46 protein-coding genes (2 of these 46 running past the window's edge) are annotated in these 57671 nt (G+C 38.8%); 31 read left to right on the top strand and 15 right to left on the bottom strand.

Annotated features, from left to right (window positions below; genetic code table 11):
* The 3 genes from QLG01_RS13805 to QLG01_RS13790 all read left to right on the top strand — a co-directional run.
* On the top strand, positions 1-1336 hold the 3' portion of the coding sequence (locus tag QLG01_RS13805) for an ABC transporter ATP-binding protein (protein WP_282496728.1). The gene continues 497 nt to the left of window position 1, outside the view; only the last 1336 of its 1833 coding nucleotides appear in the window; its start codon lies beyond the left edge, outside the window; its stop codon occupies positions 1334-1336.
* Positions 1337-1502: 166 nt separating this feature from the next.
* On the top strand, positions 1503-3995 hold the full coding sequence (locus QLG01_RS13795; protein ID WP_282496727.1) for a TonB-dependent receptor: 2493 nt from the start codon (positions 1503-1505) through the stop codon (positions 3993-3995).
* 88 nt (positions 3996-4083) lie between these two features.
* Positions 4084-5295, top strand: coding sequence for a lipase family protein (locus QLG01_RS13790; protein WP_151761544.1), 1212 nt, complete (start codon positions 4084-4086; stop codon positions 5293-5295).
* A gap of 94 nt (positions 5296-5389) precedes the next feature.
* Here the strand turns inward: QLG01_RS13790 and QLG01_RS13785 are convergent, their stop codons facing one another.
* Positions 5390-6478 carry an LLM class flavin-dependent oxidoreductase gene (locus tag QLG01_RS13785; protein WP_282496726.1) on the bottom strand — a complete coding sequence of 363 codons (1089 nt, stop codon included), beginning with the start codon at positions 6476-6478 and terminating at the stop codon, positions 5390-5392.
* Positions 6479-6794: 316 nt separating this feature from the next.
* Between QLG01_RS13785 and QLG01_RS13780 the strand changes: the two genes are divergently transcribed.
* Entirely contained in the window at positions 6795-7871 is a 1077-nt protein-coding gene (locus tag QLG01_RS13780) for a sigma-54 dependent transcriptional regulator (protein WP_000846949.1), read from the top strand.
* Between the two features lie 29 nt (positions 7872-7900).
* Here QLG01_RS13780 and tatC read toward each other — a convergent pair whose 3' ends face one another.
* The 7 genes from tatC to QLG01_RS13745 form a co-directional block, all read right to left on the bottom strand.
* The gene (gene tatC, locus QLG01_RS13775; protein ID WP_045432324.1) at positions 7901-8647 is read right to left on the bottom strand and encodes a twin-arginine translocase subunit TatC; all 747 of its coding nucleotides are present in this window, start codon (positions 8645-8647) and stop codon (positions 7901-7903) included.
* Positions 8644-9060 carry a Sec-independent protein translocase protein TatB gene (gene tatB / locus QLG01_RS13770; protein ID WP_282496725.1) on the bottom strand — a complete coding sequence of 139 codons (417 nt, stop codon included), beginning with the start codon at positions 9058-9060 and terminating at the stop codon, positions 8644-8646. The genes tatC and tatB overlap by 4 nt, the downstream gene beginning before the upstream one ends.
* A 13-nt stretch (positions 9061-9073) precedes the next feature.
* Entirely contained in the window at positions 9074-9289 is a 216-nt protein-coding gene (locus QLG01_RS13765) for a Sec-independent protein translocase subunit TatA (RefSeq protein WP_005040670.1), read from the bottom strand.
* A gap of 96 nt (positions 9290-9385) precedes the next feature.
* Positions 9386-10156, bottom strand: a complete 771-nt coding sequence (locus QLG01_RS13760) for an ABC transporter ATP-binding protein (RefSeq protein WP_282496724.1) — start codon at positions 10154-10156, stop codon at positions 9386-9388.
* Positions 10157-10174: 18 nt separating this feature from the next.
* On the bottom strand, positions 10175-10963 hold the full coding sequence (locus tag QLG01_RS13755) for an ABC transporter permease (protein WP_282496723.1): 789 nt from the start codon (positions 10961-10963) through the stop codon (positions 10175-10177).
* The gene (locus QLG01_RS13750; protein WP_233929608.1) at positions 10963-11802 is read right to left on the bottom strand and encodes an ABC transporter permease; all 840 of its coding nucleotides are present in this window, start codon (positions 11800-11802) and stop codon (positions 10963-10965) included. The genes QLG01_RS13755 and QLG01_RS13750 overlap by 1 nt, the downstream gene beginning before the upstream one ends.
* Positions 11803-11805: 3 nt before the next feature.
* The gene (locus tag QLG01_RS13745; protein WP_250375715.1) at positions 11806-12879 is read right to left on the bottom strand and encodes an ABC transporter substrate-binding protein; all 1074 of its coding nucleotides are present in this window, start codon (positions 12877-12879) and stop codon (positions 11806-11808) included.
* Positions 12880-13193: 314 nt separating this feature from the next.
* Between QLG01_RS13745 and QLG01_RS13740 the strand changes: the two genes are divergently transcribed.
* From QLG01_RS13740 to QLG01_RS13725, 4 genes are all read left to right on the top strand, one after another.
* Complete coding sequence (locus tag QLG01_RS13740; protein ID WP_199943075.1) at positions 13194-14327, top strand: LLM class flavin-dependent oxidoreductase; 1134 nt, start codon at positions 13194-13196, stop codon at positions 14325-14327.
* A gap of 190 nt (positions 14328-14517) precedes the next feature.
* Entirely contained in the window at positions 14518-15345 is an 828-nt protein-coding gene (locus QLG01_RS13735; protein WP_199943076.1) for an energy transducer TonB, read from the top strand.
* 24 nt (positions 15346-15369) lie between these two features.
* Complete coding sequence (locus tag QLG01_RS13730) at positions 15370-16104, top strand: MotA/TolQ/ExbB proton channel family protein (protein ID WP_005040660.1); 735 nt, start codon at positions 15370-15372, stop codon at positions 16102-16104.
* Entirely contained in the window at positions 16104-16508 is a 405-nt protein-coding gene (locus QLG01_RS13725) for a biopolymer transporter ExbD (RefSeq protein ID WP_001018517.1), read from the top strand. The genes QLG01_RS13730 and QLG01_RS13725 overlap by 1 nt, the downstream gene beginning before the upstream one ends.
* Positions 16509-16570: 62 nt before the next feature.
* Here the strand turns inward: QLG01_RS13725 and QLG01_RS13720 are convergent, their stop codons facing one another.
* On the bottom strand, positions 16571-18154 hold the full coding sequence (locus QLG01_RS13720; RefSeq protein WP_049064044.1) for an ABC transporter substrate-binding protein: 1584 nt from the start codon (positions 18152-18154) through the stop codon (positions 16571-16573).
* A gap of 285 nt (positions 18155-18439) precedes the next feature.
* Between QLG01_RS13720 and QLG01_RS13715 the strand changes: the two genes are divergently transcribed.
* From QLG01_RS13715 to mgrA, 14 genes are all read left to right on the top strand, one after another.
* Positions 18440-21052: a TonB-dependent receptor plug domain-containing protein gene (locus QLG01_RS13715; protein WP_282496722.1), complete on the top strand. Its 2613-nt coding sequence runs from the start codon at positions 18440-18442 to the stop codon at positions 21050-21052.
* Between the two features lie 252 nt (positions 21053-21304).
* Positions 21305-23635, top strand: a complete 2331-nt coding sequence (locus QLG01_RS13710) for a TonB-dependent receptor (protein ID WP_348994505.1) — start codon at positions 21305-21307, stop codon at positions 23633-23635.
* A gap of 22 nt (positions 23636-23657) precedes the next feature.
* Positions 23658-24854 carry an LLM class flavin-dependent oxidoreductase gene (locus QLG01_RS13705; protein ID WP_282496721.1) on the top strand — a complete coding sequence of 399 codons (1197 nt, stop codon included), beginning with the start codon at positions 23658-23660 and terminating at the stop codon, positions 24852-24854.
* A 318-nt stretch (positions 24855-25172) separates the two neighbouring features.
* Positions 25173-26798: an ABC transporter permease subunit gene (locus QLG01_RS13700; RefSeq protein ID WP_348994504.1), complete on the top strand. Its 1626-nt coding sequence runs from the start codon at positions 25173-25175 to the stop codon at positions 26796-26798.
* A gap of 9 nt (positions 26799-26807) precedes the next feature.
* Positions 26808-27623 carry an ABC transporter ATP-binding protein gene (locus QLG01_RS13695; protein ID WP_282496719.1) on the top strand — a complete coding sequence of 272 codons (816 nt, stop codon included), beginning with the start codon at positions 26808-26810 and terminating at the stop codon, positions 27621-27623.
* A gap of 12 nt (positions 27624-27635) precedes the next feature.
* The gene (locus QLG01_RS13690) at positions 27636-28478 is read left to right on the top strand and encodes an energy transducer TonB (protein WP_282496718.1); all 843 of its coding nucleotides are present in this window, start codon (positions 27636-27638) and stop codon (positions 28476-28478) included.
* A gap of 36 nt (positions 28479-28514) precedes the next feature.
* On the top strand, positions 28515-29249 hold the full coding sequence (locus QLG01_RS13685; RefSeq protein ID WP_005305335.1) for a MotA/TolQ/ExbB proton channel family protein: 735 nt from the start codon (positions 28515-28517) through the stop codon (positions 29247-29249).
* Positions 29249-29656, top strand: coding sequence for a biopolymer transporter ExbD (locus tag QLG01_RS13680; protein WP_004925095.1), 408 nt, complete (start codon positions 29249-29251; stop codon positions 29654-29656). The genes QLG01_RS13685 and QLG01_RS13680 overlap by 1 nt, the downstream gene beginning before the upstream one ends.
* A 156-nt stretch (positions 29657-29812) precedes the next feature.
* On the top strand, positions 29813-30610 hold the full coding sequence (locus QLG01_RS13675; protein WP_282496717.1) for a Crp/Fnr family transcriptional regulator: 798 nt from the start codon (positions 29813-29815) through the stop codon (positions 30608-30610).
* A gap of 119 nt (positions 30611-30729) precedes the next feature.
* Complete coding sequence (locus tag QLG01_RS13670) at positions 30730-31638, top strand: TauD/TfdA family dioxygenase (RefSeq protein WP_151826985.1); 909 nt, start codon at positions 30730-30732, stop codon at positions 31636-31638.
* A 50-nt stretch (positions 31639-31688) separates the two neighbouring features.
* Entirely contained in the window at positions 31689-32756 is a 1068-nt protein-coding gene (locus QLG01_RS13665) for an ABC transporter substrate-binding protein (RefSeq protein WP_192833313.1), read from the top strand.
* Between the two features lie 128 nt (positions 32757-32884).
* Entirely contained in the window at positions 32885-35080 is a 2196-nt protein-coding gene (locus tag QLG01_RS13660; RefSeq protein ID WP_282496916.1) for a TonB-dependent receptor, read from the top strand.
* 62 nt (positions 35081-35142) lie between these two features.
* Positions 35143-36471 (top strand): LLM class flavin-dependent oxidoreductase, encoded by a 1329-nt coding sequence (locus QLG01_RS13655; RefSeq protein WP_282496715.1) that lies wholly within the window; start codon positions 35143-35145, stop codon positions 36469-36471.
* An 11-nt stretch (positions 36472-36482) separates the two neighbouring features.
* Positions 36483-37481 (top strand): L-glyceraldehyde 3-phosphate reductase, encoded by a 999-nt coding sequence (mgrA, locus tag QLG01_RS13650; RefSeq protein ID WP_282496714.1) that lies wholly within the window; start codon positions 36483-36485, stop codon positions 37479-37481.
* Between the two features lie 67 nt (positions 37482-37548).
* On the opposite strand, the gene QLG01_RS13645 is transcribed toward mgrA, so the two are convergent.
* The 3 genes from QLG01_RS13645 to QLG01_RS13635 all read right to left on the bottom strand — a co-directional run bounded on the left by QLG01_RS13645 (position 37549) and on the right by QLG01_RS13635 (position 42856).
* Positions 37549-40026 carry a TonB-dependent receptor gene (locus QLG01_RS13645; protein WP_282496713.1) on the bottom strand — a complete coding sequence of 826 codons (2478 nt, stop codon included), beginning with the start codon at positions 40024-40026 and terminating at the stop codon, positions 37549-37551.
* A 226-nt stretch (positions 40027-40252) separates the two neighbouring features.
* On the bottom strand, positions 40253-41917 hold the full coding sequence (locus QLG01_RS13640; RefSeq protein WP_282496712.1) for an arylsulfatase: 1665 nt from the start codon (positions 41915-41917) through the stop codon (positions 40253-40255).
* Positions 41918-42034: 117 nt separating this feature from the next.
* Positions 42035-42856, bottom strand: coding sequence for a Crp/Fnr family transcriptional regulator (locus QLG01_RS13635; protein WP_004701544.1), 822 nt, complete (start codon positions 42854-42856; stop codon positions 42035-42037).
* Between the two features lie 221 nt (positions 42857-43077).
* Here QLG01_RS13635 and QLG01_RS13630 point away from each other — a divergent pair, with 221 nt between their 5' ends.
* The 4 genes from QLG01_RS13630 (at position 43078) to QLG01_RS13615 (ending at position 48711) form a co-directional block, all read left to right on the top strand.
* A complete protein-coding gene (locus QLG01_RS13630; protein ID WP_199943088.1) occupies positions 43078-44031 on the top strand; it encodes a TauD/TfdA family dioxygenase in 954 nt (317 codons plus the stop codon).
* Between the two features lie 72 nt (positions 44032-44103).
* Entirely contained in the window at positions 44104-45204 is a 1101-nt protein-coding gene (locus QLG01_RS13625; protein ID WP_282496711.1) for an ABC transporter substrate-binding protein, read from the top strand.
* 777 nt (positions 45205-45981) lie between these two features.
* Positions 45982-46218 (top strand): VF530 family protein, encoded by a 237-nt coding sequence (locus QLG01_RS13620; RefSeq protein WP_151716398.1) that lies wholly within the window; start codon positions 45982-45984, stop codon positions 46216-46218.
* Between the two features lie 231 nt (positions 46219-46449).
* On the top strand, positions 46450-48711 hold the full coding sequence (locus QLG01_RS13615; RefSeq protein ID WP_282496710.1) for an excinuclease ABC subunit UvrA: 2262 nt from the start codon (positions 46450-46452) through the stop codon (positions 48709-48711).
* Between the two features lie 135 nt (positions 48712-48846).
* On the opposite strand, the gene QLG01_RS13610 is transcribed toward QLG01_RS13615, so the two are convergent.
* Positions 48847-50649, bottom strand: a complete 1803-nt coding sequence (locus QLG01_RS13610; RefSeq protein ID WP_282496709.1) for an acyl-CoA dehydrogenase C-terminal domain-containing protein — start codon at positions 50647-50649, stop codon at positions 48847-48849.
* Between the two features lie 370 nt (positions 50650-51019).
* On the opposite strand from QLG01_RS13610, the gene QLG01_RS13605 reads away from it, so the two are divergent.
* The 5 genes from QLG01_RS13605 (at position 51020) to QLG01_RS13585 (ending at position 55720) form a co-directional block, all read left to right on the top strand.
* Entirely contained in the window at positions 51020-51862 is an 843-nt protein-coding gene (locus tag QLG01_RS13605; protein WP_282496708.1) for a phytanoyl-CoA dioxygenase family protein, read from the top strand.
* Positions 51863-51886: 24 nt separating this feature from the next.
* Positions 51887-52294, top strand: coding sequence for a RidA family protein (locus tag QLG01_RS13600; protein ID WP_282496707.1), 408 nt, complete (start codon positions 51887-51889; stop codon positions 52292-52294).
* A 145-nt stretch (positions 52295-52439) separates the two neighbouring features.
* A complete protein-coding gene (locus QLG01_RS13595) occupies positions 52440-53834 on the top strand; it encodes an MFS transporter (RefSeq protein WP_282496706.1) in 1395 nt (464 codons plus the stop codon).
* A gap of 90 nt (positions 53835-53924) precedes the next feature.
* On the top strand, positions 53925-54644 hold the full coding sequence (locus tag QLG01_RS13590) for a TorF family putative porin (protein WP_282496705.1): 720 nt from the start codon (positions 53925-53927) through the stop codon (positions 54642-54644).
* A 101-nt stretch (positions 54645-54745) separates the two neighbouring features.
* The gene (locus QLG01_RS13585) at positions 54746-55720 is read left to right on the top strand and encodes a hypothetical protein (protein WP_192833286.1); all 975 of its coding nucleotides are present in this window, start codon (positions 54746-54748) and stop codon (positions 55718-55720) included.
* A gap of 61 nt (positions 55721-55781) precedes the next feature.
* Here QLG01_RS13585 and QLG01_RS13580 read toward each other — a convergent pair whose 3' ends face one another.
* Together QLG01_RS13580 and QLG01_RS13575 are read right to left on the bottom strand one after the other, a co-directional pair.
* Positions 55782-56966 carry an acetyl-CoA C-acyltransferase gene (locus QLG01_RS13580; protein ID WP_192837014.1) on the bottom strand — a complete coding sequence of 395 codons (1185 nt, stop codon included), beginning with the start codon at positions 56964-56966 and terminating at the stop codon, positions 55782-55784.
* A 306-nt stretch (positions 56967-57272) separates the two neighbouring features.
* Positions 57273-57671, bottom strand: the end of a protein-coding gene (locus QLG01_RS13575) for an acyl-CoA dehydrogenase (RefSeq protein WP_282496703.1). The gene runs 1425 nt beyond the window's last position; 399 of the gene's 1824 nt are visible here — the last part of the coding sequence; the start codon falls outside the window, past its right edge — the gene reads right to left on this strand; its stop codon occupies positions 57273-57275.

The following is a 57671-nucleotide window of genomic DNA, read 5'->3' as shown; positions in this document are numbered from 1 at the left end:
ACAGGGGCCACCAGAGTTACTTTCGGCAATTTTGCGTTGTGGATTAGCTTCAGTACTGCTTTGGCATATCTATCCACCATTTTTTTGGTGCTTATTTGCGACGCTACCCATTTTATTTGGGATGACTGCAATTTTTAAAAAGTCATCACAAAAACATTGGGGACGAGTTGCGGAGGAACGCAGTCGATTTACTGCTCATTTGGTTGAAACAGTAAATGGAGCAAAAATCATTCAGCAGTTAAATTACACTGAAACCAATCAATCTCGTTATCAATATTTATTAAAAGACTTTAATAACTCTATTATTTATGGCAGCAAGCGGACCAGTTGGTTTGCCCCTTTTACAGGTTTGCTTTCGACTCTAGCTACTGCCGGATTCATTGTGATTGGTAGTTATGCTTATAGTGATGGCATGATTAGTATAGGACAGTTTGCAGAAAGTATTTTCTATGTGTTTTTATTCTTAGCGCCGTTACAGGAACTGACTGATTTATTTGAACGTTATGCTAATGGAGCAGCATGTGCACAACGTATATTTCTACTTTTAGACACTCAATCTACGATTCAAGAACAACCGAATGCTGTGAAGCTTGAACACTTGAACGGTCATATTCGATTTCAGTCGGTAGATTTTGCCTATACTCACAAACCTGTTTTACAAAACTTTAATTTGGACATTGAGGCTGGAAAAATAATTGCGATTGTAGGCCCAACCGGACATGGCAAAAGCACCATGGTTCAGTTGCTAACGCGATTTTATGAACCTCAGCAAGGTGGAATTTTTCTAGACCGTTATCCAATACAGAGTATTCATCTCGCAAGTTTAAGACAGCATGTGAGTATCGTTTTACAAGATAATGTTTTATTTAGTGGATCTATTTTAGATAACTTACGTCTAGTTCAACCTGATGCTACAGACCAGAAACTTATCCAAGTTATTGAGGACTTAGGGGCAGATGAGATATTGCAACAACTGCCGCAAGGCTATTTCACCGAAGTGGGAGCGCTTGGTAAAAATCTTAGTCATGGACAAAGGCAACTTGTTTGTTTAGTTCGTGCTTATTTGGCAAACCCCAAAATATTAATTCTAGATGAAGCCACCTCTGCAATCGATATTTATACCGAGCAAAAAATACAATATGCGCTCAGACGCTTATGCCAAAATAGAACCTGTATTGTCATTGCACATCGGCTGAGTACCATTCGTGAGGCCGACAAAATTGTTGTGATTGAAAATGGCCATGTCGTAGAAGAAGGTTCGCATGAGCAGTTAATACAGCAACAGTCGGCTTACTTTCAGTTATATCAGTCATATTTACAAAACCAACTTGTTTAAGCGATTTGCAAATTTAACAACTGTAGTTTTATAAACATTTTTTTGAATCATTGTTTAAATTTAAACAATGATTCTTTTATTTAATCTTCTTAATATATTGATAATAAATAATAAAAGATTTGGCATCGGCTTTGCTATATCGGTCTAGATCGTTAAGGAAGCTAATATGCATACATATTTTTCTCAATTCATTCTTCACTCCTCAATTTTTGCACTGAGTACACTCACTGCCTCAATTACTTTGGCAAATGATCAAAAGAATTTGCCAGAGAAAGAGGATGCCATCACATTACAATCTGTGGTTGTTACAGGCTCTAGACGAGCAATTAGTAGCTCACTTGATGCACCTGCACCCGTTGATATTTTAACTGCTAAAGAGTTACAAGAGACTGGTGCAACTGATCTTGCAGCAGCATTAACACGATTGTCTCCTTCGGTGACTTTACCGAGCTCTCCTGCAGGTGGGTTTGGGGCATCGGTTCCGCCAAGTATTGCACTTAGAGGATTATCTGCTGATCAAACTCTAATTTTAATTAATGGAAAACGTCGTCATACATCCGCTTATTTCACCCGCCAAGCCTATGCAGGTGGAAGAGGCGCGGCGGTAACTGACTTAAGTTTAATTCCAGTGAGTGCGATTGAGCGTATAGAAATCTTGCGGGATGGAGCTGCGGCACAATATGGCTCAGATGCAATTGCCGGCGTCGTTAATATTATTTTGAAATCACGAGATCACGGCGGTGGTGTAAGCTATCAAACGGGTGGCTATACTCAAGGAGATGGTGAACAACATAAAGTTAATCTTTGGAAAGGTTTTGCACTCCCTAACGATGGTGCATTGACGGTTGCATTAGATTTAGGCAAACGTGAAGCGGCAAGTAACACGGCACCTGATACGCGAACTTTTTATGATGGTTCAACCAAGGCTCAATATACAGAACAAAATACACCTTATAGAACGTGGAAATTTGGCTCCCCCGAACAAAAAGATCAAATCAATGTGACTGCCAATCTAGATTTGCCTTTGACAGATGACGTTGCACTGTATGGTTTTAGTAGCTATGGACACCGTAAAACAATAGGGGAAAACTTTTATGAGCCTCCAACAACCAAAACAGTACTGAATCAATCTAGCTATTTTAAAGAACGTTATCCAGATGGACGCTCGCCATTGAGCTTGGTCACTGTAGATGATTTTGCAACGACAGTTGGAGTTAAAAAAGGAGAGCAGAAGTCAGGTAAATATGATCTTTATGCGACCTATGGACAAAATAAAGTCAGCACAGAGCAAGGCAACGGCATTAACCCAAGTTACGGCTCAAATTCTCCTTCAAACTATGACTTGGGCGAAAATATTTTTTCGCAATTAAATACAGGGCTAGATTATAGCCGTGATATTGCTATTGACTGGTTCGCAAGCCCACTCACGTTGTCTACAGGGGTTTTATATCGTTGGGAGCAATATAAGCAAAATGCAGGTGATCCAATTGCCTATACCCGCGGCCCATATTTCAATCCAAGCACAACTTTAGGCGTTGGTGTTCCGGGAATATATGCAGGAATTACAGACCAGGATGAACGAAAAATCAGTCGTGATGTCTACGGTGTCTATCTAGATTTAGAAGCAGATATTATTAAAGACTTGAATGTCGGAGCAGCAGTCCGGAGTGAAAAATATTCAGACTTTGGTTCGACCACAAATGGAAAATTATTTGCTAAGTATGATGTATCACCTAAATTTTCGGTACGTGGTTCAGTCAATACAGGCTATAGAGCACCGTCATTGGCACAGCAGGGCTATTCGGCTTATAGCGTACAAACAGTGCAGACTCCTTCAGGTTGGCAAGATGTTCAACAAAGAACTTTAGTTGCAGGAAGTGAGGCGGCTTTACTCATTGGCGGAACTGCTCTTAAACCTGAGAAATCGACGAATTATTCTTTAGGTTTTGTTTGGAAGCCATTTGTTAATACATCAGCAACTTTAGATCTTTATCAAATCGATATTAAAAATCGTATTTTGCTTTCAGACAATATTACTGGAAGTGTAATTACCAATGCTTTTGCCAATACACCGTATTCGAATATTGCCAATGTGGCGTTCTTTAATAATTTATTAGATACACGTACTCAAGGCTTAGAGCTCGCGCTTAAGCATGATTTAAACCTTGAACAATATGGCAAGTTAAATCTAAACCTAGGTCTGGCATATAACAAAAATGAAATTACCGAAACTCGAGATTCTATTACTGCAAAAGGTGAACGAATTCCTGTTTCAAGCATTGCAGGACGAAATACACAAAGCCTCATTGAGTCTGCTGCACCGAAAACAAAGCTAACGCTTGGCGCACTTTGGTCAAATCAAGCATGGAGCGTGAATACGGCTGTCCGTCGCTACGATAAATGGACCACTTTAAATAATACCAATACTGCACTAGACCAAACCTTTGACCCTCAATGGATTGCAGATTTGGATATTGGCTACAAAGCGGATGCATTCGTGAAAGGCCTGAAATTTAATTTAGGGGCGATCAACTTATTTAATAGCCATCCTGATCAAGCCAAAGATTCCTCGGTTGGCAACATTGTCAAATATAGTTTTAATGCGCCTGAAGGAGCATTTGGAACGTATTTATATGGCCGCGTAAGTTACGAATTTTAAATCAAAAATGATGAGACAGTTTTTAAGGTAAATAACAATGCAACATACTTTTTTATCAACTTTATGCAAGTTTTCTTTAATTACAACGATGTTAACTTCAAGTTGTTTGGCGACTGCTCAACAAGCTCCAGCGCCTGAAGATAAATATGGAGATGGTCGAGTTTCCGAGTTTTACACATGGAAATCGGCTATTCCAGAACAGGCTGGAAAGCTATTAAAAACAGAAGCGATTCATAATCCTTATATTCGTTTGGCAAATGACAGTCAGGCTATTCGGATTCTCTACAGCTCTACGAGTGGTAAAGATAGTAAAACACCTATTGTGGTTTCAGGAAGTATTCACTTACCAAAAGGAACGCCACCAAAAGAAGGTTGGCCAGTGGTGCTATGGGCACATGGTACGGTCGGTTTGGCCGATGCTTGTGCGCCGTCTTGGAGTGGAAGATCATACCGAGATGTACAATATTTAAATCGTTGGCTTAAAGAAGGATTTGCTGTTGTTGCCACAGATTATGAAGGGTTAGGTGTTGCAGGACCGCACTTGTTAATTAATAACCCAATGCTGGCTTATAGTATTTTAGATAGTGGTAGAGCTGCTTTAAAAACCAAGTTACCACTCGCTAATAAGTTTGTGATTGTTGGGCAATCACAAGGAGGCGCTGGGGCTGTTGCGGCTTCTTCCTACTCGGCAACGTACGCACCTGATTTAAATATTAAAGGTTCAATTGGTACAGGCGTGATTTATCAAGATCCTGAAGCGACGCCTGAAAAAAATCAGTTAAAGTTAAATCCTTACGAAGTCAGCCCATCGCTTGCGTATGGCATCTATAGTTTTTTAGTGACACAAAGTTTATATCCAGAAATTAAAACAGAGGATATTTTCACTCCTGAAGCTGCTCCTTTAGTTGAACAAGCAAGAAATGCCTGCTTAACAAGTTTTATGGGAGATATTCAAACCGCAGGGCTTTCGCCAGCACAAGCATATAAACCTAATCCGCCAGCAAGCTATAAAAAGCTGCAAGAGAAACAGTCAAATGATTATGGTTATTACCCTACATTAAAAATCAATCATCCATTATTTATTGGGACAGGGGCAAATGACCGAACTCCAGATGCTCGTTCTCAAATGAAGCTAGTGGCAGATGCTTGTAAAGCAGGTACAGTAGTCGAAGGTCATTTGTATCATGGCTTAGGACATAGCGAAACTGTGAATGCCTCCTTAAAAGATTCAATTCCGTTTGCTAAAAAGGTGATTGCGGGAGAGAAAATTCAGGCTATTTGTAAACCTGACTTGCAATAAAAGATGGACTAAAGATTTTCTCACTGAAGAAAATCTTTATTAAAAAAAGCCGCTCTTCAAAGATATTGAATAAGCGGCTTTTTACTTTAAATGTTTAAGCGATTTGTTTTAATCTTTTGGCTGCCTCTTCACGTACAGCGGGGATAATATAACGACTATAATCGACCGTATCATAGATCGGATCGTAGCCCCGATTTAAGAAAGTCGTCACCCCTAAATCTACATAATCAAGTAATGAGGCAATAATGGTGTCTGGCGTGCCAACTAGGGCAGTCGTATCGCCATACGCCCCTACAGCAGTTGCGGTTGGCATCCATAATGCGCGGTCATGTCGATCACCTTGCTGGGCTGCTGCTAATAAGCGCTGTGAACCGATGCCTTTGATTTTATGTCCCGATAATGTGCCATTATTTTGAAAAGTTGGATTATTTTGAATATCTGCAAGAATCTGTTCTGCTCGTTGCCAAGCAAGTTCTTCGGTTGCACCAATAATAAGACGTACAGATAAACTAACAGGAGGCTGCGGTTTATTGGCTTTTTCTGCTGCGAGCTTCAATTTAGTAATTTGCTCTTTTACTCCAGCCAGTGGTTCACCCCATAGTGAATAGAGATCTGCATGGCGAATTGCAATATCATAAGCGATGTCTGATGAACCACCGAATGAAATCGGGATTGTACCGTTGACAGGCTTTAACGGGCAAAAAGCATTATCTAACTTAAAGTATTTACCTTCATAGCTAATCGGTTGATCACTTTTCCAGAGTTTCTGGATGATATCTAGATATTCACCCGTCCGTTCATAGCGCTGAACTTTATCAACAATATAATCGCCTTCTTGAGGCTCCGCTGTAATTCCGGTAATTGCATGTAAACGGATTCTTCCACCACCTGTAGTATGGTCAAGCGTAGCAAAAGAACGTGCAGCAAGATTTGGAGTGAGAAGTGCAGGACGATGGGCAATCATAAATCCAAGACGTTCTGTATGTTGGGCAAGGTATGCCGCGATTTGTGCGCTGTCTGGACTGGTTGGTCCGCTAGCAATTAAGACTTTATCAAAATCCGCATATTCATGTGCCCGTGCGTGGTAACGTAGATATTCGAGGTCAATTTTATGGCCAATTCGCGTTCCTTTGGTTTCAGACCATTGGTTAGGGAAAACCATACCTACAAATTCGATGCTCATTATTAAACCTATTTTGTGGATTTTAAATAGATGAGCAAAATAAATGCCAAGCTTTATACCTATATAAATCAAATATAGAAATGGATTATAATTTTTTAGAGTGTTTGGATTTAATCAAAAAATAAACATTGTGTTTGAGAAGCAACATATCATAAAAAAAGAATTGTGTTTATTTTTAATTTATAAGAGAAAATATTTTCAGAATAAAATAGGTGAATTTTGGATTAAATATATTTATTTGTTATTTATTAAAAAACGAACTGAAATGTAATATAGCCTTTTAGAATGCTTATATCATAAGTTTTATGGGGTAATTATGAAGACCTTTTTAGATAATGATTATAAAGTAATTACTTTGCCTGATAATGGTGTTCCTGTAAAACCAATAAGAGCAAAAGCAATTATCTTTTCAGATCAGAACTCCCGTAAATTATTAAATCAAGTTGAAACGATTGCTCCAAGCTCTGCTAGTGTCATCATTCAAGGAGAGTCTGGAACAGGTAAAGAGTTAATTGCACGCGAAATTCATTTGAAAAGTGATCGTAAAAATAAGCCTTTTCTTGCGGTCAATTGTGGTGCTTTGGTCGAGACTCTTGCTGAGTCTGAACTGTTTGGCTATGAAGCTGGCGCTTTTACGGGTGCAAACAAAACTCGAGCTGGTATTTTTGAAACAGCCGATGGTGGTACTTTATTTTTAGATGAGGTGGGTGAGTTACCTCTATCCTTACAAGTTAAGCTGTTAAGGGTATTGCAAGAAAAAGAAGTCGTACGTGTGGGTGGTCGAAAACCAATTCCAATTAATGTCCGTATTCTGTCGGGGACGCACGTCGATCTACGTAAAGCTGTAGCAGAAAACAAGTTTCGTCTAGATTTATATTATCGCTTGAATGTAGTTGTGCTTAATATTTTGCCACTGCGTGAACGTAAAGGAGATATTTTACCTCTGGTTGATTTCTTCTTAAGTTCATACTCTCAGAAGCTTATCACCACTAAGCCAAACATCAGTGATAGAGCAAGAAATGCACTGCTGAACTATAGCTGGCCAGGTAACATTCGTGAGCTAGAAAACAATATTCATTATGCTTTGCTGGTGAGTGGCGGTAAAACAATTGATCTTGAGCATTTAAGATTTTCTGAGGAAACGGGTTCAGCGGTTTTACCAGACAATGATCTTATTCAAGAGTTTGAGAGTATCTTGAAACGTCTGTTTCAAGAATATGATGGGGAAGCATGGCATATTATTGAAGATAAAATAGTAAATACTGCATTTTCAAGTTGCTGGAATAATCAGGTCAAGACAGCAAAAATGTTAGGCCTATCGCGTAATGTTTTACGTAATCTTCTATCAAGATATAACTTACTACCTAATAAGAATGAAAATGAAATTGCTTAAGGGTTTTACATAGAAAAAACATCCATTTTTTAATGGATGTTTTTTTGCGTTGTGAATTTTGTGACCCATAAACCCAATTCAAATAACAACCACATTGGGACTGCAAGAGCAAGCATGCTAAAAACATCAGGAGGGGTAATAAACATTGCAATAAAAAAGAAGAATACAATGATGTGCTTACGATGTGCTTCTAGCTGTTGAATAGAAATAAGGCCAATAAAAATAAGAATATAAGTTAAAACTGGAATTTGAAATGCCAGACCAAAAGCTAGAAAAAGCTTTAAACAAAAATCCAGATAGCTATTGATATCCGTCATAGGTAACACATTATCGGGCGATGCCAATACGAAGAACTTTAAAGCAAGTGGCAAAATTAAAGTATAGGCAAACACAATTCCTAAATAAAATAAAAGGTTACTCGAAAGCACAAGTGCTATACCGAACCTTTTTTCTTTTTGATAAAGTGCGGGAGCGACAAATTGCCAAAATTGATAAAGAATAAAGGGAATGCTTAATAAAATCGCAAAATAAATATTGAGTTTAAATGGTGCTAAAAATGTACTCATCACATCTGTTGCAATCATGGTGGAGTTGCTAGGAAGCAATGAAATTAAGGGATGAGCAAGAAAATGGTAGTTCTTCTGAGCAAGCGGCAATAACAGTAAAAAAATCGCTAAAACTGCACCAATGCTATAGATCAGCCGTTTTCTTAATTCTTTTAAATGTTCGCTATATTTCATTTCAGTGAGGCTTTCACTGACAATATGTTCCGTCATGCGGCTTGATCCTCACTGAATTTATTGGCTATTTTAAAATGAGCTAAAAATGGTGTCTTTAACTCATCTTGTGAGTGGGTATAGATATAGTCGTTGATGCGCTGTGCTTTGGTTTTTTGTTCAATAGAAACAGATGTTTGTACATTTTCAATTTCTTGTTGCATGAGAGCGAGTTGCTGTTTGAGCTGCTCTTCATTTTGTTTTATTTTTTGCAGCTCTTCTTGCATAACTCTCTTAAGTTCGATCAGGTCAAGTTCGTTTTCGATATCATTTTGAATTTTACTAATTTGGTTTTTAACTGCTCTGTATTTGAGGAGGACTGATCTTAACGTGTGAGGAAGTTTTTCAGGTCCTAAAATAATAAGCGCAATAATTACAAAAGCTAATAACTCTCCAAAGCTGATATTAAACATAATAATAAATCACTCATATTTTATTTTGTTTTTCATTATGTGATTCAACTGGACTAATATCTTTGTATTGTTGGTTTTGCAATAATTTTTGATCGTCAGAATTAACGGAATCTTTAAAATCTTTAATTGCACCACCTAGGTCCTTACCTAGATTTTTTAATTTTGAAGTTCCAAATAATAAAATAACAATCACTGCAAACAGTAAAATATGCCAAATAGATAAACCCATTTTCTCTATCCTATATTAATTAAATGTAAATAATATTAATATCACGACATTATCTGTTTTCTAAATCATATTAATATCGATCAATATTCAAATTAATTATGCTGTGTGATCTAGCATATTAAGTGCCTGATTGCGAAAACCAAATAAAAGTTCACTTTCTTTATGACGAGGATGTGTCAGCGGAACATGAATAATTTCTTTAATTTTTCCTGGTCGGGCTGACATGACAATGACACGGTCTCCAAGATAGACAGCTTCTTCAATATCATGAGTGACTAAAATCATAGTGATTTTTTCGTGTTGCCAGATACGCTGAAGTTCAGCTTGTAAGTGACTCCGTGTGATGGCATCTAAAGCGCCAAAAGGCTCATCCAAAAGTAAAATATCGGGTTTATTGACGAGTCCACGGGCAATTGCAACACGTTGTGCCATGCCACCAGACAGCTCATGTGGATACGCCTTTTCAAAACCTTTCAGCCCGACAATTTCTATATGCTCATTTACCCGTAAATTTCGCTCTTCACGGGTGAGTGGAGTCTCTTCAAGTGCTAAATGGATATTTTCAAAAACAGTAAGCCATGGAAGTAATCGGTGTTCTTGAAAGATAAGACCGCGTTTTAAACCTGTACCTTTTATCTGGGTTTGATTCAATAAAATTTCACCATCATAGTCTTGATCTAATCCAGCAATAAGACGTAATAGTGTTGATTTTCCACAGCCACTACTGCCAACAATCGAGATAAATTCGCCTTGCTCAATGTTGAGGTTAATCCCATCTAAAACGGTCAAAGTATTTTGATCACGTTGAAAAGATTTATTGAGTTTTTTAATAGAAAGTAGTGAGAAAGACATATAAATTCCTAACAATATTTTTAAAAAGACAAATTAGGTACGCCATTGCAGCAGGCGTTTTGAAATAAGATGAATACTTGCTGTCATAAAGGCCCCACAAAGGGTAACCGTTATGGCGCAAACCAACAGAATATCCATTTCGGCATTAATCTCGGCTTTCATCATTAAGTTGCCGAGTCCTGCACCTGCATTAAATAGCAACTCACTTGCTGTAGTGGTGATCCAAGTAAAGGGCACCGCTAAATTTAGTCCAGTTAAAATATGGGGTAGGGCTTGAGGAAGGCGTATTTTTTTAAATTTGCGCCAGAATGAAAATTGATAAATACGTGCAATTTCATCGTATTTTGCATCATTGTGGCTAAGACCCTGAAATACATTAATCACTAATGGAAAAAAAGAGGCAAGCGCAATAATAAAGATTTTTGCTTCTTCTCCATTACCAAACCATAAGGCAATTAAAGGTGTTAAACCCAGTAACGGAACTTGTCGAATACTGTTAAATAGTGGAGAAACTAAAGCGTTTAAAACTTTTGAATAGGCAAGCAAAGTACCTAAAATTAATCCGCTTATCGAACCTAAGATGAATCCTATTCCAGCTTTTTTAAGACTTCCCCATGTGTTTAGCCACAATTCACCTGTTTCAAGCAATTTGATAAATGCGAAATAAATGTTTTGCAAAGGAACAAATGCATAGGCATGACTAGCACCTAAGCTTGAGTTGTATTGCCATAAGCTTAATAACAATAATGGCAGTACTAAGCCTTGTACTAAAATAATTGGCCGTTGCCATGTCTGTTTTAAAGTAAATGAACGCTGAGACATTATTTTCCCCCCGAACTAAGCGCAGGTGAGATAAAGCGTTGTTCCACTAAACGTAAAACTTTATCCAAACCAAACCCGACCACGCCTGTGATAAACACCCCAACCATCACAACATCTAAGCGCAACATTTGACGTCCTAGTTCCATCATTTGCCCAATACCCGTTCCAGCAGCCAGTAGTTCAACGGCAACTAAAATCAACCATGCACGACCAAGTGCAATTCGTAGCCCACCAATTAACGGCGGGAGTATGGATGGAAGAATAATAAGCCTGAGCCAAGCACGTGTTTTAAGCTGGTAGATTTGTCCTAATTCAATATATTTTTTGGGAATATTTTTGACTGCATCGGCCGTTGCTAACGCTATTGGAAAAAAGCAGGCCTTTATAATCAGTAAAATTTTAAATAATTCACCAATTCCAAAAACTAAAATAAAAATAGGAATAAGGACAAAGATTGGAATTTGATAAAAAACGTTAAATAAAATATAGGTGTAATTGCGAAAGAGAGTATTTGCCCCGTAGGCAATACCAAAAGCAATTGCGCTGATTGCTGCGATAGAAAATCCCAAAAACAGACGAGAAAGACTATCTTTGAGATGCATTTGAAGCTCACCGCTTTGTAACAACGCAATAAAAGTATTCCAGACAGTTTTAGGCGGCACCAAAATTTGGGTTGGGAAAATCTGTAAAGAACTAATCAAATGCCAAATGAGTAATACTAATAAGGGTGAAATCACAGAGAGCAGCCCATACACCTTTTTAGAAGAAAATTTCTTACGGAGTGGGGTTTTAAATAAAACATTATTTTGCTCAATAAGTGGCTTTACTAGTATTTTCATTGTCTAGTTTCCCTGCTTATTTGAAGCATGATTGGCCTGTAAATTTTGAATCGCTTGACGGGTAAACTTCGGATTCAACAGTTCATCTGCTTTGATTGGTGTTTGAATAAGCTGATTTTTCACTGCGTGATCAATGACTTTTGAATAATGCTGTTTCAAAAAGTCGACTTGATAGTCTGGAGACCAGTCTTGTTGCCATGTGCTTGCCGTATTCTGGCTTTCACGTTGAATCACACTAAGAGGTTGGCCAAACTTAGTTTGACTTTGCTGAAACTCATCTTGATGGTGCGCAATCCAGTCCATTGCACGTACTGTCGCATCAGCAAGTAATTGCGTGGTATCTGGATGTTGCTCAATATAACTTTTGCTACCCCAGAGTTCGGCACGCATTTTCCAGTCCGCTGGCAAAGATTGTGACGACCAAATAATTTTACCCAAATGGCGATCTTGTAAAGTAAGCGCATCGCTTAAGGTAAAAAAGGCATCTACACTTTTGGCAGATAAAGCAGCAGCCCCAGCTTGCGGGTTTAAATTCACAATTTGAAAGTCTTTTAGGCTTAATCCTTTACTTTGTATGAGTTGCCCAAAGTTAATTTCCCACGGACGGCCACGATGTAATGCAATTTTTTTACCTTTTAATTCTTCAATAGATTTAATAGGTGAATTTTCTGGAACGATAAGGTAGACGTTATTACCAATACCTCCGGGTACAACAATTTGTGTTTTAACGCCTGTGGCATTAAGGACTACAGCAGGAAGGTTTCCATAAAAAGCAAAATCGATTTTATTATTTAGAAAACTTTCATTAACCAGAGTTGCTACAGCAGCAGTGGTCACAGGTTCCCATTTCAATTCAATGTGATTTTGCTTTAATGCTTTTAGAAAAATTTGATCTTGTGAAATGAGTTGTGGCACACCAATAAAGTCCAAACTACCCGAAGTGCCATTAGCAACGACAGCAATTCGGAGTTGTTGCTGTTCAGACTGTTTTGGGGTGGTCTCTTCTGTTTTTTGTGCGCCACAAGCAACAAGACCCAAAAAACTAAAACCTAAAACTAGACGTGGAAAAATACGCATATCATCATAAGAATTAAAAAATATATGAGTATTGAGCAAGAACCACGCCAACAAAATTATCTTAAATAAATCAATAAATTATAATTTTTTATAATTATTATTGAGGTTAAATGCCGCCGTTGTGTTGTGATTGGGACACTCTTTAGCGTTTAAGTGTTGAAATATCAACACAGCTTTTAAACTCGATTTTTTAATATTTATATAAAACAGTAGTATAGCTAAAAATTAATTTAAAAAAATAACGGCATGATTCCTGCTCATAAGACTTATAACGAATTAAATATCGTCAAATCTTTAAATTATCGAGATTCATTATGTCAGTTGAGTTTTTATGGAGAATCCCTGTTCATGGGGATGGTCGTCGAGCACATCAATTACACACACGCGGTGAATGGAATCAATTAACTCCAGCAGTTCAATCTCCGCAACGTGTTGCGCCGCAACATGAAGATCAGTTATTTGCTTACTATGACTATGTCGAGCAAGTGGCGAAAGCAGCCGATATTGTTGGTTTTCATGGCGCACTCATTCCTGCTTTTCCACATACTGAAGAACCATGGGTGTTAGCGTCTGCACTTGCAAGAGAGACAAAAAGACTTCGTTTGCTCATCGCAATTCAGCCTTGGTTTATTCATCCTGCTTATGCAAGCCAAATGGCTGCAAGTTTGCAACGCTTAAGTCAGGGACGAGTAGAGTGGAATGTGATTTCAGGTGGAGGTGGTGCACAACAACGTGCGTATGGGGACTTTATTGAACATGATCAACGCTATGCACGGACCAACGAATTTTTAGAATTTGTGAAAGGTTATTCGCACCATGCACCTTTTAATTATGATGGAAAGTTTTTCCATGTTGAACAGGGCGGCCTGAAATACCCAATGAATCAATATGACGTTCCGCGTTTGTGGTTAGCAGGTGCGAGTGACGCTGCGTTACAAGTGGCAGGACGTCATGCCGATATTCATTTAACTTGGGGGGAGCCTGTAGACCAACAAAAGAAAGTGATTGAACAGGCTCAAAATTTCTTTGAGCAGAATTCGCCAGAACGAAAAGTTAAATTTGGCATGCGTATCGATATTTTAGCGCGACCTACTCAAGAACAAGCCTTTCAAGAGCTTAAACAAATGTATGAAACCATTGCTGTCGATAGTAATGCTTTTGAACGCAAAGACACTGAATCTGTAGGAGCAAAGCGCCAGCAAGCCTTAGCACAAGGCAACCGTTTTGAAGACCTATTTGTGAGTCCGAATGTGTGGGCGGGAATGTCAAATGTACGAGGTGGCCCAAACTGTATTTTAGTCGGGAGCTATGAGCAAGTCGCAGAACGTTTGCAAGAATATATTGATATTGGAGTGGGACATTTTATTCTAGCAAGTAACCCGCATTTAGAAGAAGCATATCGAGTGGCTGAAGAAGTCGTACCCTTAGTAGGATATAAATTAAAATAATAAACTTAGATCCCTTTGCGATATCAAAGGGATCTTGTTGTTTGAACAGCATAACACTGTCTGAAAACCAACATCTTTTGTATCAATCATTTAAAAAATACAAATTAAATTAATAAAAAATAATAACTTATAGTTTTGGCATGGCTTGTGCAATTTACGACTAAATCTTTTATTTTTAGTTTAAATTTTTATGCGTGATCAAATCTTTAATCCCCATAAGCGGGCTTTGCTCTTTGAGCAATTTGCGACAGTTGCAGCCACAACTGAAATTGCAGATCCATTTGCAAAGCATGATCAAGACGTTATTCAACCTGCTCCAGTGAAGTTGAATAAAGTCTTAATCGCAATTATTGCGGTTGCTTCAGCACATCTTGGAATTTGGTATGTCGCAAAACAATTGCCGACACCAGCTTTAGATATTCATAAACCCGAACCTGTGGTGATTGAAATCGTAAAACCGGTTGAACCACCTAAAGTAATTGAACCTAAAATTCCACCGATTACTGAAAAGCCAAAAGTTCCACCTGTGGTGGAAAAACCCAAGCCAATTCCCAAACAAGTGGAACAGCCAAAACCTGTCCAAAAAAGTGTGGAGCAACCTAAGCCAGCTGCAAAAGCAGTGGCTGAACCAACTCCACAAAAAGTTGCAGAACCTGTGGTCACAAAAGAAGTAGTCGCAGAACCGGTTAAAAAAGTGGCTGAGCCTGTAAAAGCGTCAGATGACAATTTACCTGTGACTGAAGCCAAAGGTTATGCCGGATATCTCAGTAACCCTGCACCTGAATACCCTGAACAAGCTTTAGAACGTGGTTGGGAAGGCTCTGTCATTTTACGGGTCAAAGTATTAGCAAATGGCAGCCCGGATACAGTCAGTGTCAAGCAAAGTAGTGGCAAAAAGCTTCTAGACAGTGCTGCCGTAAGAACAGTAAAGCAATGGAAATTTTCACCTGCGCTAAAAGGGAAAACCCCTGTAGAAGGCTGGGTCGATGTTCCAATTCATTATCAATTACCGAAATAAAATTTAAATTAAGAGGATATTTTCATGTCAGATATTAATTCATTGATCCATGACGGCACGATCTGGTTATTAGTTGCTTTCTCAATTGTGACTTGGGTGTTGATTGTGGTTAAAGTGGTCCAGACGCAGCGAGCAACAAAACAAAGTAAGCTTTTTGTAGAAGAGTTTTGGAAGGCAAAAAACTTATCAGATGCAGTAACTAAGTCTGAACTTGGTGAAGGCCCAGCAGCTCGAGTAGCTAACACTGGTTTTCAGACTTTAATTGAAGCAGATGAAAAGACGCATCAAGACTTACAAAACAGTTGGAGCCGTCAGGACTTATTAGAGCGCCATTTAAGTAAACAAGTTCTAACTGAGCGCCGCCAATTAGAAAAAGGTTCAGCTTTACTGGCTTCTATTGGAAATAACGCACCGTTCATTGGTCTGTTCGGTACAGTATTTGGGATTATTCATGCATTACAAGCGATTGCTCATTCAGGTAATGCCAGCATGGATGTCGTTGCAGGACCAATTGGAGAGGCGTTAGTTGCAACAGGTATTGGTATTGCAGTTGCTGTACCTGCGGTACTTGCCTATAACTACTTTGTGCGTAAAGTAAAAACAATTGGCGCAGATCTTGATGATTTTGCAACGGACTTCGTGAGCCTGAATCAAAAAGCAGGATTCCAACTACCAACTGCAAAAAAGGGTACGACTGGTAATACGGCGCTTAAAGATACTTCTGCTAAAGAAGTGAAAGAGAAAGGAGTGTTTGCATAATGGCAATTTCTACCTCTCAAGAAGACGATGTCGTCAGTGAAATTAATATTACGCCGCTAGTCGATGTCATGTTGGTCTTACTCATCGTCTTCATTGTGACAGCTCCTTTGTTAACAAATACGGTGAAAGTGAACTTACCAAAAGCAGCTCCAACTCAATCTACAGATCAAAACAAAGCTGTGGTGATTAGTGTAAATCCGCAAGGTGAAATATTCCTTGATAAAGATAAGGTGACACTTGCGAACTTTGAACAAGAAATAAAGTCACGCAAAAGCAGTAACCCTAAATTAGCATTAAATTTAAATGCTGATGAGACTGTACCTTATGGAACAGTTGCAAAATTATTGGCAAGTATTGAACGTGTAGGTGTAGATAAGCTCTCTGTGATTACAGTGCCTAAATAATTAGGCCTCCATAAAAAAAGCTGCTTCGGCAGCTTTTTTTATGGTGCGGTTACAGATGAGTATTAAGCTTTCCAGAGTTTTTCAAAGCGCCATGTCGGAAAAATTGTATGTTCAGGAGCTAAACCACCAATATTTTTAGCTGCTGCGTCAATCGTATGGCTAAATCCCCAAATGAGCATTCCACCACGTTCATGTTGAATTTTTTGTGCTTGCGCCAAATGGATTTTGCGTTTGGCTAAATCAGGCTCTGCCAGTGCTTTAAAAAATAACTCACTATATTCAGGGTCTTTAAAGTTCACACGATTCGTTGTAGAAATGGGTGCATCATTAACAACGGCAGTCGATAAATATGGTGTGCCGACATTGGTTGCATTACTCGATAGCTGCCACTTACTGCGGTCAGGGCCATTAAACGTTGCAAAATCCACTTGTTTAACTCGAATATTCACATTGGCTTGTTTCGCTTGCTCGGCAAAAATTAATGCAGGTTGAGCACTACTTACTGGGGTAACAAGTTCTACACTCAAACCATCTTTAAAACCTGCTTGGGCTAATAGATTTTTTGCCTCGGCAATATTTTGTTGGCGCTGCGGCAAATTGAGAAAAGCAGGGTCTTGCGGCGAATAAAGATCGTTGGCGATTCGACCTTGTCCATTTAAGCCTCGCTGTACCAACTCCTCTCGGTTTGCAATCAAACGAAATGCCTGACGCACTCTAGGGTCATTAAACGGCGCTTGTTGAGTATTAAAGTCAAAACTATTATGCGTATTGGTCGCAGAGCGTATGGTTTGAATGTGTTTTGCTTGCTCCAAAATTTTAATATATTCGGGCGAAATCGCATTTGCTACATCAATTTGTCCAGCCAATAAAGCATTTAATCGAGAGACCTGATCTTTAAAATCAATCACTTCAAAACTATCTGCATAAGGTTTGTCTGCTTTAAAGTAGTTATTAAAACGGGTAAAAACAGAACGCTGCCCCGGAATAAACTCTTTGACTTTATATGGACCAGCTCCGACTGGATTATGAATAGGGTCGAAGTCAGTCGGTACAATTCCTCCAAAGTTTACCCAAGTTTCAGGCAGTGCAACAAAACCGGGAATCGTACTAATAAAAGGAATACGAACAGTATATTCATCTAGTTTTTGAATACGATCTCGGTCAATCCACTGCACCAGATTACGAAATGGTGAAGCGAGTTTAGGGTCTGTTAGGCGTTTCACTGAAAAGATCACATCATCAGCAGTAATGGTTTTACCGTGATGAAATTCTAAGCCTTTGCGTAAACGGATGGTCCATTCGCTTGCATTGTGATTAGGTTCTGCAAACTCCGCTAAAGCAAGTCGGGGAAGCATATTTTCATCCCATTCCCATAACTTATTATAAATAGCGAAACCTCGTGTAATACCACTTCCCGATGCTGACAGATGAGGATCTAGACTGCCTGATTGTTGTCCTCCAATTAGACCCAAGCGTATAACACCTCCATGCTTTGGCGTTGCTGAAGAGGTAGTTTTTGATTCGTTACTATTATCTGGAGAGGGGCCACAACCTGATAAACTGCCCAACAAAGAGACGCCACCTAGCGCCGTGAGACTTTGTGTTAAAAATTTTCGACGTGATAACTGAAATGTTTGATTTGTCATTATAAATACCTGATTAGATCTTCATCCTCTAAGGTATTGCAGAATAAATGCCAATATTTTTATATAATTTTAATATATTTATCAAATGCTTATATAATTATTGTTTTTGGTGAGTGTCTCTATTTCAACAGCTTTGTTGAAAAAATAAACATGAATAGAATTGATAAGTAAACAATGAGAAATTAAAAATAAATAAATCAAATTGTTAGATTGAGTTATTTGGCGATTCAATGGTTGGCATAGGCTTTGCGTAACGCATTGTAAATTTACTTTACTGAGTGTGATATGAGACAGCCTTTTCAATTAAAACCTTTAGTTATTGCGCTTAGCGTATTAGGGGCGACTTTACCGTTATATGTTTTTGCCGAAGAAACGCCACAGCAAGCAGGTGATTCTGAAAGTGATGTAATTACTTTGTCCGATGTAGTCGTTACTGGAGCAGCTAAGAAAACCACCGTAGTTCCCAAACGCAAAGTTACCTCAATTTATGGAACGGATAGCTCTGTATTGGATACCCCGCGTGTAGTATCGCAAGTGTCAGAACAACAATTTAGAGAAGATGTTATTCGCAGTGCGGATGATCTCGTCAAATATGCACCGAGTATTACGCGAGGCGGGGGACAAAATGCTAACTTTGCTCCACAAATTCGTGGACAGAACTCGGAAGTTTTTCAAGATAGTCAACGCATTTACAGTACTCGCCATCCAACCAATCTCAATGCTTATGAAGGAGCCGATATTGTGGCAGGGCCAACAGGTGTAATTTTTGCACCTACTTCAGGTTCTGGCGGATATATTAACTACCTGACAAAAAAGCCTAATTTTAATAAAGCCGAAACCAATATCTCTGGGATGGTAGGTTCCATTTACTCAGGTAAAGGAGCAGAGCCTAATTTCTCTGTCAGTATTGATCATACGGCCCCGATTTCAAAAGAATTAGCATTTCGCGTGAGTGCAACAGCACAAAAGACAGATGACTATTATGACAATGTGAAAAATAACTTTAATGCATTTTATGGAGCACTTGCTTGGCGCCCAAATGATCGTTTAAGGGTAGATTGGAATATCAGTTACGATGACTATTACGATTTTAATGTGACGCATGGCTGGAATAGAGCATCGCAACAATCGGTTGATAATGGCCTTTATTACAAAGGTAGAGCTACGCCTATTATTCAAAACGGTTCGACTTTTTGGTCTCCTGTATTTGAATCGGGTGCGGCAAATTCTAAAGTCATTGGTTGGCAAACTCGTCAGAAGAACGATAAAAACCAATATGTTGCCGTTGGTGGAGTTCAGACCACGCCGTTACCGAACTCAACTGCGGATCAAGCAGGAACCATTAAAGGTTGGGTCTATGATCCATCAATCCCCGGTAATGAATTGGTCAAGCTAGATGATAATGTTTCAGGACGTAGTGAAGATAAAAATAGTGCCAAGCGATTTAGCACTCAATTAAAAGTAATTAAAGATTTAAATGACCATTGGTCTATTGCAAACAGTACGCTCTATCAAAATAACAAAGATTTAGGCGACTCTGTTGGAAGCTTTTTTACAGATTTAGATCATGAGTTAATTGATAACCGACTAGAATTTTTAGGTGACTATGATTTTGAAATAGCTGGCGTAAAAATTAATAATAAAAGCAGTACCGGAGGAACATATCGTCATGAGAAGTTTACCTCTTTAGCTGCAAATAATAGTTTTAATATTAATCCTTATGATTTAACCAATGATCCATCGCAGAAGAACCCTGGTGATTTACTGGGGTTGATTAATAATAGCGGTTCAACAGGGGGTTGGATTGGACAAGCCGGAGTGCCTCAATATTCTCAATATTTTGGCTATTTAAATTTGCCGCGCATGTACCCAATTGGAAATGGTTTATATGCTGAAAAAGGTGGCTTTCCACCGAATGGAGGAGGCGCTGTCTATACGGGCTCTGGTTTCTGGGATACGTTGAGTGTGTTCACACAACAAAACTTTACCTTTAACGATGTATTCGGTATTAATTTAGGCATTAACCATAGTTCTGTAAGAGCAAAACTTGAAAACCCACTTGTTTTAACCCCAACAGATGTCCGTTCTTCGAGTGATAAATATAGTCTATTGAGCTATCAACTGAGTACGTTTATTAAGCCTACTGCGAAAAGCACACTCTATTTTACCTATGACAAAAGCACTGCATTAAATACGGGAGTATTTGGGCCTTTCTTGATTTGGGGTGCAGGAAATCAACTTAATCCTTTAGCTTTTGACAGTCAAAGTGAGCTAAAAGAAGTAGGATTTAAATATGAACCTATTACTGACCAGTTATTTTTAACCCTAAGTGGATTTGAACAAAAACGAGATCTATCGCCTGATACCAACGGAAATATGGCTCGCTTTGAAATAAAAGGTATTGAGTCATCATTAAGATGGCAACTTCAAAAAAATATAGCAATTGGGGGAAATTTCACTTATTTAGATGCTGAATACAGCTCTATTATACCTGCTGGTTTTTCACCATTTGGCTTTCATGCGGACAATGCTACGGTTTGGGGAGACAATAACGCTTTAAACCAACGTAAAGCCGGACGTTATGATGCAGCAGGAATTCCCAAGTACTCTGCAAGTGCTTATGTAGATTACCAGCATCAGTCTGGTTTTGGAGTTAACCTTTCGGGATGGTGGACAAGCTACTGGTACACAAACTTAAGTCAAACCGTGAAAGTACCAAATAACTATAATCTGGACTTAGGTCTTTATTATCGCCAGCCACAGTGGACGGTGGGCCTTAACATTCTTAACCTAACCAATGAACGAAATTTTGTGAATGGTTTGGCAGGATCAAATAGCGAGTTTTTACAACCCATGCGTCCTCTGACTGTACAAGGTCAATTTAGTTATAAATTTTAAACCCAATCAATCATTTCCAAGAATCTTAAAAAGCCATACATCTGTATGGCTTTATTATTAATACGGGATATAAAACACGTTAAATCGTGAATGTTGAAATAACAACAATAATACCTTTCAGACTGTCTATCTATCAGCAGCATTGAATCATTTTTATTTTTAATTTTTCATTAAATATTTGAAATTATTCAAATAAATTAAATGGCATAGAAGTTGCCAATATAAGAATAGATTTATTTAAATGGAGTCACCATGTTTAAGGTTACAAAAATTAGGCAGAGTATTTTAACTGCTATGTGGGGAGTAACGGCGAGTGTTTCGACATTAGCTTTAGCGAACGATGATGCTGATGCAATTCCTGCTGAGCAACAAGCTCAAGTGGTAAATGCTAAAGATGTAAAAAAACTAGGCGATGTCATCGTTACTGCACAATATCGCGCACAAAACATACAAAAAGTTCCGACTGCAATTACAGCGATTTCAGGCAAAGATTTGGCCGCGAAAGGCTCAACATTTATTGGCGATGTTTTAACTTATACGCCCAATGCAGCAGCTGAAAACCCAGATGGCGATAGCCGTCCACGTTGGTATATTCGTGGTCTAGGAACTGGCGACGTAGCCGCCTCTACAGTTTTTCCAGTCGGTATTTATGCAGATGGGGTTTATTTAAATGCACCTGTTGCTGGTGCTGGAGATTTATTCGATTTAGAACGTATTGAGGTTCTACGTGGTCCACAAGGCACGCTTTACGGTAAAAACACCACGGCTGGTGCGGTGAATTACATTTCACGAAAACCTGTTTTTACAGATAAACCGACCGGTTATGGAACAATAGGAATAGGTGACCATAATCTTCGTACTTTTGAAGGCGCCGTGAACGGGGCTATATCAGATAACGTTGCCGTACGAGGAGCATTTTATTCAGAAGACCGCGATGGCTATGCAAAAAATTTAGCCAATGGTGAAAATTACGGGGATGTAGATAAAAAATCATTCCGATTCCAGATATTAGGAAAAATTAATGATGATTGGAATGCTTTAGTCAATCTACATAGCCAAACTTATAATGGTCTTGGTAATAATGGCTCTTTAAGTATTGGAAAATACTGGGGTGTTTATGAAAGACCACAAGGCCGAGATACAAATTTAGACTTACCTGAAAGTAATAAAATCCAACATGACGGCGCTTCACTCACCTTAACAGGAGATTTAGGCGGCGGTCATACTTTTACATCCATTACAGCGTTTGATAAAACCACTCAAAAATCTATTTCTGATGGTGACTATACGCCTTACGATGTAGCAAGAAGCTATAGCGATAATGAGTGGCGCCAATATAGCCAAGAGTTTCGTGTTTCTTCTGATGCTGAAAAAAGACTTAGTTGGATCGCAGGTTTTCACTTCTTTAATGAAGATTTAGACTCAACAGGCGTAAGTGCGCGAGTAAATAAAACATTACCGAATGGCGCTCCAGCTCAAACAGCAGGAACTCCAGCTTTTAGAGATATTACCTATAACCAGACCACACAAAGTTTTGCCTTGTTTGGTAACAGTACCTATAAATTTACCGATAAATTTAAAGTAACAGGTGGTCTACGCTGGACAAGTGAAGAAAAAGATATTGATCTAGATCTTGTTCAAATTACCTCGGGCGATTACACCAAAGGCAGTTGGTGGCAAAAGGACGGGTACAGTAATGCGGTTTATAACCCAGCGCCGAATGCAAATGGTTCAACAAGTCGTAAAAAGAGATGGAATGAGCTGACTTACGATATTACGCCAGAATATGAAATCACTCCTGATATCAACACATACTTCCGTTTTGCTCGAGGTTTCCGTTCAGGTGGTTTTAACACTGGACTTTCTAGTAGCCTGACGCAACTTGCAGATGTTAACCCTGAATATTTAAATAGCTATGAGCTAGGTTTGAAGTCTAGCTTGTTACAAGGCAATTTAACCGCCAATGCCAATATTTTCTATTATGACTACAAAGATATTCAAACAAATTTATTGGTTGCGACAGAAGGACAAGGTGGAGGAGTAACCTCAGTTCTAGCAAATGGACCTAAGGCAGAAGTAAAAGGTGCAGAATTAGAACTAGATTATTTAGCTACCGATAACTTACGCCTACGTTTTGCAGGTGCTTATTTAGACAGTGAATACACCGACTTTGTTGATAAAAACCCAGTAACCAATGTCGTAAATGCTGACAATACAGGTAACAGCTTGGTTCGTTCTCCAAAGTACACCATCGGTTTAGGGGGTGAATATACCTTTAATCTTGATAGTGGAGCACGAGTCATCGTGGGCACAGATGCAAAATATCGTGACCGTGAATTTTTCTTAGTCAATCGTCAAGATTATTCTGTTGACCCAATCTTGAGTCAAAAAGGGTACACCTTATGGAACGCGAACGTTGGGTATATCAGCGCAAATAATAAATACCAAGTTAATGCTTACGTTAAAAACTTGCTAGACGAAGAATATCAAGTTCATGGGCGACCAAATGGTCCTGCTGGACAATATGTCTTAACCTATGGAAACCCACGTCAAGTTGGTGTTTCTCTCACTGCAAAATTCTAAGCTTTGCTTTACGGAGAAAATAATGGGAATTGAATTTTTTACACGTTTACCACTTCATGGCGAAACAGAATTTTTACCCGGTGACCCACGTAATCGCGGTGATTGGGCCAATATTGAAAATGTTGAAAATACCGGAGCTGTTTCGAACTATGAAGTAGGTGATGACTTTACCTATATTGATTACTTAAGTCAGGTAGCGCGGGCAGCAGAAATTAATGGTTTTGCTGGTGCACTCATGGTGAACGCACCAACGGGTGAAGAGCCTTGGACAGTATGTTCATTGCTGGCAAGAGAAACCAAAAAACTTAACTTTGTGACTGCATTTCAGGCTTATCATTTTAGTCCATATAATGCTGTACAAACTGCGGCAACTTATCAGCGTGCAACGGGCAATCGACTGGTTTGGAATATTATTAATGGCGGCTCGGAAGTCATTCAACGTCAAGTAGGCGATAACTTACCTCACGATGAACGTTATGCACGTGCTACAGAATTTCTAGATGTTGTAAAAGGATATTGGAATAATCCTTCATTTCACTATAAAGGAAAGTACTATTCGGCAGAAGGCGGTGGTCTAAAATATCCACTGAATAAAGCAAGCCTTCCAATTATTTGCACAGCAGGTTCTTCGGAAGCTGCTCGCGAGTTTGGAGCAAAACATGCCGACTATTATTTAATGCGAGCTGAAAAACCAGAAGAAATTGCCGCATTGATTGCAGACGTACGTGCTCGTGCAAAAAAGTATGGTCGTGAAAATATAAAATTTGGTCTATCGATCGATACCATTGCTCGCCGTACTGAACAAGAAGCGTTGGCAGAGGCACAGCGCTTTCTCGATGAAGCTGCTGAAAAGCAACGTTTACACGCGGCGGCAGCCCATGCGGGTTTACGCTCAGCGCGGGTATTAAGCTTTGAAAAAGAGTATGCCGAAAAAGATGGCAGTAAAAATGTTAGCGACTTTTTCATTCATCCAAATGTTTGGTCTGGATTTGGATATATTGGTGTGCCACCTGGTGTTGCTTTAGTGGGGAGTTACCAGCAGATTATTGAGCGTATTGAAGAATACAATAGCATTGGCATAGAGTTATTTTTTCTTGCAGGCTATCCACATCTTGAAGAGTCATACCGTCTTGGTGAACACGTTCTTCCGCACTTTAAAAAACAACGTGCTCGATTACAGCCTACGGTAGCTAGCCCAGAGTTTGATATTGCGCTTTAAAGTTTAAATGTTCTTTAAATAAGCCTGATTAGTAAGCTAGTTAGGCTTATTTACTTTTTGTTCCTTTTACGCGTTTGATCTTTTATGAAAGGTTTATACAAGAATTCTTATCTTTATCTCTTATTTATAAATATAAATATTTTCTGATCTTTGTACCTGTGTAGACAGTTAAACAAAACATCTCTCTTTACACTCATCCAGAGCATAACACCAAAGATGATCACAACACGTCTCATATTAGATCTGCATGACACGGATAAATGATCATCAGGTATAGGTTTAGTTAAACATTCTGAGAAATCTATAACAGCAGAATGTATGGATATATATCGAGATATGAAAGAAATAATTTCGCAAAAAAACTCATCCGGCATTGTCTGGAAAAGTACCAAGAAACCATGGTTCATTTCTGTTGGGTATTTTAACTCGCTTGCGATCTATTGGATTGTACCTCTTTGTTTATTCTTACTGTGGTGGGTAGCGTCAAACGAGCAATGGATGCCTGCCCAAATTTTACCTACCCCAAAAGACACTTGGCATTCTTTCGTTGAAATCGCATCTCAAGATCTATGGTCACAGCTTGCGATCAGTCTTGAGCGCTTTGGTCTTGGCCTATTATCAGGTGTGTTAGGCGGCGTATTTCTAGGTGTTTTACTGGGTTATAGCCGCATTGCGGAACAATACCTTTCTGCAACGTTCTATGCGCTGGTCATTATCCCAACATTGGCTTGGTTACCTTTGCTCATGATCTGGCTCGGCATCGAAAATAGTTTAAAAATTTTCATAATTTTTAAGGCCACAATGGTGCCAATTGCCTTACATACTCAGGCAGGGGTACGTGACATTCAACCCAAACTCAAAGAAATGGCAGCAATCTTACAGTTCAATCGTCTAACCTTGCTCACAAAACTTGTCCTGCCAGCCACACTTCCATATTTCTTTACTGGTTTAAGACTAGCTGTTGCAGCAGGCTGGACGAGCTTAATTGCTGTTGAGTTATTGGCTTCATCGGAAGGCATTGGATATTTAATGGTGACAGGTCGTCAGCTATTTCAGCTTGATATTGTTTTTGTCACGATTTTTGTGATCGCATCTGTCGGAATTATTTTCGATTTTATCCTACTTCGCATTGAACGTAAGTTTGTGTTTTGGCCACATGCTGCTTTGAGTGCGCATACTTTTCACAAAAAAAACAGATCCGATGTTTTCAAGTCATTGGTTTTACCCTTGAGTTTAGTCGTGCTTTGGGCAGTGAGCAGTTGGTTTAACTTGATTTCGAGTCAAATTTTGCCCGCGCCGTGGAAAGTATTGGAAGCACTCTGGTCAGGCATTCAAGATTTCTCACTCACTACCGCCATGTATTACAGCCTTTATCGTGCAATTTTGGGTTTGATCATTGGCGGGCTAATTGGGGCATCTGTAGGAATTGTGGTGGGGTTATTTAAACCTATTGAAAATCTGTTGGCACCTACACTCAACACATTACGTCTAATCGCCATTTTTGCTTGGATTCCGCTACTGACAGCTTGGTTTGGGCTCGAAGATTTATCAAAAATTGTTTTCATTTCAATAGCGACATTTTTTCCGATGTTTATTGCGACATGGAAAGGCATGTCGAGCATTCCAATGCAGCTTGTTGAAGTCTCAAGTACCTTAAGAATGACATTGCTTCAACGCTTAACGCTTTTGATTTTACCGAGCATTGCACCTTCAATGTTTGCTGGGTTTCGATTGGCATTGCTCTATTCGTGGATGGCATCTTTTGGAGCTGAATACTTGATGGGCTCTGGAATTGGTATAGGTAGCTACATGATGGCAGCACAGCAAAACTTTGAAATGGAGCGTGTGATAGCAGCAACCGTTTTGGTCGCTGGTTTAGGGGCGATTCTGGCATGGCTGGGCAAAATAACTGAAAACTACGCAACATCTTGGCGAAAAAATTGAGGTCAGACCATGACAATTACCCTTAATACAAATACTGAAAAACAGCACCAATCTTTTCAATCTCATGCTCAAACACGTGTGGCATTTCACCATGTTCATAAGTCTTTTGTCGTCAATCAACAACCTGTCAAAGTCATTTACGACTTTAATCTAGAAATTAAAGAAGGGGAGTTTATTGCGATTGTAGGTAGCAGTGGCTGCGGTAAATCTACACTCTTACGTCTTTTGGCTGGACTTGATCAAGATTTTGATGGTCGAATTTTAATTGATGGTGCGGATGTAAGCGGCATTGGTGGCGATCGAGCAGTAGTTTTTCAAGAACATCGTTTATTTCCTTGGCTTACCGTTGAGCAAAACATTGAGCTGGGTTTATTAAATGAGGCGTTAACTTCACGTGATAAAGATATTCTGGTCCAGAAAGCAATTGAGTTGATTGGCTTAAATGGCTTTGAAAAGGCCTATCCACACCAACTATCTGGCGGGATGTCTCAACGTGTAGCTATTGCTCGTAGTCTTGTGGTGCAACCACGTATTTTTCTGTTAGACGAACCGTTTGGTGCCTTGGACGCGTTAACACGGCATCAAATGCAAAATGAATTGCTACGTATTCAATCCCAACAAAAAATGACCACTGTTTTTATTACACATGATGTGGAAGAGGCCGTAACTCTGGCAGATCGTGTGGTGATTTTAAAACCCAAACCTGGTCGTGTTGAACAGATTATTCCCGTCAACTTGCCGCGTCCTCGAAATCGTTCAAGCTTTGAATTGCATCAATTAAAAGAACAGATTTTTCGGATTTTGACCGAAGATAAAATTGGTTAATAGGAGTTATTGATGAGTGAATTTAGTCAAGGCTCGATTAGAAAAGCATTTTTATTTGAGCAATTATCCAATCAGGTCACCCATACAACGACGGTTAATGATCCTTTTAGCCATAACGTAGATGTTGGAAATGATCCTGCTGGGCCAAAAAAGAATGCTTTGGCAATTGCAATTGTCGCCGTTGCTGCGGCACATTTGGGAATCTGGTATATCGCCAAACAACTTCCTACACCTCAGCTTGATGTCAAAACAGCTGACCCTGTGGTGATAGAGATTGTCAAACCGCCTGAACAACCTAAGGTGATTGAACCTAAAATCCCTCCAGTGGTGCAAAAGCCAAAGATACCGCCTGTTAGCCCAAAGCCTGAGCCTGTACAAAAGCAAATAGAGACACCGAAACCCGTACAGAAACACGTTGAGCAGCCTAAACCTGTTGAACAGCATAAGGCCGTAGAGCAACCACGACCTGTAGCAGAGACCTTAAGTAAAAACGTGGTGGCTGCTCCTGTTCAACAACCCGTTTCAAAACCCACTGAAGCACCTGCGAAAGCTGCTGATGACAACTTGCCTGTTACAGAAGCAAAGGGTTATGCAGGTTATTTGAGTAATCCAGCGCCTGAATATCCTGAACAGGCTCTCGATCGAGGTTGGGAAGGTTCAGTCATCTTGAGGGTAAAAGTCTTGCCAAATGGCAGCCCCGATAGCGTGACAGTCAAACAGAGCAGTGGCAAAAAAATACTCGATAGTGCAGCGGTGAGAACCGTAAAACAATGGAAATTCTCACCAGCCTTAAAAGGGAAGACACCAGTCGAAGGATGGGTCGATGTTCCTATTCACTATCAGCTCCCAAAATAATTTTTAACTTAATATTGATCTATAAGGAATTTTAACATGAGTGATATAAACTCCCTGATCCACGATGGGACTATCTGGTTATTGGTTGCTTTTTCAATTGTGACATGGGGTTTGATTGTCATTAAACTGGTTCAAACCCAAAAAGCCAACCGCCAAAGCAAAGCCTTTGCAGAAGAATTCTGGAGTGCCAAAAATCTGCAAGATGCGATTCAAAAATCGGAAGCAGGGCAAGGACCAGTGGCACGCATTGCAAATACTGGTTTTAAAACACTTGCCGATGCAGACGATGATACTCATCAAGATTTACAACATAGCTGGAGTCGCCAAGATTTACTTGAGCGTCATTTACGCAAACAAATTTTGTCCGAACGCCGCCAGTTAGAAAAAGGCTCTGCCTTGCTCGCATCAATTGGTAATAATGCACCTTTCATTGGCCTATTTGGTACAGTCTTTGGGATTATCCATGCTTTACAGGCCATTGCACACTCGGGTAATGCCAGTATGGATGTCGTTGCAGGACCGATTGGTGAAGCACTAGTTGCAACAGGCATCGGGATTGCAGTGGCTGTTCCAGCGGTACTGGCATATAACTATTTCGTGCGTAAAGTAAAAACTATTGGTGCAGAACTAGATGACTTTGCGACCGATTTTGTCAGCCTAAACCAAAAATCAGGTTTCCAGCTTAAGACAGTCAAGGCGAAAACAACAAATACGAGTACTCCAGCCAGCGAGTTAAGCCATAACCACAATAAAGAAAAGGTATATGCATAATGGCAATCTCAACATCGGAACAAGATGATGTCGTTAGCGAGATCAACATTACCCCTTTAGTAGACGTGATGTTGGTTCTTCTGATTGTATTTATCGTCACGGCGCCCTTACTAACCAATACTGTTAAGGTAAACTTACCCAAGGCTGCACCAACGCAGGTGACAGATCAGACCAAGGCTGTAGTCATTAGTGTTAATCCAAAAGGGGAAATTTATCTGGATAAAGATAAAGTCACTCTTGAACACTTCGAACAGGCCATTCAAACCCGTAAGGCGGCCAATCCTAAACTGGCTCTGAACCTGAATGCAGATGAGACGGTTCCTTATGGTACGGTTGCCAAGTTACTGGCCAGCATAGAACGGGTAGGCGTTGATAAACTATCAGTCATTACGTCGCCTAAGTCTTAAGTTCTATCAAAATAAATGAGATGAAAGAAAATCAAGATCCAAATTTGAGATCTTGATTTTTATATAATTGTTTAATCTAAATTTATATTAAACTTGAATTTCACGATTAGGTTGTATGGTCTATTTTAGAGCTTCAATTTGATGGTGAGATGGCGAATGACAACACTTGTTTATAACGATAAAAGAAGAAATAACTATGATCATTTTTTAGATTTATTAGATCAAACTCATATCAATCGTTATCAAGATTTCAACATTACCTTTGAATATAAAAAACTGGCTGAACAAATGCTGTCAGAATGTGAATTTATGGACGCGTGTTCACTTGAAGAAAAGCAGAAATTATTTAATGAAATTAAGATAAAGCATCTATATCAAGGGCAAGTGCTATATTCGAGAAATCAAAACTGTCGTGAACTCATCATTGTTTTAAGTGGTGTACTCAAATTAGGTTGGAACTCATACGATGGGAAATATCTTATTCATCGTTTTATTCCTACAGGCGCACTATTAAATATTGTCTATCTTATTTCTGAATCTGCCTTAGAGCATGAATATGTTGCACATGAAGCAACTGTGATAGCAACCATTCCTGAACATATCTTTAAGCACACCATACAGCACAATTCACGCATGCTATATCAGGTTTTAAAATTGGTATGTCAGAGAACACGGCTTTTAGACAATGATATCTATCACACCTCTACACAACCTTTAAAGGTACAAATTGCGCGGCAGCTCATCTATTTAATCGAATTTTTTTCGACCCAAACTCAAAAAGGTATTGAGGTTTTATTAAAACTTTCACAAGAAAATTTAGCTGAACTTTTAAAAATATCGAGACAAAGCATCAGAAAGGAAATTCAGTGGTTTGTTGAAGAAGGCATTATAGAAACAAAATACAATCATATCTCTGTCAAAGACATCGACAAATTAAAGGCCTTACTGCGCTAAAGAGATTATGACGAATTATGAATAATTTTTCATAAATGCAGAAATGCTATGTAATTTTTGTTGCAGAATTTAAAAGGTGTAATTTCTAAACTCATATCATCAATGATGAGAACGATGATATGGCAGATTTATTAATAAGAAAACCAGTGAATGAGTTAATCGATGTAATTCCTTTAGCAGGTCGTATCGGTGCACAAATTAATGGTGTTGAATTATCTTCAAACCTCAACCCGGAGGTCTTGAATCAAATTAGGCAATCATTGCTTGAACATAAAGTTATTTTTTTCCGTAATCAGGAACATTTAACCGATCAAGAACAGGAAAAGTTTGCCGAATTGCTTGGGCAACCTATTTCACATCCTACTGTTCCAGTGGCAGAGGGTTCGACTTATATATTTGAACTTGATTCCCGGCATGACGGTCGTGCAGACGTTTGGCATACCGATGTCACCTTTGTTTCAAATTATCCAAAAATCAGCATTTTAAGAGCAGTAACTACCCCCAATCGAGGGGGAGATACCACATGGGCAAATACAGAAGCAGCCTATGATGAATTGCCTGAGCCGCTAAAGCTCCTTGCCAATCAGCTCCGTGCGATTCACACCAATGATTTTGATTATGGTGGTTTTCGCCCTTCTGCAAGTGATGAAGTCGTAAAACGCCATCAAAAAATCTTTGCTTCAACAGTCTATGAGGCGGAACACCCATTGGTCAGAGTCCATCCTGAAACAGGTAAACGAACCTTAATTTTAGGCCAATTTTTTAAACGTTTTGTAGGTCTGACTGCTAAAGAGTCCAACAAGCTGTTTGAAATTTTTCAAGATCGTATTACCAAACCAGAAAACACGATTCGCTGGACGTGGAAGGACGGAGATGTCGCTATTTGGGACAACCGTGCCACTCAGCATTTAGCCGTCAATGATTACGGTAGTGCCTTGCGTATTATGCGACGCGTTACGTTGGCAGGCGATGTTCCTGTTGATATCGATGGCAAAGCGAGTAAGCAAATTAAGCCATCTACGTCTTAAGCGTCTAAGCAATAAAACACTGATTTATCAATAAAAATGTGGAAGATATAATGAAACCATCAATTTTTAAAAAATTGATCTTGCTGAGCTTATTGGCTTTTGGACATGCCAGTTACGCTGAAAGCCTTAAAACAATCCGAATTGGTTCTCCTGATTTGACAGCTGGTCAAAAACACGCGGGTGGTGGAGTTGTTGATGTGCTTTACAATAAAAAATGGCTTGAGCAAGAACTTGCAAAAAACAATGTCAAAGTGGAGTGGCACTTCTTTAAAGGTGCTGGGCCAGCCATTAATGAAGCATTGGCCAACAATCAACTGGATTTCGCCTTTTTAGGAGATTTACCTCCGATCATTGGTAAAGCCAATGGATTAGATACCCAATTACTTGTTCCAACGGCGCGCGGCATTACCAATTATCTAGCGGTAAGATCTGATCTTCCGATCAAAAACTTTGCTGAATTAAAAGGAAAACGCGTTGGTTTGTTAAGAGGAACAGCAGATGAATTGTCATTTGTGAGTGCATTGAACAGCCAAGGTTTAAAGCTCAGCGATGTGCGAGTGGTCAATTTAGACTTTAACGCCGTCAACGCCGCTTTGGCCGCAAAAAAAATTGATGCGTCATGGGGACCTTCTCGATTTTTTGCGTTACGTGACAAACACATCGTTAACTTGCCTATAAGTAGTCGTCAATTAAACGGTGCAGGATCTACTCAAGGTGTGTTTTTAGGTCGTCAATCGTTTATTCGACAATATCCAAATGAAACACAACAGGTGGTGACACAGGTTGTAAAAGGACTGAACTGGCTCTCAAATGAGCAAAATCGAGTACCACAAGTCGCACTCTTTTTTACCCAATCGGGTTATCCGGCATCTATATATGCTCAGGAACTTAATGGTGTAAATCTGAAGTTTTTATATTCACCGCTATTTGATGGCTATTACACCCAACAATTGCAGCAAAAAATCACTTTGGCTACGCAACAAGGGTTGATACGCAAAAATATTGACGTCAAAAGCTGGATCAATCCGTCATTTGTAAATCAAGCACTTGAACAATCAAATTTAAAGACCTACTGGAAACCCACTCAGCAGTACGAATATTTGAAATCAGTGAAATAAGCGCCGTCTTTTAAAACTTAATTATGGGGTAAATAATGTCGATACATTCGAAAAATGTAGCGCGTGATCCGTTCACGTCAGCTACTAAACAAAAAATTTTAAATTTAAGTCTGCTTTCTCTGAGTATCTTGTCAGTTTGGGGACAAGCTCATGCAGAAACAGTCTCAAATACCGCACGTTCTTCAGAGGATGTGGCTCAGTTAGAGACCGTAGTTGTGACAGCAACACGCCGTGAAGAATCACTTCAAAAAGTACCAGTTGCTGTTTCAGTCATTAGTGGAAAGGAACTCGATAAGCAACAGCGAAACTCACTTGAAACATTGGTAACACAAGTACCGAGTGTTAACTTTCGGGCTGGAGCTTCCAATAAGGATACTTCTTTATTTGTTCGCGGTATTGGAACTGTTACCACTTCACCTGGTGTGGAGCCTTCAGTCTCAACAGTGATAGATGGCGTTGTGTACAGCCGACCGGGGCAAGCAACACTTGATTTGTTAGATGTGGATCGTATTGAAGTTCTTCGAGGTCCGCAAGGAACACTTTTTGGTAAAAATGCATCGGCAGGTGTAGTCAATATTGTGACCAAAAATCCAACCAGTGAAACCTCTGGTTATATTGATGCCTATGTCACTAGTGATAGTGAACAACGAATTAAACTAGGAGCATCTGGTACATTAATTCCTGAAAAATTAACTGCCAATGTCTCGGCGCTATTAGGTAATTTTGATGGCAATGTAGATAATCTTACAACCAATCAAGATGTTAATGGCTATAAAAACTATGGGTTTAGAACTAAATTTGAATATACGCCTACCGATAGTTTAGTGTTGGGCTTTACTGCCGATTATCTGCATAAAAAAGGAAGTGCTCCAACAGGTATTGTGGTTAAAAATACCGATGCCAACTATGCAGCAGCATTATCGCCTGTTGTGGCATCTCCAACCAATCGAAGTACAGTTGAAAATACTCAAGCGTCGACTGATGATACCAATCAGGGTGTAGCGCTTACCGCAGACTGGACATTAACCAATCATCAATTATCATCCATAACGGCCTTTCGCCAATGGAAAAACACACAAATTGGTGACAGTGATCAGCTTGCTGCTCCGACACCAAATTTTGCTGGAATTGCCGATTTAGGCCATGTTAACAGTAAGCAATTTTCTCAAGAGATTAGAATTAAACCGCTCGATCATGGTTTTTTTGATTATGTCGCGGGTCTATATTTTTCAAAGAACAAAAATGATGAGACTTATCAACGCGAGTCAACTTGGTACAACAATGCCTCTAATGCCTATGTCGTAGATTTTGGTAAGGCAATCTATAACACAGACAGCACCAACTATGCTGCATTTGGTGAAGGTACCTTTCATTTCACAAATCGGTTGAGATGGATTGCAGGCTTACGTGTTACTCGAGATGAGTTGTTTTATGATCACAGCCGAGTTTCAACTGTTCCAAGCAGTGTAGGTGTCCGAAATGCCATTCGTTCTTCATTTAGCAGTGATGGATCGACCAGTGAAACCGGAGTTTCAGGCCGCATTGGACCTCAATATGACTTTACACCGAATATATTGGGCTATTTTACCTATTCGAGAGGTTATAAAGGTCCTGCATATAACGTTTATTTTAATATGCAGCAAAATGATACACCTGTCATTGATCCTGAAACGGCTAACTCTTACGAACTTGGGCTCAAATCTCAATGGCTAAATAATCGTCTGCGCGTCAATGTGGCGTTATTTAACACTGATTATGATAACTATCAGGCAAATTTTAGAACCCTCGATCCAAATGGTTTTCCAATAACCCGCTTGGTTAATGCAGGAAGTGTCTCTACCTATGGGGCTGAAATTGATTCGGTATATAAGATTAATCCAAATTGGGCACTAAACTTTTCAGGTGCCTATACACATGCACGAATTGATGACTTCAAATGTCCAGCTGCCGATACGTCATGCCCAAATGTAAATGGTAAGCCGCTGCCATTTTCTCCAGATTGGAAATTTAATACCCAGATCGATCGCTATTTTACTCTGGCAAATAACAAGCAAATTGAACTTTCAACCCAATATGCATGGCAAAGCAAAGTGCAGTTCAGTCTCGACCAAAACCAAAACACTATTCAGGGTGCATATGGACTTTTGAATGCGAACATTGCTTTAGCTGATACTGCTTCTGACTGGCGATTGGCATTGAATGTACGAAATATAACGGATAAATCATATGCGACCTTACTGAGCACAAATGGTAGCCGTATTACTCGTCAAGTCCCTAGAGATGATGAACGCTATTTTGGCATTTCATTCCGTAAAAATTTCTAAAAAGTATGTCTAGTACGCCTCGTTTTTTTCGAGGTGTACACCCATCCATTGGACTGATTAAAATGAGTAATCCTTCGTCTACAAGAAAGCTTCACCTTAATTTATTTTTAGACGGTTATGGCCATCATTTGGCCAGTTGGAGACATCCAGCGAGCCAATTAAACTTGAGTCCCTATGAGCGCTACCTAAGTGCAGCAAAAATAGCTGAAGAGGGGAAATTTGATGCCATTTTTTTTGCCGATAGTTTAGCTGTTGATCCAGCAACTGCGACATCAGGCAAAATTCGCGGTAGCGAGATTGAACCTCTCACATTACTTTCAGCAATCGCGACACAAACCCGTCATATTGGACTCATTGGAACAGCCACAACAACCTATAATGAGCCATATCATCTCGCAAGAAAATTTGCCTCTTTAGACCAAATTTCTGCTGGACGTGCAGGCTGGAACCTCGTCACTACTGATTTTGCACTTGAAGCGAAAAATTTCAGTACAAAAGAACATGTCAAACATCAAGACCGCTATGCACGTGCTGAAGAATTTCACGATGTGGTGAAAGGACTTTGGAATAGCTGGGATGAAGATGCGGCTATTCATGATAAAGCCAGAGGTATTTTCTTTAATCCAGAGAAGGTACACACGCTCAATCATTATGGTGATATTTTTCAGGTAAAAGGTCCACTCAATATTAGCCCAAGCCCACAGACTCACCCAGTGGTGGTTCAGGCAGGCAGTTCAGAACGAGGCAAAAATCTGGCAGCCCGTACCGCAGATGTCATTTTTACCGCGCAATCTAACTTAGCCACTGCACAGCAATTTTATATCGATGTAAAGCAACGTCTTGAAGGATTTGATCGCCAAGAACATGAGTTGGTGGTCATGCCTGGCGTCTATGTGCTTGTTGCTCATACGCATGAAGATGCGAAGAAACAGCAACAGCTTTTAGATGAACTCGTTGATGATGATATTGGCCTTGGGCTTTTAGGAAGAATGTTGGGCAATTTTGACTTAAGCGGTGTTGATGTAAATCAGCCTTTAGCTTCGTTAGATTTATCTGAAACCCAAACAGGGCAGCAAAGTCGCCAGCAATTAATTCAGGCACTCGGGCAAGAGCAGGGTCTAACCATTAAACAGCTCTATCAACGTATTGCATCGGGACGGGGGCATTTTTGCTTGGTTGGAACGCCAGAATATATCGCAGACCAGCTTGAAGAGTGGTTCGTTAGTGGTGCAGCAGATGGATTTAACATTATGCCTGCCGTCATATCAAATGGAATTAGAGACTTTGTCGATCTGGTTATTCCCATTCTTCAACAGCGCAATTTATTCCGCAAAGAATACGAAGGTCAAACATTAAGACAAAACCTTGGCCTCTTGGCTGCTACCGAATAAAAGGACAAAGTATGTATCTCGCAAATTCAGAAAGATATGAATCATTCCAATATCGAAAAATTAAAAATAGTGGTTTGGTATTACCACCATTGTCACTTGGTTGCTGGCATAACTTTGGAGATGACACTCCAATTCAGCAACAAAAATCGGTACTTTACACGGCATTTGATCATGGAATTAATCATTTCGATCTGGCCAATAATTATGGAACACCCTTTGGAAGTGCAGAGAAAAATATTGGGCACTTTTTAAAAACTGACTTCAAGCCATATCGAGATGAACTTATTATTTCGACAAAGGCAGGCTGGGACATGTGGCCTGGACCTTATGGACAAGGTGGTAGCAGCCGAAAATACCTAATGGCTAGTCTTGATCAAAGCTTACAGCGACTAGGGCTTGATTATGTCGATATTTTTTACTCACATCGTTATGACCCAGAAACACCGCTTGAAGAAACAGCCAAGACACTTGCCGATATTGTGCAGCAAGGTAAAGCACTCTATGTGGGGATTTCTTCTGGGTATACGCCAGAATTAACTTTACAGTTGATAGAATTACTAAAGGCTTATCACGTTCCACTTACTTTGCATCAACCGATTTACAATTTTTTTGAACGTCAGATTGAGCAGGGTTTAACAGAGACTGCTAAACAAGAGGGTTTTGGTGTAATTACGTTCTCACCACTGGCTCAAGGCCTATTGGCTGGACGATATCTGAATGGTGTACCTGAAGACTCACGTATTGGGCGAGGTAGTCGTTATTTACAGTCAGAGCATCTCGTTGCATTGAAGCTACAGCAAATACAGCAGTTAAATGAAATAGCAAAGCGTAGAGACCAAACACTGGCTCAATTGTCATTATCATGGGTTTTACGTGATGAACGGATTACATCGACAATCATTGGTGCTAGCCGACCAGAGCAGATTATCGAAAACTTAAAAGCATTGCAAAATACGGTGTTTAGTGCAAATGAGCTGAAGCAGATTGACGCTATTCTAAATACGCCATAAAACTCTATACAAAATTTGCAGCATGGTTTTGAAGGAGCCAATGCTGCAATGATTGTGCATTTAATTATTAAAAGCTAAGTTTCACGGTTGCACCAATGGTACGAGGCTGACCTAAACTAGCGAGAACAATACCATTAGAAGAGTTCCATGTATTAGTCACATAGGTTTCATTGGTGAGGTTTTTTACCCATAGCGCAACATCCAGTTCATTTTCACCAATACGATGTCGTGCACCTAGACTCGCATTTGTTAATCCATAGGCTTTGATAACACTATACGGATTATTATCTAAAGAGCCATATGACCAATCTCGCCAAGCATAACTTCCTGAAACATAGGGCTGCCAGTTATTGTGCTCAGCTAAGTCATAACGGAAATTGAAATTTGCAATCCACTTTGGTACGCCATATACACGCTCTCCAGACAGATCTTGTGTATTTACACCTGTTGGAATGCTGATATTGGATGGAGCAGGCGCGTTTTTGTATTCTGTATAGGTGGTATCGTTAAGCGAACCATTAAAATTAAGTGTAAGACGACGAATAGGCTGATAGGTTGCATCGAGTTCAATCCCTCGGCTGCGTACTTTACCTGCATTTGCCAATACACTCACCACAGAGTTACCGACTTGTTCATAGCTTGTGGTTTGATAGTCAGAAACATCAATCCAGAATATATTGCTATTGAGCTGTAAGGTATTATTAAGAAAATTTTGTTTTAATCCAATTTCATAGTTATCTGCTTTTTCAGGATCAACCTTTAACGAGTTAGCACCTGCTGCTGGTGCAGAACCAATGCTCAGGTTAAAGCCACCAGACTTCTCGCCGTGTGAATACGTTGCATAGGCCAGTGTGCTCGGATTTACCCGATAGCTGCCAGTCAGTAAGCCAGAGTAGCTTAAACCATGTTGCTTCAGTTCACCCGAGTCGTATGCTCCGAGCTGGGCATTTAGTAAATTACGCTCTGCCGCACTTAAACCCGAAACTGGTGTACCCCCAATAGGGTCGGTTCTATAGATACTGGCAGATTTATCTTCATAGGTGACTCGTGCACCTGTGGTAATGTCTAGCTTCGGTGTCGCATGCCATGTACTTTGACCAAATACTGCTGAGCTTTTTGTCTCAGTTGTTCCATATGAATATGAGTCTCGATTATTCAAAATATTCGATTGACCATTGGCAATTAAGGTTCTCACGCTCGGTACGTTATAAAGATAGAAGGCGTCCGCCGTATCTCCATATAAAGAGAACGTCGTATTGTCTAAATGTTGCTGAAAGTAATATAGACCAGTTACCCAATCCACTTTTTGATTTCCAGCAGAGGTTAGACGTAGCTCTTGAGAATACTGTTTATCTCGAACCGAAACACCGGCATTCGTCAATGCATTTGAACTAATAAAATCACTGTTGGTTGGAGTGAAGTTCCAAAAGCGGTATGCACTAATCGACGTAATTTTTTTACCGCTATCTAGCGACCAATTGGCTTCTGCCGATCCACCACCTTGCTCAACAGACATGTGTTGTGGGGCATCTGAATGAATCTGTTTATCTTTCCAGTTGGTATAAAGATTTTTAGCACCTGACTGTGTGGCATTTTCTAAGTAACGATTGTAGTTATTGCCATATACGGTACTGTTAAACGTTGGCCCAGCGTAGTACACCACCATCGCGCCTTGATCATCATCTTGTTTATTGTAATCTGCAATTAGACGTAAATTAAAATTCTCTTGCGGTTTCCAGAGAATTTGACCGCGTACACCTTCGCGATCTGTATTGTTATAATCTTTACCATTATAGGTATTATCAATAAAACCATCCTGAGTGGTTTTATAAAAAGAGAGTCGGCCTGCCACATTTTCGGATAGTGCATCTGAAAACGTTCCTTTAGCCTGCAAATAATTGCGTGAGCCAAAAGAAATTTCAGCAGAATGGTCTGGGTCGAAGGTAGGTTGTTTTGAGCTAATGTTTAATAAGCCCGCCGTGGTATTTTTACCAAATAATGTCCCTTGTGGCCCGCGTAATAATTCGAGTTGAGCAATATCTAATAAATCAAATACAGCCATGCCGGGACGACCTAAGTAAACATTGTCTAGATAGACCCCAACACTAGCTTCCAAACCATCACTGGCTGGGTTATTACCCAAACCTCGAACCGCTACACTAGATTGACGAGGGTTCAAGAAAGCAACATTAAGGCTAGGTAGGGCTTGTTGTAGATCTTCAAGTTTACTGAGTTTCTGTGTTTCCAGTGTTTTGGCACTTAAAATACTAATCGGTGTTGGAACGTTTTGCGCTTTTTCTTCACGTCTTCGTGTCGTCACGATGACATCTGCAAGCTGAATAACATCATCTGCTTTATTGTTTGACTGTGAATTTGACGTACTGGCTTCTGTTACCGCTGTACCTGAAGTAGCGGAAGTGTCCTCGGCATAGACGATAGATGAATATCCTGCACACCCTATAAGTGAAATAAACAGACTTTGCGTGATTTTATTTAAAACTAATCTTTTTCTCTTGAAATGAAAGGTGTGCTTTTGAACTGACATTAATGGACTCCATTTTGTGTTTTCTTTGTGATGATTTTAATTTTTATGTAATTGAACACTGTCATTATCAGTACAAACTTAAGTTTATATTTTGATGATCTTATCTTTATATTTAATAGTAATTTTTTAAACATATGCCTTTTTAAATACTGTTCAGGCGGCAAATGTAAAAGCCAGCATTAGGTACTGGCTTAGTTCAATCTAAAGACTAATCTCTTCGTTATTTTTATGCTTCAAATGGTTCTAGCTGATCATTCTGTAATAATCTTCGTTGTTGCACATTTTCGATGACACCATTTTCTTTGACATAAGTTGCCCATTCTTTGAGTAATTCATCGAGCTTTTCTGGATATTGTTTTGCCAAATCCTGAGTTTCGCCTTTATCATCTTTAAGGTTGTATAGCTGCCAGCGATTTGGACCATTTGGCGCAGGGATGAAGAGCGCTTTCCATTCTCCTTTGCGCAGAGCCTTTTGACCAAATAACTCCCAGCCTGTGACATGATCTTCACTGTGAATATGGTCTTGTTGTACTTGTAAATAAGGCAAGATAGAACGACCTCGTAGGGGTACCAATTGACGACCTTTATACACCTGACCAGGGTGCTGAATATTTAAATAATCTAATAGGGTTGGTAGTAAATCCATGACCGTTAAAAACTCGTGACTGATCTGATTTTGACGTTTAAACCCTGCGTAGTGAATGAACGAAACTGTTCTAATTCCACCTTCGCTAGTATGCGCTTTATATAAGCGAGCAGGAGCAGTGGCTGCTTGTGCCCAATGTTCTCCGTACCAAACATATGAGTTTGCTCGTCCAATATTATCAATACTGTTGTCGTAATATTGCTCGATAATTTCATTAAGTTGGCCGCCAAAGACGGGTAAAGCTTCAAGTTGAGCGCCTTCTGCACCATTGTCTGATAGAAAAATAACAATCGTATTGTCCAATTCCCCTCGATCTTTGAGGTATTCCACAACACGTCCAACGTTTTGGTCCATACGATCTACCATGGCCGCATACACTTCCATAATTCTTGAAGACTTATCACGTTGCTCTTGAGTAAGATTTTCCCAGAATGGAGTTCTAGCGAGGACAGGGTGAATCGTTGTTTCCGCATCTACCAATTGAAGTTGTTTGAGTTTCTCAAGGCGTTGTTCACGCAGTTTAACAGGGCCATCCGCATAATGTCCTTTATATCGATCAATATCTTCCTGAGGTGCCTGTAAGGGCCAGTGCGGTGCAGAAAAAGGTAAATATGCAAAAAAAGGACGTCCTTGGCGTGCTTCATCATCTTGTAAAAAGTCTAGAAGGCGAGTGGTAAAATAATCGGATGAATAAAACCCTTGAGGCAGTTCTTCCGAAAACTCCTCATCCTCTGCATAGAGTCCTTTTGTGGACTTAAGTAAGCGTGGAATTTGCTCTTCTGGAATATCCGCTTCAAATAGATAATGATTGGCTGCACCTGGTAATAGTGCAAAAGAACGTTCAAACCCTTTTTGAATTGGAAAATATTCTGGTTTTAGTCCCAAATGCCATTTCCCAGACATAAGAGTGTAGTATCCCGCATCTTTTAATAATTCTGGTAATGCGGCAACTTTGTTATTTAATACACCTTCGTAGCCTTCTTTACCTTCTAGTTCTGGGGTAAGGGCCTCTGCCATGGTTCCTAAACCAGCTAAATGATGGTCAGTGCCTGAAAGTAACATCGCACGAGTGGGGGAGCAGGTTGACGCCGTATGAAAATTAGTCAGCCTTAAGCCGTTTAATGCTAATTCATTCAAATGAGGTGTATTGATTTCTCCGCCAAAAGCACCTAAATCTGAAAAGCCTAAATCATCTGCAACAATCAATAAAATATTAGGTTGTTTTTTGATATTTACATCTGTCATGTTTTATCCAACAAAGCGACTAAAATGCTTAGTGTAAATATGACAAATTTTTATTCTGTTTCTATTGTGACAGTTATCTCCTAATAAAATCATATCATTATGACAAAAGCAGATATATCAAAGGAACTTAGTGGTACTGTTGAACTGATGAGTCTGTGCAATATCGCTTAGCTTTTCAAAGTCCAAAATAAAGATTTGGTTATATTTAACCTCAATGATATTTTGGTTCGAAAGCGCTGCTAGTTCTTTATTAATGCTTTGTCTTGAAGTCTGCAAAAGTTCTGCTAGATTTTCCTGACTCAATTTGAGATTTAGTAAAATTTTATCTTTGTCCTGATAGGAATGATAATCCACTAGAAAAACTAGTTTTTTAGCAAGACGCGTTTGCAATGTTTCAGTTGAATAAATGAAGTTTTGTTCACGATTTAGTTGTGTTCTTACACAGATTAATTTCAACACCATAAACAAAGCATCTGCGTTATTTCTGATGACATCCATAAACAATTGGCCAGGAAGGTTGGCAATGACCGTTCTACCTTGTGCAATGTGGTCGTGAAGTAGGGGTTGACCCGTTACAATCGGAACAATATTGATTAATGTACCTGAGGGCACAAAAATATCAGTGTGATATTTACCTTGCGATGTGCTCCAGCCAAGTTTAAGTGCGCCCTCAAGCAAAATATTGATATCAGTACACGGATCATTTTGATTGTATATCGTTTGATTATGATAATACTTTCTTATTTTTAAATGCTGAATAAGCGTAGATTTCTCTGTATTAGATAAAGATTGAATAACCTGATAATTTTCTAAAATACGAATACTTTTATGAATAAATTCATTCGTTATAATTTGATGATCAGAAGATTGTCCGCCGTCAAAATCATTCTGATATTTTGAGATAGGATTCCTAAACTCGATAATTGAGGATGCTTTCATGATAAATCAGAGATATAAACTAAGATTTTAAACAGCTTATCAGAGTTAAAATTTATTCAAATTTCAAAAAAATATAATTTCATATTTAATTTTCATATGTGGGTGTTATTAATTATTTAAATATCAAAATAATTTTTTACGTGATGGATTGTCTCTGAAATAACAGAATAAGCCGCAGTTTCTGATAAAAATTCAGTCATATATTATGACAGGAAATTAACATGACTACATTTATTCAGAAACCAGCACAACAACTACAAGTTAGAAAATTAACTGGTCGAATTGGGGCTGAAATATCAGGCATTCATTTAAGCTCTGAGCTTGATTCATCCACAGTTCAGTTTATACACGATGCGCTACTAGAGCATAAAGTACTCTTCTTTCGTGGCCAGCAACATTTGGGGGACACGGAACAAGAAAAATTTGCAGAATTATTTGGTTCACCCGTTAAACACCCAACAGTACCAGCGGTGGATGGCACAGATTTTATTTTTGAACTTGACTCACAAAAAGGTGCACGAGCCAATTCTTGGCATACTGATGTAACTTTTGTGGATGCCTATCCTAAAATTAGTATCTTGAGAAGCCTAATCATCCCTGAAACAGGTGGTGATACAACTTGGGCAAATACTGAAACTGCTTATGAGGATCTTCCTGAGCTTTTACAGCAATTTGCTGAACAGTTGGTAGCTGTACATTCTAATGAATATGACTATGGTGGACCAAAACAAAATGTCGAGCCAGAACAACTCGAAAGACTGAAGAAAATTTTTGTATCTACCAAGTATGAGACAGAGCATCCTGTAGTCGTATTACATCCAGAAACGGGTAAGAAAAGCCTATTACTGGGGCATTTTTTCAAACGAATTGTAGGATTTAGTCAAAGTGATTCGCAGCTTTTATTTAATATTTTACAAGAAAAAGTAACGCGTCCAGAAAATACAGTGCGTTGGCAATGGCAGGAGGGAGATGTGGTGATTTGGGATAATCGCTCTACACAGCACTACGCGGTTAACGATTATGGCGATCAACATCGCGTTGTACGCCGAATCACACTTGCAGGTGAAGTAACGACTGGTGTACATGGCTTAAAAGGTAAAACTACATTACCCAAAGATTTATCAGCAGAACAACTCGAAAAAGCCAAACTCCACGCTGTTTTAAATGCCAACTAAACACCATTTTAAACATGCAAAACGTCACTGTTGTTAAGCAGTGACGTTGTATATGTTGTTGAGAAAAACGATATGGCCACACTATCAAAACGTAATCGATTTATCTGGATTATTCCTGCACTTATTTTTGTCGCTTTGCTACTGTTTATTTTCAAACCATCTTCATCAGCACCATCAAAAACAACAAATCAGACTGAAAACATTGTAAAAATTAGAATTGCAGTACCTGATCTAAGCAGTAGTGAAAGACACAGCAGCGGCACACCCTTAGTTGATTATATATATTTAAATCAGTTACTTGAAAAAGAATTCGCAAAGAAAAATATTCAGATTGAATGGCAATTTTTTAAAGGTGCAGGGCCTGTAATTAATGAAGCTTTGGCTAATAAACAATTAGATTTTGCTTTTTTAGGTGACTTAGCAGCCATTATTGGTAAATCGAATCAAATCGATACCACATTACTGGTAGCAACTGGTCGGCACATAGATGCTTATTTGGGTGTTTTGCCAAATAAAGGATATACCAGTCTCGAACAGTTAAAAGGTAAACGAATAGCAATTTTTCAAGGAACTGCTATGCAATTGTCGTTTGATCAATATATCGAGCGATATGGCTTTACTGAAAAAGATTTCCGCATTATTAATTTGGATCCTGCTGCGGCCAATGCAGCACTTGCAGCTAAGCAAATTGATGCTAGCTGGGGTTTAATGCCAATTCTGGCGCTCAAACAACAGAAAATTGTAGAGGTTCCACTGGGTACTGGGCAGAGACAAGATGGTGCTGGAACAATTCAATCAGGTTTGGTGGGTCGTAGTGAGTTTATTAAACAACATCCTGAAATTGTCCAAACATTGGTCAATACGGTTTTACAATCAGCACATTGGGTTTCACAGCCTGAAAACCGCGATAATGCCATTCAACTTGTCACCAAAAATGCAGGATTACCAACAGAACTCTATGCATTGAGTCTACAAGATAAAGCCTTAAAAACAGTTTTTTCACCACTTTTGGATGAATATTATCTAGGGCATCTACAAGAAGGTGTACAGACTGCATTAAAGACCAAACTGATAAAACGCGATGTTGATGTAAAACAATGGCAAAATGCTGAGTTTGTAGAACGAGGGATTCAACAGTTGAATTACGTCAACTATTGGAACTCATCAAAATAAAATGATTAAATTAATTTAGCTGTGCCAAAAGACCTTAACAAAGGTCTTTTTTATAAACTTCATAATGTGCCTCTAAAATAATTAATGTTTCTTTAAGTATAGCTAAACGTACAGCAACAGAATCAAGGACTTAATAGTGAATTACATAACTGTTCGCATAATGTATATTATGTTAAATAGAAGATTTGAAAACCTACCATATATAAGGCTCTGGCTACTCTACGTTGCTGCTACGCCGTTGATTCTTTAATCCAGTAAATTCTTAGCTTGGTATCTGCTGCTCAAGCAACTTACTAGGCCGTGGCACTCTTAACAACTTAAATTGACTAACCCTATTTCTAATCTTAGCCAGAAAAACACTCTAGGCAGCCTTCTACAAGATGTCATTACATTTTTAATTTGCCCTAGCTAGAACGCGTAAGCTACTTACCACCTTTACTGGCTTCATTTTTGGCTACTGGCTACTGCGATACAGATTTCTTTCCCTAAATCGCCTTTTGAGCATTAAAGTTATTAATTTGCTTAGGCTAAATTTCAACACACAGAATATTTTATATCTTACTGAAATTTATAAATATATTTTACAAATACCCTTTACAGGCTTAGAAAAACTGATATAGTACGTGCGTACAGCTATTCTTTAGATTTCCATCACATCAGCCAGTTTCGATAATCAATTACAGCCTAATATACTTCGGGATGTGTTTCCGCAATTCCTCTCATTTTCTAACTAGCTCAGGTTATAATAATGGACTCCAAAAATATTGTTGATCTATTATGAACGCCTCCAATGACCCTTTACACGGCAAAAAACTTGCTGATATTTTGGATGAATTATTGGATTATTACGATGGATTTGAAGGCTTAAGTCGTAAAATTGAAATTAGATGTTTTTGCATAGATCCAAGTGTTAAATCATCATTACGATTCTTACGTACCACACCATGGGCACGTGAAAAAGTAGAAAACTTATATTTGTATGTCTTACGCCAAAAAGCCAAACAGAAATCGTAGCGATCAAAACTCTAGCCTCAGCATTTTAATTAGTGGTGGATTACCACCACTCTTCTAGACAAAGTTAGTCTACTCTTAAGACTTTTTAGTAGGAAAATATGTATTCATAGCTTCCTAACAATTAAGCCCTATAAGTTGAATATTTAAACAATTCATTTAAGAAACATCTACACGCTTTTCATAAATTTTATTTTACTTTTACTATAAATCCCTAAGTTCAAGTGATCACATATGACTAAAAGAACAATAAATATTTATGGAGCCAGACAAAATAACCTTAAAAATATTTCATTAAAAATCCCAAAACATGAAATTGTTGTCTTTACTGGTGTCTCTGGCTCAGGTAAATCTTCTTTAGTTTTTGAAACCATTGGCGCAGAAGCTCAAAGACAAATTAATGAAACTCAAGATAGTTTTGTCCGCAATCGTTTACAGCATTTTGGCGTGGCTGACGTTGATAAAATTGAGAATCTAAATGTACCTGTCATTATTAATCAAAAGCGTTTAACGGGTAACATCCGCTCAACCGTTGCAACAATTACAGATATTTACGCCAATCTTCGCTTACTATTTTCACGTATGGGTGAACCATTTGTTGGATATTCGAATGTTTTTTCTTTTAATCATCCCAATGGCATGTGTCCACAATGCGAAGGTATTGGTTTAGAGCAAACAATTGATATTTATAAAATATTAGATTTAGATAAATCCTTAAATGAAGAAGGCGCTATCAATTTTCCTACCTATCAACCTACAGCATGGCGTTGGACTCGATATGCAGATTCAGGTTATTTCGATTTAGATAAAAAATTAAAAGATTATAGTGAAAAAGAATGGGACTTGTTGTTGTATGCCCCTCAGCACAAGCCGTTGAATCCAACAAGTAAATGGAGAAAAACTGCACTTTACGAAGGATTGGTGACCAGATTTGAGCGTAACTTTCTAAAAGGAGAAACGCGGGAAAGAAATCGTTATGGGAATAAACTTGAGCAGATTATTACAACCAAAGAATGTTCTTTATGTAAAGGCCAACGGCTTAATCAAAAATCTTTATCTTGTAAGATTAACGGTAAAAATATTGCGGAATGTACAGCTCTATCTGTATCAATGCTTTTAGAGTTTATAGAGTCCATAAAAAGTGAGAAATTTGAAACCGTTTTACATGAACTCATTAATAAACTGAGTAACTTAAACTTAGTTGGTCTCAGTTATTTAAACCTTAATCGTGTGAGCAATACATTATCGGGCGGTGAATCACAACGAATCAAAATGGTTAAACATTTGGGTAATAGTCTAGTTGATCTGCTCTACATTTTTGATGAGCCAAGTATTGGGCTGCATCCAAAAGATTTAGATAATATTATTAAAATCATTCAAAAGATTAGAGATAAAGGAAATAGTGTTTTACTGGTTGAACATGACCCTGATCTTATTAGAACAGCGGACCATGTCATTGATATGGGTCCTCTTTCTGGTGTCAATGGTGGTCAAATCATTTACCAAGGAACTTTCGAAGAATTAAAGAACTCATCAGGTTTAACAGGCCAGTTTTTTAAAAGACCAAATACCTATAAAAAAACGCCCCGCATTCGTTGTGAATGGATTTCGATTAAAAATGCTCATTTATTCAATCTAAAAAATATTGATGTTGATATTCCCAAAAATTGTCTAAGCGTTATTACAGGTGTTGCGGGTTCTGGAAAAAGTACGTTAATCAGTAAAGTCTTACCACAACAATATCCTGAAACAAAAGTAATTGATCAATCTGCAATTACTGCAAGCATTCGGTCAAATTTACTGACCTATCTAGACCTTCTTGATCCGATTCGCCAACTATTTGCAAAAGCAAATAAAGTGAGTGCTAAGCTCTTTAGTTTTAACAGCGAAGGTGCTTGTCCTCAATGTAAAGGATCAGGTATCGAGAAAATTGAACTCGCATTTTTAGATGATGTTGAAATGACATGCGACCTTTGTCACGGCTCAGGATACGCCCCAGAGGTGTTAAAGTATCAATATAAAGATAAAAACATTGCTGAAATCTTGAAAATGACTGTTACTGAAGCCAGTCACTTTTTTGAAGAACGTAATTTACAGCAGCAATTTAATTCATTGGTAAGCTTAGGGTTAGACTATATTGCAATTGGCCAGCGCTTAAATACTTTCTCTGGTGGCGAGCGCCAAAGATTAAAACTCTCAAAAGAGCTTAATGAAACAGATAATATTTTTGTATTAGATGAGCCGAGTACAGGCTTACACCCTTCTGATACTGAAAAATTGATTAGTTTATTAAATAGCTTGGTTGAAAAAGGCAATACGATCATCGTTATTGAACATAATCTAGACATTATTAGCCAAGCAGATTGGATTATTGATATCGGTCCATTAGCTGGTGACAAAGGTGGTGAATTGGTGTTTTCTGGAACTGTTACTAGTTTGCTCTCAGCAGAAAAATCATTCACAGGTCACTATTTGAAAAAATATCTAGAGCTGTAAAGATTTGATCGACTAGCTTGGCACAATCAAGTTTAAATGTGAGAGCCCTGGCGACTAAACCTCTAGAAAATAAAATATCTATTTTGAGTTTGGCTATCGATAAAGCGTTTACCGACAGCCATTTAAACATTCGGCTTAATCAAACTTAAATAATTCAGGACTAAGACTATACAGTGAGTCAGAATTTGCTTGAATCAAAGCTGCATGCATTAAGGTTCTAGGTAAAATACGTTCAAAATAAAATTGTGCCGTAGAAACTTTTGCAAAATAAAATTCATCTTTGGTTCCTTGCTCAATTTTTTCTTGAGCAATTACCGCCATTTTTGCCCATAGATAAGCAAAAACCGCATAACCAGAAAAGTAGAGATAATCAACAGCTGCTGCGCCTACTTCATCCAGATTATTGGTTACTTTGTTTTGTAAATCTTCGGTTAAATCAATCCATTGATTCACGACTTGTTCTAACTTTGAAAGCATAGGCTGTGTAATGTTATTTCCTTGATTCATGTTTAAGAAATTCTTGATTTCATCTGTTAACAGCAGAAGTAGATTTCCCTTTGAACCTATTATTTTACGAACTAGCAAATCAACTGCTTGAATTTCAGTCGTTCCTTCATAGAGCGTAGAAATACGAACATCCCGTGCGATTTGTTCCATTCCGTGTTCAGAAATATAGCCATGGCCTCCAAAAACCTGCATGCCATGTTTAGCGGACTCTACGCCTAGCTCAGTCATAAATGCTTTTGCGATGGGGGTAAGTAACGCTAATTTATCTTCAGCATTTTTTTGTTCTAACTCATCGGTAGAAAGATCAGCAATGTCTACGTAAGTAGATAGGTAATATGCTAATGCGCGTGAACCCTCTGCAAATACTTTTTGCGTGAGTAACATATTACGCACTGGTGCATGCACAATAATTGGGTCGGCTGGCAAGTCTGGATTCTTTATGCCAGAGATAGAGCGCATTGCTAACCGCTCTTTGGCATATGTGAGTGCACCTTGATAGGCAGTTTCTGAAGCAGCCAGACCTTGTATGGCGGTACCAATACGTGCTGCATTCATGAAAGTAAACATACAATTCAGACCGCGGTTTTCTGGTCCAATTAAAAATCCTTTAGCATTATCGAAATTTAGTACGCATGTCGCATTACCATGAATACCCATCTTATGCTCTAGAGCACTACAAACCACGCCATTTCGTTCAGCAATATTTCCATCTGTATCTAAATTAAATTTAGGCACAATGAATAAGGATATGCCTTTAGTACCCAACGGCGCATCGGGTAAGCGAGCTAACACAATATGAATAATATTTTCGGATAAGTCATGTTCTCCGGCTGAAATAAAAATTTTCTCGCCAGTAATGCTATAACTACCGTCTTGATTAGAAACTGCCTTTGTTCGTATTAAGCCTAAATCGGAACCAGCATGTGACTCTGTTAAACACATCGTACCAGTCCAAATACCAGAGATCAGATTTGTCAGATATTTTTGTTTTTGCTCATCTGTACCGTGGCTTTCAATTGTAGACATCGCACCATGTGATAAGCCGGGATACATTCCCCATGCCCAGTTGGTTGAAGTTAAAATTTCAGAAATAGCGATCCATAACAAAGATGGAAACCCCTGTCCTCCGTATTCTTCATTACCCGTTAAAGATGGGAAGCCAAGTTCTACATATTTTTGATAAGCCTCTTTAAACCCATCTGGTGTAGTCACAATCCCATTTTGAACTTTACAGCCTTGTTGATCACCAATAGCGTTTAATGGAAGTAATTCATTTTCACAGAAATCTGAAGCAACTTCTAAATATTGCTCTACGATTTCAGAAGTCATTTTATCTTTAGATTGAGGGTATTTTGCATAGAGCTTTTCAAAACCCAATAAATCCTTAAAAACAAAATTGATGTCACGAAGTGGCGATGTATAACTTGGCATATTTTTCCCTACCTTTTAAATTCTTGATTCCATTTTCCTATTCGTATCTTCTGACGAGTAATCATCTCAAAAGTATTTCATGATTCGAAATAGGCGGTTTGGGGTAAAAATATAGGCAAAAAAACAACATTAAAAATAACTTGTGTGCATGTTTAATTATTTATTTAATTCATTTTATTCATTATAAAAAATTAGTTAAGCTCAGAAGAAGCTAAAGATTAAGAGAGTTAATTCAGTATTAAAAAAAGTAAATTCTTGATTATCCTCAAATGGGCAACTTCAAGATATTACCTATTTTTCAATGAATTATTTCTTTTATAAGTGTTAATTAAAATCGTTCGTGTGAACATGGATATTAAAGGAAAATTTTATGGAACTTAAGCCAACACCAGAACAAATTGAAGCATTTCGAAATGATGGTGCATTTCTTTTTAAGAACTGTCTAACTAAGGAACAGTTAGAAGCATGTTATGAAGCTTTTAAATGGAATGTAGCAAATCCAGGTCCATTTAATTTTCGTGCTTTAGATGGAACTAAGTTACAAACACATATTGATAATGCCAACCCAAAAGCTAAAGAAAAATTAGATAAACTTGTCATGTCCCTACCTTTCGGAAAGATCTTTCAAGAGCTATGGGGATCAGAGCATGTATGGTATTACGCCGAGGAAGTATTCGCTAAAGAAGGTGGAAAGAGTGGCCGCGGACCGTGGCATCAAGATAGCTCTGTTATGCCATTTACTGGAAAACATTGGGGCAATGCTTGGATTACATTCCAATCTGTTCCAAAGAAAAATTCTTTAGAAATTATTCGTGGTTCATGTAATGGTATTCAATACGACGGTGCAAGTTTCAGTAATGCAGACGACCCAACAGATCCTGTTTATGATGATGGAACTCTACCTCGATTACCCCACATCGATAAAGATCTAGAAAAAGATCCTAACTCATGGGATGTATTATCTTGGGCCGTTGAGCCAGGTGATGTTCTGTTTCTACATCCTCACTCTCTTCATGGAGGAGCCGGAGTAGATGAAGATTTCCCAAATCGTCATACTTTGGTATTTCGTTTCTTCGGTGATGATGCAAGATTCCGGTGTTTACCAGAATCAAGTGAACGTTATGCACGTAATGGTGCACTATTTAAAGAAGAAATGGCCAAACTCAATGAAGGTGATTTATTCCGTTCACCAATCTTCCAGCAAATTGCTTAATCAGAAATAAAGGAGGAATTTGTTATGGAAAAACAATTAATCAATCCTGGTGTTCGTAAACAACGTTACTACGATGAGTTGCATTTTTCGTCAGCAACACGTGTTGGAGATATGATCTGGGTATCTGGCTGCGTGGGAGCAAATGTTGAAACAGGTGTGATTGGTACCACCATGGAAGAACAAGCTCACCAAGCGTTTGAAAATGTTAAAGAGGTACTCGAAGCAGCAGGTGCAACAATGGCAGATATTGTAGAAATTATGACGTTCCACACTGACCAACGAGGAGAAATAGCTGAGTTTATTTCTGTAAAAGATAAATATTTACCTGCTAACTATCCTGCGTGGACAGGTGTAGGAGTCTCTCAGCTAGCCCGCCCTGAATTTAAAATCGAAATCCGTGTTATTGCCGTCGCAGGATGTGGGGCAAAATAGCACTCAATTACAAAGATAATTTTTAAGGAAAGACCAAGTTAACTAAAGCTATCTTTTTGCATATAGATAATATGCAAAAAGATTAGCTCTACTCAAATTTTAATTTGGTCTTAAAAAAATAAAAATTTAACAGGAAGTTAAATATATGGGCAATTCTGAACACTCAATCAATTTAAGCTCATCCGCCGGCTTACTCGCGCGTATGGATCGGCTACCCGTAATGAAAATACATTATTTTTGGGCAGCGTTACTTGCCGTAAATCTAATGTTGGAATACTACGACAACGCAATTTTTGCATATGCCGCCCCTATTATTAAGTCGCATACAAATTATAGTACCGAACAAATTGGAACTATTTCTAGCATGTTTTTTGTAGGGATGATTATCGGTGCACTTGTAGGAGGTAGACTATCAGATAAATTTGGACGAAGATCAATTATTTTCTGGGCTACTCTACTCTACTCTGTAGGTTCTCTCTTTACAGCACTTTCTACCAGTTATGAAATGATGTTAATTTCAAGAGTGATCACAGGAATTGGCGTCCAGGCGGCTACTTCTGTACTTTTAGTGTATGTCGCAGAAATGTTTCCAAGCCATACACGTGGTCGGTTTTTATCAATTGTTACTTTTGGTTTTGTTATCTCTGGTCTAGCAGCAGCAGCATTAGCCCTCTTTTATTTACCAAATAGTGGTAATGATGCTTGGCGTCATCTTTTCTATGTAGGTAGTATAGGTTTATTAATTGCGCCTTTCATTCGTTTTGGGTTACCTGAATCTATTCGATGGTATATTTCTAAAAACAAATATAAGCAAGCAGAAGAATTAGTTTTCAAACTTGAACAGAGAGCTATTTCGAACAATCAAATATTGGAAACACCTAAAGTCACTGCTATTGAAAATTCTCAAGAAGCAACGTTTTCAGAACTATTAAAAAATAAAGCCGTACTATTCACGATTGCTATCGTTGGGATAGGTTATTTTGGCTCAACTTTAGCATATTACCTATTCGGAAATTGGGGTATTTATTCTTTGGTATATGGGCTGAAATACAGCGAAGATAAGGCCTATTATATTTTCTTCATGTGGAACGTCATTTATTGTGTAACGCCTTTCATTGCTATGAGTGTATTGGATCGCTTTGAGCGTAAATCAATGATTTTAGCAATGTCAGCCTTAGCCGCATTTCCCCTAATTGCATTAGGTATCTCTACTACCAGTTGGATATTAATCGCTGCGGGTGGCCTTACTTCAATTCTCACAGGGATGGTTATTAACGGATATTACACCTATATTCCAGAAACTATACCAACTAAATTACGAGCATTAGGTAGTGGAATCATTATTTCATTAGGCCGATTTGGAGGGGCTGTTTCTGGTGTTTTAGGAGCGTGGCTCTTTACGACTGCTGGAATTCAAGGGGTTATGTTTACAGCTGCTGCATTTTATATCCTATTTGCCCTACCTGTTATCTTCTTCGGACCACTCACCACTAACCGCACACTTGAAACAGTTAATCGTCAGGTTATTAGCGGCAAATAAATTAAGCCAGTACATATCTCATAATCTTGCGCTCACCAGAGCGTGAGCAGGATTAGCTTACCCAATTTCATGATATTTAAGGAAAAAATCATGTCAAAAATAATACTACCATTTACTATTTTATGTTGTATTGTAAACTCAACTCTAGTTCAAGCAGTTGAAATAAATAAGGATTTAAATTTAAACTTTACTGCTACGGCTATGTCGGAATATCGTCGTTCAGGTTTTGATCTGAGTGATGGGAAACCTGTAGTGCAAGGCTTAATTTCTCTTGCACATAAATCGGGATGGGATATTTCTGCACAGATCTCAAACTACGATGTAACCGTTACACCAGCAAAATATGAAATAGCTTACACCATTGGCTATTTTCATCCTTTTACTGAAAAAGTTTATGTTTACTCATCAATCGGCCAAACAGTATTACCGAATTGGGCGGATGGCAACGTAACAGAGTGGTTTATTAGTGCGAATGCATATGGCGCTTTCTTTAATTATTACTATGATTGGGGAAAACATTCAGATGCTCAATATCGCTACATTGGCTATAAATATAATTTCCCAAAAAATGTATGGCTTGATATGCGTTATGGTTATAACGATGTAGGCGTACAACTAACAAATGAAGATGGTGATGTTCGACATAACTACAGTACGCGTAAAGTTGAATTAGGAAAGAAATATAACGGAATTGACTATACTTTAACTTACGTTGATACAGATTTAACCAAATCCGAATGTACACAAATTATGGCATTCGGAGACAAATGTTCAGCTACAGTTGTATTTGGTATTAAAAAGACTTTTTAACTAAAGATATGGGAAGTTTTCTATGTATGAGAAAGCTTCCCATTTTTTATATTCAGAATTTAGTTTTTATTGTTTAATCACTTAAATTAAGAGGATTTCTTATGATACAAGCAAAACGGATCGGCATTTATGGCACAGGAAAAGCCGCCTCTCAAATTATTAAAGCCTTAGAAAATAGCCCTCATAGTCTTACGGCTGCAATTGCTTTTTTAAAAGAACAAGATGGTGAAGATATAGGCACATTAACTGGCGGTAAACCATTAGGTATTAAAGCAACGCTTGATCTTGAAATTTCAATTAATTCTAAAGAATTTGACGTTTTGCTTTATGCAGGCTTAGGTGGCGAGACGCTATATAAAACGATGATTTTATGTGCGAATGCGGGAGTTGATTTAATTCACGCATGCTTTGCTCATCCTAAACTCAGACTCTCTTCAGAGTTATATAGCCAAATACAGGACAAAGCTTTAGTTACCGGATCTCGTATTGTTGGAACAGGTATGCTACCAGGATTTTGGTTAGATGTTGTTCCTGCTTTATTTACGAGTGCATTACCCGCTCCTGTTTCTGTAATTGGAGAATCGTGTGCAGATATAACCACTTGGGGTTACGGCGTATTAGCAAATGAAATCGGTGTAGGTCAACCACCTGAACCAGATTCGGTTGGACCTATTGGGGGCATACTGCAAGAATCAGCGTTAATGATTGCTGAAGTATTAGGATTAGATGCTATGCCTGAACGTAGTGGAGGTTTTGTGATATCTGACATTGCAACAGAAGTCATTGGTATTCCGGTTAATGTAGGCGATCGTATTGGTTTTGATGAAACTGCCAGTGTTGTTTTTGAGGGTAAAGAGCGAATAAAGCTAGGATGGAAAGGTCTTCCAGCAAATTATCATGGTTTCAAATCTTCTTTAACCATTACGGTTATTGGTGGAGATGGTTCGCAAATTAAAATTGATACTACCCGTCCTACGGACCCATACCCGGGAACTGCAGCCCGTTTCATCCATGCGATCCATGGTATTCAAGCCCTAGCTGGTGGGTTACACACTCCTGTAGAAATGTCTATTTAATAAAAATGTTTTATAAAAAAAGCAGTCAAAATAGACTGCTTTTTTATTCTTAACTTAGGCATCAGGCGATTTCAAATAATCCAGCAGCCCCCATACCACCACCAATACACATAGAAACCACGACATATTTCACACCACGGCGTTTACCTTCAAGTAAAGCATGTCCAACCAGTCGGGATCCTGTCATTCCATATGGATGGCCTATTGAAATACTTCCGCCATTTACATTGTATTTATTTGGGTCAATTCCAAGCTGATCACGACAATATAGAACTTGGCACGCAAATGCCTCATTAAGCTCCCATAATCCAATATCATCTACTGAAAGGCCATGCTGTTTAAGCAATTTAGGAATCGCATAGACAGGTCCAATACCCATTTCTTCAGGTGCATTACCAACAACCGTCATTCCACGATAAATACCTAAAGGTTCAATACCCAATTGTTCTACTAGTTTTCCGTTCATGACGACACAGGCACTTGCACCATCCGATAATTGACTGGCATTCCCGGCAGTGATCACACCACCTTCAATTACAGGAGCTAAATTACTTAATGATTCCAATGTTGTGCTCGGGCGGTTTCCTTCATCTTGACTCAAAGTTATCTCTTTAAGTGAGGATATTCCTGTAGCTTTATCAGTGACCATCATCTGAGTGGTAATGGGCACAATTTCATTATTAAAAATTCCAGCAGCTTGTGCTCGTGCTGTTCTCAGTTGCGACTCTAGTGAATATTGATCTTGAAGTTCTCTAGAAATTCCATATTTTCGTGCTACAAATTCTGCGGTTTCTAGCATTGGCATGTAAGCTGTTGGCTGAGCTGCTAAAACGTTAGGATCCATTTCCGCTTTAACCCATTCCATATATCGATTTTGCACAGCAGAAATGTTTTCTTGTCCACCAGCAATGACCGTTTGCATACCGTCATACATAATCTGTTTTGCCGCAGTAGCGATCGCCATTAAACCAGATGCACATTGGCGGTCGATTGTTTGAGCACCAATTATTGAAGGTAGTCCAGCAGCAAACAAACCATGTCTTGCGACGTTATTCCCAGCAGTACCTGCATTTAAAACCGAACCAATCACAGCATCTTCAATACGATCTGGTTCAATACCTGCTCGTTCCACCGCATGTTTAATGGCATGTCCTAGCATTGTAGGAGAGTGAGTCGCATTAAAAGCGCCTCGATATGCTTTGCCAATCGGTGTACGAGCTGTCGAAACAATTACTGCATCAATCATGGGTCTTCCTTGTACTTGTAAAATGAAATAAATAAAAATATTGCAATGGAATTAAGGAGTAATGATATTTAGCTGTACATAAGCAGCTCTAAACCTATAGGTCTTTTATAAATTTTTGGCAAAGCAAATCCATTGCCTCGTTTTATGACGAAACTTATATGTTTACGAACTCTAAGATTAATTAGAAATAGGTATATTTATGGGAACAATGATGACTTCATCATCTAGAATGGGCTTCGATTAGAAGTCATATTGTATTCTCAAAAAATACGTCACCTATATAGAGCTATGAATATCAATGCATCCTTAAAACCATTGCTCAGGCATATTCAGAGGAGTTGTTTCCACTGGATCCAGCACTGCCAACCAACTGGATATTTTTGGCATTTCCCAGCCAAAAAAGTAATCACAAGCTGCGAGTTTTCCATTTAAGAAATCGCTGTTTGATGATGTCTCAATAGTTTTATGAATTGTGATGGCTTGATCTAACCACAACCAACCTACGACTAAATGCCCAAATGCCTCTAAGTAGTTTGCAGCATTTGCTAATTGCACTTCTAAATCTTCTAGACTGTGCAGATTCTTAGTCACTCGAAGGATTTCTTTCCATGCCTGATCCAATTTATTGGCATGACTCTGTAATTTATCTATTAGTAGAGCTTGCTTAATGGTTTCAGAAATCTTCTCATCCAAGAGTTTCACAGA

The organism is Acinetobacter sp. V89_4, assembly GCF_029967875.1.
In the GTDB taxonomy this organism is placed as follows: Bacteria; Pseudomonadota; Gammaproteobacteria; order Pseudomonadales; family Moraxellaceae; genus Acinetobacter; species Acinetobacter oleivorans.
Note: the sequence above shows the minus strand (reverse complement) of the source record. Positions and strands in the feature narration are given on the sequence as shown.

What these genes read in the sequence shown, in the direction of transcription:
- QLG01_RS13795 (WP_282496727.1), top strand. Translation starts at nt 1,503, where the DNA reads ATGCATACATATTTTTCTCAATTCATTCTTCACTCCTCAATTTTTGCA.
- QLG01_RS13790 (WP_151761544.1), top strand. Translation starts at nt 4,084, where the DNA reads ATGTTAACTTCAAGTTGTTTGGCGACTGCTCAACAAGCTCCAGCGCCT.
- QLG01_RS13785 (WP_282496726.1), bottom strand. Translation starts at nt 6,478, where the DNA reads ATGAGCATCGAATTTGTAGGTATGGTTTTCCCTAACCAATGGTCTGAA.
- QLG01_RS13780 (WP_000846949.1), top strand. Translation starts at nt 6,795, where the DNA reads ATGAAGACCTTTTTAGATAATGATTATAAAGTAATTACTTTGCCTGAT.
- tatC (WP_045432324.1), bottom strand. Translation starts at nt 8,647, where the DNA reads ATGACGGAACATATTGTCAGTGAAAGCCTCACTGAAATGAAATATAGC.
- tatB (WP_282496725.1), bottom strand. Translation starts at nt 9,060, where the DNA reads ATGTTTAATATCAGCTTTGGAGAGTTATTAGCTTTTGTAATTATTGCG.
- QLG01_RS13765 (WP_005040670.1), bottom strand. Translation starts at nt 9,289, where the DNA reads ATGGGTTTATCTATTTGGCATATTTTACTGTTTGCAGTGATTGTTATT.
- QLG01_RS13755 (WP_282496723.1), bottom strand. Translation starts at nt 10,963, where the DNA reads ATGTCTCAGCGTTCATTTACTTTAAAACAGACATGGCAACGGCCAATT.
- QLG01_RS13750 (WP_233929608.1), bottom strand. Translation starts at nt 11,802, where the DNA reads ATGAAAATACTAGTAAAGCCACTTATTGAGCAAAATAATGTTTTATTT.
- QLG01_RS13745 (WP_250375715.1), bottom strand. Translation starts at nt 12,879, where the DNA reads ATGCGTATTTTTCCACGTCTAGTTTTAGGTTTTAGTTTTTTGGGTCTT.
- QLG01_RS13740 (WP_199943075.1), top strand. Translation starts at nt 13,194, where the DNA reads ATGTCAGTTGAGTTTTTATGGAGAATCCCTGTTCATGGGGATGGTCGT.
- QLG01_RS13735 (WP_199943076.1), top strand. Translation starts at nt 14,518, where the DNA reads ATGCGTGATCAAATCTTTAATCCCCATAAGCGGGCTTTGCTCTTTGAG.
- QLG01_RS13730 (WP_005040660.1), top strand. Translation starts at nt 15,370, where the DNA reads ATGTCAGATATTAATTCATTGATCCATGACGGCACGATCTGGTTATTA.
- QLG01_RS13725 (WP_001018517.1), top strand. Translation starts at nt 16,104, where the DNA reads ATGGCAATTTCTACCTCTCAAGAAGACGATGTCGTCAGTGAAATTAAT.
- QLG01_RS13720 (WP_049064044.1), bottom strand. Translation starts at nt 18,154, where the DNA reads ATGACAAATCAAACATTTCAGTTATCACGTCGAAAATTTTTAACACAA.
- QLG01_RS13715 (WP_282496722.1), top strand. Translation starts at nt 18,440, where the DNA reads ATGAGACAGCCTTTTCAATTAAAACCTTTAGTTATTGCGCTTAGCGTA.
- QLG01_RS13710 (WP_348994505.1), top strand. Translation starts at nt 21,305, where the DNA reads ATGTTTAAGGTTACAAAAATTAGGCAGAGTATTTTAACTGCTATGTGG.
- QLG01_RS13705 (WP_282496721.1), top strand. Translation starts at nt 23,658, where the DNA reads ATGGGAATTGAATTTTTTACACGTTTACCACTTCATGGCGAAACAGAA.
- QLG01_RS13700 (WP_348994504.1), top strand. Translation starts at nt 25,173, where the DNA reads ATGGATATATATCGAGATATGAAAGAAATAATTTCGCAAAAAAACTCA.
- QLG01_RS13695 (WP_282496719.1), top strand. Translation starts at nt 26,808, where the DNA reads ATGACAATTACCCTTAATACAAATACTGAAAAACAGCACCAATCTTTT.
- QLG01_RS13690 (WP_282496718.1), top strand. Translation starts at nt 27,636, where the DNA reads ATGAGTGAATTTAGTCAAGGCTCGATTAGAAAAGCATTTTTATTTGAG.
- QLG01_RS13685 (WP_005305335.1), top strand. Translation starts at nt 28,515, where the DNA reads ATGAGTGATATAAACTCCCTGATCCACGATGGGACTATCTGGTTATTG.
- QLG01_RS13680 (WP_004925095.1), top strand. Translation starts at nt 29,249, where the DNA reads ATGGCAATCTCAACATCGGAACAAGATGATGTCGTTAGCGAGATCAAC.
- QLG01_RS13675 (WP_282496717.1), top strand. Translation starts at nt 29,813, where the DNA reads ATGACAACACTTGTTTATAACGATAAAAGAAGAAATAACTATGATCAT.
- QLG01_RS13670 (WP_151826985.1), top strand. Translation starts at nt 30,730, where the DNA reads ATGGCAGATTTATTAATAAGAAAACCAGTGAATGAGTTAATCGATGTA.
- QLG01_RS13665 (WP_192833313.1), top strand. Translation starts at nt 31,689, where the DNA reads ATGAAACCATCAATTTTTAAAAAATTGATCTTGCTGAGCTTATTGGCT.
- QLG01_RS13655 (WP_282496715.1), top strand. Translation starts at nt 35,143, where the DNA reads ATGAGTAATCCTTCGTCTACAAGAAAGCTTCACCTTAATTTATTTTTA.
- mgrA (WP_282496714.1), top strand. Translation starts at nt 36,483, where the DNA reads ATGTATCTCGCAAATTCAGAAAGATATGAATCATTCCAATATCGAAAA.
- QLG01_RS13645 (WP_282496713.1), bottom strand. Translation starts at nt 40,026, where the DNA reads ATGTCAGTTCAAAAGCACACCTTTCATTTCAAGAGAAAAAGATTAGTT.
- QLG01_RS13640 (WP_282496712.1), bottom strand. Translation starts at nt 41,917, where the DNA reads ATGACAGATGTAAATATCAAAAAACAACCTAATATTTTATTGATTGTT.
- QLG01_RS13635 (WP_004701544.1), bottom strand. Translation starts at nt 42,856, where the DNA reads ATGAAAGCATCCTCAATTATCGAGTTTAGGAATCCTATCTCAAAATAT.
- QLG01_RS13630 (WP_199943088.1), top strand. Translation starts at nt 43,078, where the DNA reads ATGACTACATTTATTCAGAAACCAGCACAACAACTACAAGTTAGAAAA.
- QLG01_RS13625 (WP_282496711.1), top strand. Translation starts at nt 44,104, where the DNA reads ATGGCCACACTATCAAAACGTAATCGATTTATCTGGATTATTCCTGCA.
- QLG01_RS13620 (WP_151716398.1), top strand. Translation starts at nt 45,982, where the DNA reads ATGAACGCCTCCAATGACCCTTTACACGGCAAAAAACTTGCTGATATT.
- QLG01_RS13615 (WP_282496710.1), top strand. Translation starts at nt 46,450, where the DNA reads ATGACTAAAAGAACAATAAATATTTATGGAGCCAGACAAAATAACCTT.
- QLG01_RS13610 (WP_282496709.1), bottom strand. Translation starts at nt 50,649, where the DNA reads ATGCCAAGTTATACATCGCCACTTCGTGACATCAATTTTGTTTTTAAG.
- QLG01_RS13605 (WP_282496708.1), top strand. Translation starts at nt 51,020, where the DNA reads ATGGAACTTAAGCCAACACCAGAACAAATTGAAGCATTTCGAAATGAT.
- QLG01_RS13600 (WP_282496707.1), top strand. Translation starts at nt 51,887, where the DNA reads ATGGAAAAACAATTAATCAATCCTGGTGTTCGTAAACAACGTTACTAC.
- QLG01_RS13595 (WP_282496706.1), top strand. Translation starts at nt 52,440, where the DNA reads ATGGGCAATTCTGAACACTCAATCAATTTAAGCTCATCCGCCGGCTTA.
- QLG01_RS13590 (WP_282496705.1), top strand. Translation starts at nt 53,925, where the DNA reads ATGTCAAAAATAATACTACCATTTACTATTTTATGTTGTATTGTAAAC.
- QLG01_RS13585 (WP_192833286.1), top strand. Translation starts at nt 54,746, where the DNA reads ATGATACAAGCAAAACGGATCGGCATTTATGGCACAGGAAAAGCCGCC.
- QLG01_RS13580 (WP_192837014.1), bottom strand. Translation starts at nt 56,966, where the DNA reads ATGATTGATGCAGTAATTGTTTCGACAGCTCGTACACCGATTGGCAAA.